Genomic DNA, 57,094 nt, shown 5'->3' with positions numbered 1-57,094 from the left:
CGGCGCCACGGGCCGGCGACTACCTGCTGGACGAACTCGCCGACCCGCACGAGGGGTTCGCCACCGGCAGCGCCGCGCGCACCCTCCTGGACGGCTTCCGCCACACCGCCGCCGCCCCTCTCCTCACCGCGGACCTGGCCGCGCTCGGCACCGACCTGCCGGCCCGGCACCAACTCGCCGCCGCCTGGCTGGGCTCGTACGTCTCCATGCATGCGGACGGCGCCGACGGCGAGGGCGTGCCGGAGGCAGCCGCGCACCTGTGCGCACCGGACCTGCCGCGCTACGAGATCTCCGCGCCCGTCGCCGAGACGGTCGACGGCCTCCTCGGCACCCACCCCCGCGTCCACGAGGGCCGACTGACCGTACGCATCGACGAACTCCCCTACCGGGCAAGGGTGTTCAGGGAAGAGCGAGTACCGGCCTTCCGGGCCTTCCAACGACGGCGCGCGGACGTCCTGACCGCCGAGCGGGCCCGGCTGCGCCTGGACGACCACCGCCCCCGCCCGCTCGCCGGCTTCGTCCGCAACCAGCTCATCGACCAGGTCTATCTGCCGCTGGTCGGCGACAACCTGGCCAAGCAACTCGGCACGCTCGACACCACCGGCCCTGCCGACCGCAGCGGCCTGCTGCTGCTCCTCTCCCCGCCCGGCTACGGCAAGACCACCCTCCTGGAATACGTCGCCGACCGCCTCGGCCTGCTCATGGTCCGCGTCGACGGCCCCGCGCTCGGTACCGGCACCACCTCGCTGGACCCCGACCGCGCCCCCGACGCGGCCGCCCGCCGCGAGGTCGAGAAGATCGTTTTCGCGTTGGAGGCGGCCAGCAACGTCCTTCTGCACGTGGACGACATCCAGCACGTCTCGGCCGAACTGCTCCAGAAGTTCATCCCGCTGTGCGACGCGCAGCGCCGTGTCGAGGCCGTCAGCGACGGCGTGGCCCGCAGCTTCGACCTGCGCGGACGCCGTTTCGCTGTCTGCCTCGCGGGAAACCCCCACACCGCGAACGGGCAGCGCTTCCAGATCCCCGACATGCTCGCCAACCGCGCCGATGTCTGGAACCTCGGCGAGGTGCTCACCGGCCACCAGGACCTGTTCGCCCTCTCCTTCCTGGAGAACGCTCTCGCCGCCAACCCGGTACTGGCCCCCCTCGCCGGAACCGACCCGGCCGACCTCGCCCTGCTGGCCGCCCTCGCCGACGGCGACCCGGGCGCACAGGCCGACCAGCTCACCCACCCCGTACTGGACCTGGACCGGGTGCTGGCCACGCTCACCCGGCTGCGCCGCGTCCAGCGGACCGTGCTGGCCGTCAACAGCGCCTACATCGCCTCCGCCGCCCAGGAGGACACCACCCGCCTCGAACCGCCGTTCCTGCTCCAGGGCTCCTACCGCACCATGGTCCAGCTCGCCGCCCGGATCGACCCCGTCCAGAGCGACACCGAGGTGGAGGCCCTGCTCGACGACCACTACCTCGCCGAGGCCCGCACCCTGGGCAGCGCCGCCGAGGCCAACCTCCTCAAACTCGCCCGGCTCCGCGGCCGTTCCACCCCCGAACAGACAACCCGCTGGCACGAACTGTGCGCCGCCTACCCCTCCGCTTCCTACCCCTCCGCTTCCTACCCCTCCGCTTCCTACCCGTCCGCAGACTGATCCGGCCACCCCAGCAGCCGCGCACCGAACACCGCCGTCTCCAGGGTGTAGCGCTGCAGCGCGTCGTCCGGATCCAGTCCCGTGAGCCGGACGATGTGCGCGATGCGGTACGCCAAGGCACGCACACTCACCCCGAGCCGCCGCGCCGCCTCCGCCGCGACATAGCGCGACTCCGCGTAGGCGGTCAGGGTCTCCAGCAGCAGCCGCGCCCCGCCGCGCGCCTTCCGCAACGGGCCCAGCACCCCCCGCACCAGCTCCTCCAGGGCCTCCCGGTCCCGCAGCAGCACCGGCAGGACCAGCAGGTCGGCCGCGTTCAGCAACTGCCCGTCCAGCCCCAGCTGGGCCGCCTGCTCCAACGCGTTCCGCGCCTCCTCGTAGGAGTGCACGACACCGCCGGGCCCGCTGTGCGGCCGGCCCACGACGACCCGCCGTCCCTGCGTCAGCTCCGCGAACGCCTTGACCGCCGCGGCCTGGCCGGGGCCGGCGGGCACGATGCACACCAGCCGCCCGTGCTTGACCGCCAGCAGCACCTCCTCCTCACCGAAGCGGCCGAGCAACTGCCGCTCCAGCGCCCGCACCTGGGGATCCTCCAGGTCGTATCCGTCGCCCTCGGCGACCGCGACCACATGCGCACACGCCAGATTGAGCCCGAACCGCTCGGCATGCTCGGCCAGCCGCCCCAGATCACTGCGGCTGCTCAGCAGATCCGCCACGAACTCCCGCCGCCCGGCCTCCTCCCGGCGCAGCCGCTCCCGGTAGGCCCGCCCGTGCCCAGCGGCGAGCGCGGCCATCGCGGCCCGCAGCGCGGCCATCGAAGCGGCGTCCACCGGCTGCCCCTCCCAGACCCTGCCGGTAGCGGCCAGCCGCTCGTCCACCAGCTCGGCAAGCCCCCGCCCCTCCTCGGCAGCCCGGTCGCCGTACTCGCGCAGCGCCTCCAACTCCGCACGCCGCAACCGCCGCCCGCTCCTGGCCACATCCTCCAGCAATAGCCCCCACGAACCGTCCCCGGCCGCAGCGGACACCCCCGAAGCCGCTCTGCCCGTAGCCAACTCCCTCGTCCTCCCCCGCACACCACGACAGCGACCTGCCAGCGTACGCCGCACCGCTGACACACAACACCTGAGGTGGCCTTTCCACTTGCGGCAACACCCACCCACCGACCCCCCCGCCCCCCGAGCGTCAGCCTGCGCGAACGGTGACCTACGACGAGCTCACACCACCGGAACGCGGGGCACCCGTGGGAAACCCCCACGGGTACCCCGGTCGACTCCACTGCTACTTCGACTCCGAGCCCGACCGCCTTGCACTGGGGTGCGGTGGTCTGGGGGGTACGCCCCCGGATGCCCAGGACGGGCGGGAGAGAAGATGCGACGCTGGAGTGAGGGACCGAGCGTCGCCAAGCGGCCTTACCGCGTGGATCCGATCCGGTCTGCCGGGACCAGGACCGCGCGGCCAACCCGGAAGGCAGGTGCGTCCCATGCGCACGTCGACCCGTATCGCCGGTGTTCTCACCGGCCTGACCCTCACCCTCGGTGGTGCGGTACTCGCCGCTCCCGCGGTCCGGGCGGACATCCCCGCCTGCACAAAGATGGCCGAACTGGCCGGTGCCACGGCTTCCGACTCCGTCACAGCGGCCTGCGGCCGTGGCGTGGTCGGAGACCTGCAGAGTTGTGTGACCGGACTGACCGGGGCCGGAGTGGCGGGCGGCGCCGCGACCGGTGCCTGCCGGGCGGCGGCCCACGAACCGCGTTAGAGCACCGCGTGCGGCAGCAGCCGACGCGGCCCCGGTGGGCAGTCTCGACGCCGATGCGACCGGTCGAGGTCGGTCCTCGCCTCGCGGGCCTCACGCGAAGCGCCCATGCTGAGTAAGAGGGCGCCGTCGTCCTGAGACTTGTCCTTCCCGAAGGCCGAACGAAGGCGCCTGAGAGGAGGAGGAAGTCATGCGCATGCGAAGAATCCTGGGCCTCGCCCTGGCCGCGGCGACCCTTGCCGGCGCGAGCGCCGCCGGCGCTGTCAGCGCCGGGGCCGCCTCGTCTCCGAACATCTCCAGAGACGACTGCACGGCCGCCGGCGGACAGATCGTTTCACGCCCCTACGCCGGCGAGACCTGTGAGCTGCCTGACGGGACCAGGCAGGCGATCACCTGACCGGCCGGCGCACGGCTGGACAACCAGTCGGTCCGCGCCGTCCTGAAATCGTTCGCGTTTCCAGCTGTACTGATCCGGATTTCCCAGCTGCATTGACCACGGGCGTTGTTGACACTCGGCAGGTCCTGAACGGGCGCAGAAGAACGAGCAGTCCCGCCGCGACCAAGGAGCCGACCGGCACGGTGCACCCGCCGGTCGGCTCCGCCGTGCTCCTCGACGACCCCGGGGACGACTCCGTCGTTCGGCCCATCAAGGGCACCGGCCGCAACGCCGAAAAGGACCAGGCGGAGTCGCCCCACCCTCGCGTTCCGGTACGCCTCCGCTGCCCAGGCCGCCCTGATGCCCGGCCGACAGGCCCGGAGGAAATCCCGCATGCGCGTCTTCCTGCCCCTGACCGCCGTCACCACCGCCGCGCTCCTGCTCGTCACGGCCACCGGCGCGACTCCCGCCGCAGCAGACCGGAACCCCGACGGCACACGCTTGGTCAATGTGTCCCACGGCGACCCGTACGCGAAGTGCACCGTCGGCGCGAGGTCCCCCGACAGCATCGTCTACCCGGCCACCGAGGTCGAGCCGTACCTGTCCGTCGATCCGCGCGACCCCCAGCGCGTGGTCACCGTGTTCCAGCAGGACCGCTGGAACGACGGCGGCGCCCGTGGCCTGGCGGCCGGCTGGACCACGGACGGCCGCACCTTCCACCAGAGCACGCTGCCGTTCAGCCTGTGCGCCCCCGGCGGCGCGGACTACGAACGGGCCACCGACCCCTGGGTGAGCACCGGACCGGACGGCACCGTCTACGCGAGCGGGGAGGGCGTCGACTTCACGAAGAGCACGCGCACCGCCCTCCTGGCAGTCACCTCCCGCGACGGCGGCCGCACTTGGCGGAACCTCACCACCACGCACGTGGACGAGCAGCCGTTCTTCAACGACAAGCCCTCACTCACCGCCGACCCGGTCCGCAAGGGCACCGCCTACCAGGTCTGGAACCGCCTCGACAACGACCCATCCGGCCCCAGCTCCCTCGACGGTCCCGGCTACATCTCCCTCACCCGCGACGGCGGCCGCACCTGGAGCAGGGCCCGGCCGTTCGTCGACACCAGCAGCGTGCCCGACACCCAGACCATCGGCCATCTGATCGTCGTCGACCGGCGCACCGGCACCCTGTACGACTTCTTCGACCGGATCACCTACTCCGACGACCTGAGCACCGTCGTCGAAGCCCGCTACGAGGTGGTCACCTCGACCGACGCCGGAGAGACCTGGAGCGCCCCGGTCATCGTGGCCCGGGACACGTCCGTACCGGAGGTCGACCCGAACGACCCCACCAAACTGCTGCGCGACGGGACCACTCTGCCGAGCCCGGCCGTCGACCCCGAGACAGGCACGCTGTACATGGCCTACGAGGGCTCGGACTTCTCCGGTGGAAAGTTCGACTCCGTCCAGCTTGTGCGGTCCACCGACGGCGGACGCACCTGGGGGACCCCGGAGCTGATCAGCCCCAAGGGCGTTCCGGCCTTCTCACCGTCGATCGCGGTCGCCGAGCGGGGCACGGTCGCGCTCACCTACTACGACCTGCGCTTCCTCAGGCCCGGCAACACCACCACCCTGCCCACCGCCTACCAACTGGCCACGCTGCAGCACGGAAACCCGAAGCTCCGGACCGAACGACGGATCTCGCGGGTCTTCGACTGGCTGCAGGCGCCGTTCTCCGGGGGCTACTTCCTCGGCGACTACCAAGGCCTGGCGGCGGACGGCAAGGAAGTACGGGCGGTACTCACCGAGACGCACTCCGGCACACCACAGAACCGTACGGACGTGTACACCAGCAGTCTCCGCATCCCCTGACCGACACGAACGCCGTCGTACGGCACTGGCCTGCCGTCCGCCGGGAACTCGTACATCGTCCGGACCCACAGCTCGCGCGGGAGCGCCCCGCGGCGCGTGGCTGCGGGGCGCCTTGTGGGGTTCAGTCGACCGTCTCCCCGTCGTGCGTACCGCCCTTGCAGAGGTTGCCCGGCTCATTGATCGCGGGAATTCCGCCGCCCTGCCTGCACTGAGAAGGGGTGACGGAGGATGGGGCACCCTGTGCGGTGGCGGCGCCTGTGAGGCCGAGTCCGGCGAGGGCTGCCGTGGCGATGACGGCCGCGAGGATTCGTCGAATGCGCATGTGGTTCGCCTTTCACGGATTGCCTCGGTTGGGGCACTAGCCAGCTTGATCTTCACCCATGTGGGTGGCACGTCATATTGGGCCATTCGGGTGACAGTGCTGTTGGTGCGCATCGCACTCCTGGTCGGCCACAGCAGCCAGGCCACCACAGAAGCGGTCTACCGGAAGCAGCTCCGGCCCGTGATCACTGAGGGGGCCGAAGCCATGGACGACGACATCTTCGCCGAAGATCAGGAAGGGGAGCAGGCGGCCGCCTCGGAAGAGAGCAGCGCGGGAGCCTGATCCAATTCGTCTGGCCCCCTGTTTGGCTCCCCGGGCACGACAGAGGCCAGGGAGCAAATTTACTCCCTGGCCTCTGACCAGCGTCGGGGTGGCGGGATTTGAACCCACGACCTCTTCGTCCCGAATGAGGTTCGGGTGCTGATCTTGCCAGCGCGGTTGGTGTTTTACCTGATCAGGGCGTTGGGCTGTCGCGGTCTCGGGCGGTCTTGAAGGGGCTCGGGGAGCGGGTCGGCTCCCAGATGGCTCCCGAGGAGCCACTCGTCCGGACCCTGCCACTGACGTTCTCTATGTACTCGGCGAGGCGCTCGGGGATCATGTCCACGAGACTGAGACTGACCGGCATGGCTGCTGTCATCGTCCCGGCGGAGGCGTCGGCCACGCGGTCCCCTTGACTGCCGCGTCGAGGAGGTCGCCGAGCCGATGCCAGGCGCCCGGGCCGGCGTGCGACATGGGACTCGCCGCGAACCGCTCCCACGCCGCGTCACGGTCTCCGAGCGCCTCGGTGACGTAGGCGGCGACTGCGGGATGAGTGGTGTTGTAGTGCGGGCCGCGGGCCTTCAGCGCTGACCAGGCAGGCAGCAGTCGGAGCAACTCCGCAGGGCACTCGGGCCGGACCAGCAGGATCTCGGCCCAGCTTCCACGTAGGTCGGGTCCGCCGCCCAGGCGCCTGCGTAGGTGCAGAGTCAGGTCAAGCAGTGCCTGCTGCGGGGCGGAGTGGCGGGCCAGCACGTCGTCGAAGGTGAGGGACTTCCGGTAGGAGCGGGCGGCAAAGGAGAGCAGGGCCTCCTCGACGAGCGTGTCGTTGCCCCTGTGCCGGTCCAGGTAGGCGACAAGAACGTCCTCGTCGGCGTCGGCCAGCTTCTTGAAACCGATGCCCTGCGGGTCGCCGAGGGAGGCCGTGCGCCGGCCCGGCAAGGCGGGGACGGGATCGGTGACGAGCGGGATGATGGTGGCGATCAGTTCCTTGGCCCGTCGGTTCTCCTCCCACGCGGAATGGCCGGAGGAAGAGTAGCCGTGCGCATCGGACCGGGCGGACAGGGCCCGGCGGGTGTCCCGCACCACGAGACGTGCTTTCTGCCGCGCCTCGTCCGGGACTTCGGGGAGATGTACGAGGAGTGCGTGCAACCAGCCGAGATCACGCACGGCCGGATAGCGAGAATCGGGGTCAGGCTCCCAGAGGCTCAAGGCGGTAAGGGAGATGGTCGCGAACCGGGTGCCGAGGGCGGCGACGAGTTCTTCGGACGCCAGCCATTCCCGGGGCCGTCCGAGACGCCGGGCCTCGCCGGGATTGAGGAGGAACCGCCAGGTTTGCCTGCCTGCACGTTCCACCCAGGCTACAGCGGAGCGGCAGGCCATGGTCTGGAGGTACCCGGACTGCATCTCCCCGTCGAGGAATCGCTCCACGTAGTCCCGCTCTTCCTGGGACGCAGCCGCCAGCTCCTCGGCGTAGCGCTCCCGTGCCTGCGCGGGCGTCAGACCGTCCCGGCAGGACCGGGAGATCCGGGTGAGGAGGACCGCTCGACCGAAGTACTCCAGGTCGTGTGCGGCGACTTCCTCCAACAAGGCCGGTTCGACGTGCCACGGCAAGGAGCCCAGCAGATGCTCGCGCACCACGCGATCGGCGGCGGGGTGGTGCGCGGACCAGGCCAGTAGGCGGCGGTGATGCCCGGTCTGCGTCCGGAGGACGCCGGACCACATGCTGTCCCATGCGTCGGATGCGGCACGGTGGCGCTCCATCCACGCCTCGACGTCCTCTTCGCCGTCATGCTTGTCCGGTCTGGACGGGAGGCAGTCGAGGGCTGCGACGAACACGTCCTCGTGCAGGCCGTGTTCACCGAGTACGAGCTGGGCGGGCGTCGGAGCCGTCAGCAGCTCGGGGGTGATGGACAGGCCAGTTGCCGAGCGGCGGTGGAGCTCAGCAACGACGGCGCGGATGAGCGCTGCCCCACCCTCTCTCCGGCCAAGCACACCGAGTCGCGCGTCAGTGCACTCCCGCAGATACCGCACCCTGTATGCGTCCGGGCAGGCGGGGTGCGACAGGGCGACGCGGGTCAACTCCATGCGGTCGGTCGTCATGTACGGCTGCGGTTCGCGATTCGGATCGCTCTCCATGGCCGTGGTCAACAGCCACTCGGGCGCCGACTGCGCGAGCGGTCCAGTGAGCAGGGCCATGATCAGGCCATCCCGGTCCGTGCCCTGGGGTGCCGTGCGTATCGCCTCGACAGCCATGCGCGTAGGCGGGGAGTCGTCGGATGCCTGTGCGATGACCGTACGCAGGAAATCGAAAGGGAGAGACGTACGTGATTCCGCCGCGGTCATCGGACTCCAATCTCCAACACCGCGCCTCTGGCCTCTGATCGGACCCACCCGGGCACGGTGGTATAGCAGGTGTGGGCGTCAATCATGCCGAAAGGGACTGACAACGCAGTCGGTTGCGGACATACGAGTCTGGAGGGGGCTCGCGGAGCAGGTTGGCTCCCGGAGTTCGGCACGGCATCGACGTCTCTACGCCTGGTGTGACAGGTCGGCCACCAAGAGGTCGAGGGTCGCCTCCTCATGGAGCGCGACGCCGAGGGCGGTCATGGCAGGAGCGAGATCCGGGTCCCAGTCGGCGTTGACCGGCTCGCCGTCAAGCGCCAGTTGAGGGATGCCCTCGGCCTGACTGCGAGCGGCCAGGTGCTCGTAGTCCGCGGTGGCCATGCGCCACGGCAAGGCTTCGTAGCGGCGGATGACCCGGTTGGCCAGAGCGATCCCGGGCCAGTCGAAGTCGCCGTGGTAGGCGAAGCGGCAGCCCGTGGCGGCGAGGGCGTCGAGAAGTGTGAAGACCACCGTGGCGGCGCTCCCGGACGTGCACACGAGGGGCTGGACGCAGGCCGCGTCCGCCGCGGCTTCCACCACGCGCGGATTCTCGCAGATGTGGATGAACGTTCCGGCGAGGAGTCGCAGCCGCAGGGAGTGCAGGTCGCGCGGTGTGAGGTGGGCTTCGGCGTGATGCTCGGCCCGCTCCCGTAGAGCACGCTCCCGCCAGCCCTCGCCGGCGGGTCGCAGCCCGTAGGTCAGCACCGTGCTGGAGACCTCGTCCGGTGTGACGGACACCAGCCGCCACAGAGCGCGTCGACCGGCCGCGTCGTCGGGGAACTCGGCGCCATGGGCGAGGGCGACACCGCGTTGGACGAGGCGTGCGAGCCAGGTGCCGTCGTCCAGGCCGTGCGCGGAGCCGGTCGCCATGGCGGCGAGTTCTCCTCGGCCGAGTGCGCCGCCCCGCTCGGGTCCGAGGAGGGTGGTGAGGACTTGGACCGCCTGCTGGAGTGTCCATATCGCCGCTTCGGGCGTCACTCCTCTCGGAACGCCGGCACGGCGCAACAGGTCGTACCACTGCCGGGGCCATTCCTGGTCGGCGAGCGGGGAGGCGTCCAGTGACGAAGTGAGGGACGACCACACCTCCTCCCGCCGTGCCGTCGCATCCGCGCGGGCGGCACGGCGGTCGGTGAGGGGCGGGCCGAGTTCCTCCAGGGTCTGCCTGAGCCCGAGTCCTGCCGCCGAGGCGCGTAGCCGTGCGTCGAGCATGTCGAGCCGTACGGTCGCGGAGGTGCCTGTGAGGGGTTTGCCCATCAGGAGAGACAGGTCGTTGCGTTCCTGGGCATTCATCGCAGTCAGCCGGAGCGAACCCGTGGCCTGTACGCCGTTGCTCTCCAGGCGTTTGCGGACCCCCTCCCAGAGCCGGGTGAGGCCAGGTCCCGTCAGCCAGTCGCGCGTTGCGGAGGGCAGCCTGCTCATACGGACACCAGACGCCGGTGCCGACCGTTCCAGGTGTAGTGCAGGGTGGCCACCCCGCGCACATGGGGATCACGGAGGCACTCGTAGATGTGCAGGGACGGAACCTCGGGCCAGTTGCCCATGAGCCGCTCGCTGGTGAGGACGAAGTCGAGATCGAGGTCGACGAGAATACGGCCCAGCCGCCCATGGGTGGGTTCGTCGACCTTCGCGAAGGCGTCGTCCAGGAGGATCAGCCGCGGCGCGTGCGGCGCCGACTCGGCGAGGCTGGTGAAGTGGGCGGCAGCCGCGGCAAAGAGCACGAGGTAGGAGAGCACCCGCTGCTCGCCCTGGCTGAGCCCGGTCCGGCCGGTCAGTCTCCGACGGCGGTTCGGAGCCGCGTCCTCGACCACGAAGGTGTGGAAACGGAACCAGTCGCGGTAGTCCAGCGCGGTCCGCAGATGGGCGGCGTAACCGGCAGACGGGTCGGCGCGCCTGGCGTCCTCGATCCGGCGTTGCAGCACCTCGCGCAGCTGCTCGGTCTGCTCGCGCGTCCTGAGACTCGACGGGCTGCGCAGCAGCTCGACGGCCGCGCGCACGTCCGCGTCCACGTCCTCGTCCAGCTTCCACAGCAGCTCGACGCCGAGACCGTGGGATGTGCGTACGGTCCGCAGAGTGTCGTTGAGAGCCGCGACCAGGTTCGCTGCGGTAATGACCTGTGCCGAGAGGTGGTCGCCGAGTTCACCGGTCAGGAACCGCTGGAACACCTCACGCTCGCGCTCGGTGAGCCGGCCCCGGGCCTCCGCGGCCTGGACCGCGATCCGCTCGCCCACGGCCGCGACGTCATGGGACCCGTGGTCGTCGACCAGGCGGCACACCTTGATCCCGTCGCGTTCCTCCAGCTGCGCGTCGAACCCGCCGGCCAGTTGGTCGCGCAGCTCGGTGTGCCGGTTGAGCAGGGTGCTGTCCGACACTTCGCCCTTCGGGCGGCCGAGAGCCTGTTCCACGGCGTCGGCGAGTGCCCGCAGTGCTCGCAGACGGCTGCGGACGTCCGTGCCGGGATCGTCCGACACGTACTCGGGCAGCGCGGACCGGTCAAGGCCGGCGCCAAGCACCACCTCGGGCCGGCCGAGAGCACCGCGAAGAGCGCTGCCGGTGTCGATGACCGCCGTCTCCTGGTCCGCCAGGTTCCCGCGCAGGCGCTTCTCGTCTTCTTCCGCGCGCACGCGCAGGTCGTGCAGTTCGTCGCGGGCTCGCCCAGCCGCGGGGAGGGCCTGGACGGCGTTCGCGATGCGCTGCTTGGCCTCCTGCTCGCGGGTGAGGATCTCCTCCTCGGACGACCCGATGGCCTCCTCGCGGGTGCGCAGGTCCTGCTCAGCGGTGCGCAGTGCGGCCAGGTGGAGCCGGTAAGCCTCGTCCGCGGCCAGGCGATCCTCTCGGGCGCGTCCGTATCGTTCGGCATCGGCCTGGTTCGCGCCGAGCCGCTCGCCCGTGCCGCCGACGGCCCTGCGTAGATGCCCGACACCGCTGAGCAAGGCGGCCAGTGCGGTGCGTGCGCGGTCGAGGGCGGCGGGGTCGCCGGGCAGATCGTGGGCGGTTGCCATGGCATCCGCCTCGGCACGCGCCGATACCGCGAGAGCGCGGGCTTCCTCGGCCATTCGTGCCGCGCGGGTCGCCTTGGCGGTCAGGTCACGCAGTGCCCTCTCCGCTGATTCGGTCCTGCTCCATGCATCCGCGAGACTCCGTGCCCTGGGGAAGTCCCGTTCCGCGAGCGTGAGAGCCCGACGCATGGCATCGGCTACGGCGAGCTCCTCGCGGACGCCGGCCAGCCGCTCTTCCGTCTGCGTGATCCGCTCCTCCAGCTCGGCGAGGATCCGCCGCCGGGTCTCGGCGCGTACAGCAGCCCCCACGTACTCGGTGTCGCCCTTGTCATGACGGCCGCTGAGCACGCCCAGACGCCAACTGCCGTCGTAGAAAACTGCGTTGTGAGCGGAGGTCTCCTGTGCCGGTGCGAGTGCGATGGCGGCCAGTAGACGCCGCACCTGCTCGGACGTGACGCCGCAACCCGGTTCAGGGGCCGGGCGCAGGGCCGTGGCAAGAGCCGGTCCGTCCGACTGTACGGGAGCGGGCCGGAGCAGAGTGTCCCGGGTGCGAGGATCGAGAAGGACGTCGTCCGCGCCCACCCACGCGTCCAGGATCCCACTGGCCTCCAGGGCTCCTTCCAGACCGGCTCGGTCGGCCGGAGCGAGATCGTCCGCGAAGTCCACGAGCCGGTAGAAAGGTGCTCCACTGCCCGGCGTCCTCGCGGCGACGCGATGGTGCGGGGCCGCTGGCTCAGGATCGGCACGTTGCTCCCAGTCCCGCTTCTTCTCCGCCAGGCGGTCGAGTTCCTCGCCGAGCCGGCTGACGTCGAGCGCCAGGGCGTCCCGGCGCCCGGTGAGTTCCTCGCCGTACGGCTCCAATGCGGCCTGAGCGGTCTGCCGCGCCTGGCTGTCGATGTCGGGTGGCAGCGTGCGGTCCGCGAACGGCGCGTCGGCGGAGGTCTCACAGCCGACGGAGGCACGGACGGCGTCCAGAGGCGGGCAGTCGGGACCCAGCGCAGTCCGCGCGTGCGCCACCCACTCGGCGACACGGTCCGCATAGGCGCGGCTCTCCTCGACGACCTTCTGGCGGCTGACGTCGAGACGGCCGGCGGCCTCTTCCGTCTCGCCCTCCAGCCGTTCCCGCTCGGCATCGGCCTGAGCCGCCCCCACCCGGGTCTCGTCCGCCCGCGAGATGAGACGGGTCACCTCCTGAACCATCCTGGCCCGGTTTCTCACGACCGCCTCGGCGTCCTCCAGCTGGCTCTGCCAGGACCGTAGCCCTTCCTGCGCCGTGGCCGTGTCCACGCGGGCCACCGACTGATGACGTACGGTGCGCGTCTCCCCGTCCGGAGTCGTCAGCTCTGTCTCGGTGGCCTGGGCAAGAACCGTGCGCGGCAGCGCCACCGCCTCGCCGAGATGGCCAGTAGGAAGCCCGGCCTTCTCCGCCAGCGTCAGCAGTTCCCGGTGCTCGGTCCCCAGCTCAGCCAGGCGGCTTCCGAGGTGTTCGACACCATCGGCCAGCCGCTCAGCCGTGCTCTCCTCCGCGTCGTGTGCGTTGTGCAGGGTGGTGAAAGCGGCCACGGCGGCGGTGTGCAGCGCCTCCACCGTGCTGCGGCGTTCCGACAGTTCGCGCAGGCTGCGGTAGGCGTGACTGGCGTGCAGGGCGGCCAGGTCGGTCCGGGCGGCCTGTTCCTCCTCGCGGAGGGTCTCCAGCCGGCCCTCCGTCTCCTCCTCCTGCGTCCTCAGGTCACTCGTCCGCTGCGCGGCGTCTCCGGCCGCCCGGCGTCGCTGTGCGAGGACGCCCAGCTCATGGCTCACTCTCTGCGCCGAGGTGCGCAGGACTCCGGCCAGGTAGCCGCGGTAACTGGTGAGGAACGTGCGCAAGGCAGCGTCGGTGCGTTCCAGGCGGCCCAGCTCGTCCCGTACGGCGTCGAGGTCGTGGAGATTGCGTGCCACCTTCTCGACCACGTCCTCGTCGAGCCCCGGCAGGGTCTCGCTGAGCAGGGAGGCCAGACCCCCGTGTTCGATGCGGTCCCCGACCGTCGGACGCCGCAGCCGGTGGAGGAGCTGGGTGAGGTTGCGGTAGCGCGTCGCGTCGGTGATGCCGAACAGTTCCCGGGCCACATGGGAGCGGTGCAGGACCGCACGGTCGGTCGCGTTGTCGGAGCCGACGATCTCCTTGAGCCGATCGACCGGCAGCGGCTTGCCCGCCTCGACAAGGTGCAGGTCCTCACCGATCCGCAGCGGGGTGACGAAGAACGTCGGCAGCGCCCTCTGCGTCGACTTCGAGGCACGGATTGCGGCACCGAGCGTCAGGTGGCGGTGACCGCCGTCGTCGGCCGTGCCCCGGAACTCCACCCACAGATACCCGAGACGGTTGGTCTGCTCGAAGCCGTCCAGCATCAGCCAGGCGAGCGTGGTGCGGCCGGTACCTGTCGCGTCCAGTGCCCGGGAGTCACCGTCCAGAAGATACGGGAGCAGCATCTCCAGGGCCTTGGACTTGCCCGCGCCGTTCTTGCCGCGCAGCAGCAGCCGTCCGTCGCCGAAGGAGAACTCCTGCTCGTCGTACTGCCAGACGTTCTGGATGCCCGCCCGGTGCAGCCGGAAGCGGGCGCCGGTGCTCGTCGCGGGGCCGGAACGCGGCAGCGGAACAAGGCCACGCGCGTCGGTGGTCATAGCGGCAACTCCTCTTGAACGTCGGTGCCTCTGCCGGCCGCACCGGGCGGGCGCACGGTGACGTGGGTGGCGTAACGGGCCGCTGCGGCCAGCAGCACCCAGCCGTCGCCGCCGGGCCGTGCGCCATGGACATCGGTCACCGTGCGTCCTTCCGGCGCCTCTTCGACGTATCCCTCCGGCAGTCCTTCTCCCTCGGCGCGCAGCCGCCCGGCGCGGACCATCAGCCGCATGCGGACCAGCAGGTCCAGTACGGCCTCTCGCAGGGAGGGAAGGTCCTCCAGATAGCCGCGTTGCCAGTTGCTGCGCTGCCCGTAATCGGCGATCAGCCCGGCCAGCACCTCATCCACCAAGCCGTCCGGGACAGCCACCCCGATGACGAGCGTCCCGCCGGTCGCCGGATGCCCCGGCGCCTGCGGCCGAAGCCGTTCCACGAGCCGTTCCGCCAGCAGCAGCGCGGCCTGTGCGACGGTCCCGGTGCCCGGCAGGTGCAGATCAGTCAGCTCCTCCTCGGGGTCCACAAGCGCGACCCCCTCGGCACGGATCTCCATCTCCAGACCCAGAAGTTCGGAGAAAGCCTGGGCTTCCCGGCGCTGGCGGGTGCGCAGCCAGTCGCGCTCTGCGTCGGTCAGCTCGTCGAGGTGGACGACGGGTGTCTCGACCAGCATCCGACGCACATAGGTGCGAGGTCCGCCGAACCCCGGGTCCGCTGCCCGCCGGACCAGGTCGGCGCCGTCCCGGGCCTGCGCGAGGGGGCCGGCGACGGCCACGCGGGCCAGCTCCCGATCCACCGTGATCAGGGCTTCTCCCCCCGCCTCCTGCGCAATCACGGCCACATGGCCCTCGGTCTCGATGAGCACGCCCCAGTCGACCAACTGGCGCAGAGCCGCGACCAGGGTCCGCTTCCCGGCCACCCGGCCCGTCTCCTCCAGCTCGATCCCCGCGTCGGCCGCGGCGGCCCTGATGTCGGCGACCAGGTGCGACAGCAGCATCTGCTCGGGCGCGGTCACCAGCACGGACAGGGCCAGCGCGAGGCAGGCGTACGTGTGTGGGGTGAAGGGGGTGCCGGTGGAGCGTTCCAGCCGGTGTCCCGTGCCCGCCCCCAGCCCTGCCTTGAACAGCCGGGCGTAGGAGCTGTCGACCAGCAGGCGGTAGCCGAGCACCTGCTGGAACCGTTTGCCCAGCCAGTCGGCGTGCCTTCGGATCAGCGGGAAGAGGTCGGCATGGGGACCGTCCGACGCGATCAGGGGGTGGGCGAGCAGAAGCCGGGCGGCGGTGCGGCGCTCGGCGGCCAAGGCCACGTCGTGAGTCGAGGGAAGGGTCATGACACACTCGCCTCCGCTTCGCCGTCTGCCGCGGCGGAGATGCGACCGATGTCCAGCTCCAGGTCGTCCAGCAGCAGGTCGCCGTCGGCCGAGTACAGCACCGTCCGCGTGCCCGCCGTCCGGCGCACGGTGAGCCGGATACGCAATTCGGCGTCTTCACTGCTCGCCGAGTCGAGGTCGAACCCTGCCGTCCTCTCCCCGCCTGTGCTGACATGCCTGCTGAGCTGAGCGTTTCCGAGTGCCGTGGCCAGCAACTCCAGAAGCAGCCCGAGCGCCGCCGACGTGAGGCGTACCTCGGCGAAACGGCCGGACGCGCTACGCAGTTCGTCCGCGGCCGCTGTCCTGGCCGCTGCCCGCTGACGGGCGGCCTCACGCAGCAGCTGCTTCTGCGCGGAGTGGTCCTCCACCGCGGAGGCCCGGCCCCGCTGGGCGCGGCTGCCCCTCTCACGCAGGGCCACCGGCACTTCGACCACCGGACCGGTCCACCAGCTCGTGTAGGCGGGCACCACCTCGTCGGTGGCCGGAGGTATGCCCAGATGGCGGGCGCCGTACAGTCCGAAGGCGGCGACGGCGATGTCGTGTGCGTCCTGCGGCGCCGCTTCGTCGAACCAGCGGGCCAGTCGCAGCAGATCCTTGCGCCGGGACATCTCCCCGGTGGCCGACCGCAGCATCCGCTTGGCGTTGGCGAGCAGCGACTGCAACGCGCGCAGGGTGGCGTCCCGCAGCTGGTCGACCTGGCTGCCCTGGCCGTCGGTGTTGCTGAACCAGCCGCGCAGGCCCTCCCAGTCCGCGAGCTCGCGGCCCCGGCTGCGCTGGACCCGGACTTCCAGGCGGCTTTCGCCCTGCGCCGAGAGCCCGGCGAGCCCTTGGGTGTGGGCGTCCAGCCGGTCCAGCAGAGCTGGGATGTGTGGCCCCAGGGTGTCCAGCGCCGCCGAGATCCGGGGCGCACGGAACGCCACGTCCTCCGTGATCGCCTCGACGTAGTCCAGGAGCAGTTCCTTGAAGCCCTGATATTCGGCGCTGTCCAGGTCGTAGCGAGACAGCACCTGGCCGAGGTAGGCGTAGAAGTCGCGTATGGAGTCCGCGAACTCGCTGAACTGCACGAACAGCGTGCTGATCCGCTCCAGTCCCTCCTGCGGCTCGATGCCGCCCGGCGCCGTCACGAGGTCGGCCAGCTCCCGCAGCCCGCGTTCGACCAGTGCCAGAAGTTCGTTGCTCACCTCGCGGGCGGCGTCGGCCTCGGCCAGGACCCCGTCGGCGTCCCGCTGGATGCGTTCACCCAGTTTCGACAGCTGGTAGCGCGAGCGGGAACGCTGGTACTCGCTGATGCTGGACGCGTTCACCGCGTGGCTGCTGCGCAGCAGGTTTCCCCACTGCACCAGCTGTTCCAGCCGGACCGTGAGAGTGTCGGCGTCGAGTCCTGCGGCGGAAGCACCAGCCTGGCGCAGTTTCGCCATGATGTCCGGGACGGCAAGATCCGCCAGCAGCGTTCCGCAGAAGACCCGCATGATCGCGACGTGCTCCAGACGCTCGGGCGCGCTGAGATACGTGTACGCGTTCAGTCGCCGACGCGCCTCCTCGTCGGCGTCCTGACCTGCACCGGATGCTGATGCCCCCATGCCCGTGAGGTTACGCGGCGCATACGAGCGCCGCCGGTGGGTGGCCGAAAATGCCACGGACGTGTGCCGGCCTGTGGCGATTCCCGTGGCAGCGGCCTGTGCGGCATGCGGGCGATCGGCGTCCCCGGCTCACCCTGAATGGGCCCTTCGGTTTCTGTGCTGGGTGGCCTCCAGGAGAATGGGGTACGTTCAGGCCGATATCGATGGGGGCGGAAGACGGAAGGAGGCACGCGGTGTCGTACGAACCCAAACTCGCCGCGGCTCTTTCCGGCGCGACTCTGCGCCAGCTGTCCCACTGGCGCCGGGCCTCCGGGCCCAAGGGCGCCGTGCTCGTGCCCGAGATCTCCAGCGAGAGGCCGATCCTCTACTCGTTCCGCGACGTTGTCGCACTCCGCATCTGTGTGCAGCTGCGCGAAGAGGCTTCGTTGCAGAAGATCCGCCGTGCGCTGAACACGCTTCGAGAAGACCTCGGCGAGTGGGAGCACCTCTCCTCGTACAAACTCGTCGCGGGACCGGACACCATCTATCTGGCTGAACCCGACCACGCCGTAGACCTGATCAAGGGGGGCAACGTGGTCATCCACCAGATGGTGGATGTTCTCGCGCCCTTCTATAAGGACGGCCGTAGCATTCCCGCTCTGCTCACCCCCCGTGAGCACGTCGCGGTCGACGAATCGGTCCGTGGCGGAGAACCGGTCATCCAAGGCACCAGGATCCCGGCGTCAGATGTCGCCGCCCTCGTAAGAGACGGCATCCCACCGGACCAGATCGGTGAGTTCTACCCAGGCGTGACGGCTGAGGCCGCTCGGGACGCCGCCGACTTCAGCGAGTACGTCGACAGCTATGGCAGCAGCGAGCCCCGGCAGGTCGTCGCTTGAAACTGCTGCTCGACGAGAACGTGCCCCGCCCCATGGCCGAGATCGTGCGCATCCTGCTGAAGGCACATGAAGTCGTCCACGTCCACGAGCTCAAGGGCTGGACGGGCACGAAGGACATCGAGCTGTACGCCAAGGCCAAGGCCGACGGCTTCGAGGTCGTCATCACCAACGACACCAAGCAGCTCAGCCGGCCACTCGAAGTGGCGGCCATCGCGCAGTCGGGCCTGCATCGCATCGAGTACCGTCAGAACAACAAGCATGGTGGCCTGGTGGGCCTGGGCACGGCGATCGCCACTGTCTGCGCGGCCCTTCCTCACGCCCTGTCCGAACTCGAAGCAGCTGACGGCCAGCGTCTCGTCTCTCTGACGTCGATCGACCCGACCCGGCAGAAGCGCCTCCAGACCACGGACCCGGCCGTCGCCCCGCCGAAGCACTGGCCGGGGCGTGATGCGGCCTCTGAGTCCTGACGCCTCGATACACGAGGGTTCCCGGCCGGTACCCCATGGGAAGCGATGCCGGGAAAGGATCTGGCATCGCCGCCTGCGCTTCGTCTCATCAAGACTCACTGCCGAGCTCTTCCTGGAGTTCGGCGATGCGGCGTTGGGTTGCCGCCGCGTTCTTCTGCTGACGGGTCAGTTTCGCCTCGGCCGCTGCCAGTTCCCGAGCGAGCCGCGCTCGATCAGCTGCCACCCGCTCACGGATGGTCCCGTCGTCGCGGTACGCCGGCCCTACCCGCTCACTGCTCACTACGCCGCGACGCTCTCCGCACTCTGGGCAGTCGACGACGCAGGCGGAGATGCGGGTGTTCTCGCGATGCTGAATGTAAGGCACCACATGGTCGCAACGGAGAGCGAGGTCCCAAGTATCGAGATCCTTCTTGCGTTCCTCCCGCGAGGGCCAGGAAGCGAACAGCCTGGCGAGCTTCTCCATCTGCTTCGGCCCCATCGGCGGTGGCGGGCAACAGAAACAGCAGTGTGTTACCCGAGAACCGCTGACGGTCCACCGGGCGTCCCGGCAGTCGGCGTGCCGCTCGCGGAACTTCTGATCGGCTTCCTCGTATTCGCGCTTCTCCGCCTCGGACAACTTCATGAGGGGTGGCCAGCTCCCCAGCTCATCAGTCATGGGCAGTCCGCAACCGCGGCAGGGCTCACCAGCCACGTACTCCGCCCAGCTGAGGCGTGTATCTTCTCGCTCCCACTGCTCATCCCGCTCGCGGCGCCGCCGGTCATCCGCTTCGGCTTCGAGGGCCGAGCGCAGAGCACGCTTGGCGGCTCGTTGCCGCTTCTGCTCCTCCGTGAGCTTGGCCATGGGCTTCACCCTTCGCTCGCCGGGTTCCTGTGCACGACCGCGGAATCCATGCTGGCGTGGCCGCCCCGTATGCCGACTGCCCATGTGCCGGATGACAACTTGTGACCGGACTCGGATGGCAAGTGACCTTCAGGCGACTGATGTCGTCTGGTGCGGGCAGTCGGAGGTTGCTGATTTGATACGCCGTCGGCGAGCCGTCTGCAGAGGGCATGAACAACAGGGCATATGAGGCAAGGGCCAATCTCGCCAGCCCGTCACCTGCCCTGAACGGGTACTTGCGCGATACCCGTAACTCAGCGCTACGACTGGTCACGCTTCTAGGTGTAGGTGTCACGGGAAGTGATACCCCTGGCTGTTTCGGCACCTGCCTGGTCCGCGGGGGCCTGGCCGAGTCCCGCCCTACCTGGGGATCGTCCTGTCTGATGCCATGGACGAAGTGCAGGTTGGAGCACCATCGTTGGGGGCGATGTGGGGACATCCACGCGATGGAAGGGGCCGAACGGCGATCCGTGGAGCTCCGCTGGGAGGCGGCTGGCGCGCTGGCGGGATGACTCGCGCAACGCGGATCAGCGGCTGGAGGAGATTGCGGCGGACCACCTTAGCGCCCTGCACGAGACGCTCCGTGCCGATCGATCGGCCTTCGGGTTGTACGACACGGCCTGTGCGGCCGGTGAACGGCTCGCCGGGGCTCTGGGATCGCTGGCCATAGAGGGCGCAGAGTCGGAGGACGCGCTCGTCGCGCGTCTCGTCTCGGAGGTCGGCGGAGACGGCGGCACACTCGCCGACGCCGCGGTGCGCAGAGGTGTGGCCGCGGCAGTGCGGGATGTCCGGGACAGGCATCCCGAGTTGGACGAGGTCATAGGCGGAGGTGCTGCGGGCGGCGGCTTCGCATGGGACATCCTGTGCGACCTTTACCAGGTGTTCTTCGCCGACATGGTGGGGGAGTTCCTCCAGTCCGTTGTCGCTGAGCACATCAAGCTGGCCGTGCCGGTGCTCATCGCGACGGATCCGGAAGGCAGGATCGCCGACTGGGTCGCGGAGAAGGTGGTGGACCTGGTGCCGAATCCCTGTGAAGAGTCAGCCGAAGCGATGGATCTCGCAGAGGCCGTGGATACCGCACAGTCTGTGGTGGGCGCCGTGCAGGATCCGTTGTCTGCACTGCCCAAGATCGCCGAGTCGCTGGTACCACGGGCGGTCGGAAAGGTACTGGGCCTCATCACTGAGGAGATCACTGGAGAAGAGGGAGCTGCGGCGTGACCGGTTCCGACCATTTCCTGTGGTGGCGCGGCTCCCGAAGGGACCGGCCTCGTGATGACCGCTGGATGGAGATCGGAGAGGGAGCCTTCCAGGAAACGGAGCGCCGTATCACCGGTCGGCACCATCTGCCCGGCCCAGTCCCCGACTGGGCTGAGGACCTGTTCCGCGTCGCCCGGGCCGCGTTCATCGCCGACAAATACGTCCGCCGGACCGGCGCACAGGACCGATGGACCCGCCGGATCAGCCTCGCCGTGCCCGTCACAGAACACGAGCGATGGCAGAGCGCAGCAGTCCGTACCCACATCACCGCACTCCTCCAGATCCTCACCGGGGACCTCTGGGATGTGGACTTCCGGCCTCTTACCGGTCATCACGTCGAGGAGGCGATGGTCTCCGCTGACGACCCGCGTGCCTCGGAAGTCGCGCTGTTCTCCGGCGGACTTGATTCCCTCAGCTGGGCGGCCACTCGCTCTCGCGCCGACGACTCCCGACCGCTGCTGCTCGTAATGTTCCGCGAGATCGGCCTGCTGCGTCTCCAGCAGCGGGTGTACAAGGCCGTCGAGCGACTGGACGGGCCCCGGCCGGTGATGCTGCTGCCGATGAGCCAGACTCCGGCGGGTGACGGCTCCGGGCTGCGGCTGGAGACCTCTTCCCGCACCCGCGGTCTGCTGTACGCGGCGGGCGCGATTCGCGCTGCTACCGCGCACGGAGTGGGCACTGTCCACATCCCCGAGAACGGCCAGCTCGCCCTCAATCCGCCTCTGACGCCGGCGCGTTCGGCCGCCTGCTCCACCCGTTCCGTGCACCCGTGGACGCTGCGCAGTCTGAACGCCCTGGTCGCCGCCGTGGCTGACGCCGGGAGCGTGCTGCGGGTGGTCAACCCCTTGGCATGGTTGACGAAAGGCGAAGTGTGCAGGGCCGCACGCGATGCGGGCCTTACCTCGTCCGACCTGGAATACACCCTGAGCTGCGGTAAGCCGCCCGCACGCCGCAGCGGCGGCCCTCCCATCGCCAACTGCGGTGTCTGCTTCCCATGTCTGGTGCGTCGCTCCGGGCTACTCCACGCAAACGGCACCGACGGCACCCCGTACGAGGCGCTGCCATGGGCGGAAGACCTTCCCCTCGACCGGGGCACCGACTGGCGCGCACTGCAGCGGTGGCTGCTCGGCAGGTACGCCCTTACGGATGTCCTCACCGATACCCCGCTGCCGCCGGACACGGAGCCGACGATGGCGTTCGACTTGATCAGGCGCGGGCGGGAGGAGCTGGCCCGGCTGCTTCAGATCGCCGATGCGGCTGAGGCCGCTGACGCGGCGTAGGCGGCGCAGGGGAGATCAGCTCCTACCAGGACGCCTTGGCGGTCATGCAGGGCAAAACCGCACCCGTGCCGTGCGGTCGGTGCACCTGCTCGGCAAGGTGACTCCACCAGACCTGGGGCACATCAACGCCTTCATCAAACCCGGAGTGGCTCAAGTTAGGCGACGGGGCGTGGGGAACCTCGGAAGACTTGGCTGGTGTGCCAGGAGCGGTGGGCCGCTGCGACGGGGCGAATGCCGGGTTGAGGGCCGATGAGCGGGCGGCCGGCGAGTGCTGTGACGTGGTCGCGGGCGGCGGGGCTGCGGCCGACGAAGCTCTGCGAGACCAGGATGCGGTGGCCGTCGCCTATGCCGAGCACGCCCTTGTCGAACAGCTTGTGGTGCAGCGAGCACAGGCACAGCCCGTTGCCGACGTCGTCCGGACCGTCGAACGCCCACCAGCGCACGTGCGCGGCCTCCAGGCCGACGGGTGCCGCGCCGATCATGCCGTCGTAGCCGCAGAAGGCGCACTGGTACTCATAGGCGGTCAGCACCATTTCCCGCATCCGCCGGTCGCGCTGCCGCCTCTCGGGTGCTGCCAGCGCGGCTGTCTCCGCCAACTCCAGTTCCAGGCCGACCGTTTCGCACAGATCCTGGTGCAGCGACGGCGGGAAGTGCAGGTCCAGCAGCACCCTTGCCATACGGCCCAGCAGCGACGGTTCCCGCCGCAGCGCCAGCCGCAGGTCCGGGGTCAGCCGCCCCGTGGCCCCGCTGGCCCGCAGCTCCCGTACGCCCGTGCCGGGGCTGCCGGCGCCGCGATCGGTCCGTACCTCCCACACCTCGTCGCTGACCAGATGGTGGAAGGGATAGGCGGGCGTGGTCCCACGCGCCGGGCCGTACTCCGCCAGCAGTTGCTTCAGATCGGCCTCCACCGCGGTGTATCGCAGCTCGTCCTCGGCATCGGCCTGAAATCGGCCCAGCGCGTACAGCAGCAGCAACGGTTTGTGCGGCGCCCGTACACCGTCCCGAGTCCACTGCCTCAGCTTCGCCGCGCGCTCCAGCCAATCCATGACCGTGATCGTAGTGACGCCTCGCTGTACTGAACCGCCCTGGGACGGTCCGGAGGCTCCATCGGACCCGGAGCGGTTCGCTGTCTGTACGGGAATTCGCGTGGTCGGTCTCCGGGGAGCATTTCGCACTGCCCGAACAGTCGGGCAGATCATGAAGCCCAACCGTGGCGCAGGGGGAGCCGGCCGGTCTGGAGCGCGTCGCGCTGCTCGGTGATCCACTGTTGGACCTGGTCCACGGATTCCGTTACCGGTCGGTACGTGGTGTCGAGCAGCTGGGTGTGCCATCTGAGATCACCGGCATTCCACCCGGTCCAGCGGCGCCAGGCCATCTCGGGCCAGCTGTCGTCGATGATGACGTCGGGCCGATGAGACGGGTCAAGGGCGTGCTTGCGGTGCCATTCGGCCCAGCCGAGGAAGGCGTCAACCGTGGGGGAGTCACACCGTCCAGGGTCACGCTCGGCGAGGCGAGTGCGCCGGACCGGATCAGCGACATCGACCAGGCACACGGCGATGCCATCCAGTAGCGGGGCGGAGGGGGCGGCCAGTACCTCTCCCAAGGGGGACTGCCCGGAGAGCAGAAGATCAATGCCGCGCTCTTGGTACTCCAGCGCGCGTCGTATCCACATCTCGGTCATCCGGTGGCGCCAGTGCCGGTCGACGCCCTTCGGTACACCGATCTCGTCGAAGTCGTGCACGGCGATCTTCCTGATCCGGGCAGCCGCCGCGTACGCCAGGGTCGTCTTGCCCGAGCAGCTGGACCCGGTGAGCTTCAACAGCATCGCGTCAGGATGCCGACAGCACGGCACCTCCCACGACCTATTTCTTCGAGCCACGCATCAGGGCGACCTCGCCGGCGCTTGGAGCGGCCCGGGGACTTGCGGTTTCGTCGGGGCGGAGAGGGTAGGCTGGGAACCGGTCGCACGGGAGCGTTCTTGGTCACACTTGGATTCCTCCGTGCGGCCACTTCTCTGTCCTGACCATGGCACGGCGTGCGCGCAATAGTCAGGCGAGGCGAGGAGTGCCGCGGCCCTAGAATGGCCGTCGTGACCGACAACACTCAGCGCCCCGACAGCGGGCCGAACAGCGCCCCCGAACTGCCGACCCAGTACGCGCCGGCCGAGGTAGAGGGGACGCTGTACGAGCGCTGGGTAGAGCGCGGTTACTTCGAGGCTGACGCGAAGAGCGACAAGCCTGCCTACACCATCGTCATTCCGCCGCCGAACGTCACTGGTTCCCTCCACCTGGGCCATGCCTTCGAGCACACGCTGATCGATGCCCTCACTCGCCGCAAGCGCATGCAGGGCTACGAGACGCTGTGGCAGCCCGGTATGGACCACGCGGGTATCGCGACGCAGAACGTCGTCGAGCGGGAGCTAGCCAAGGAGGGCAAGTCTCGCCACGACCTGGGCCGCGAGGCGTTCGTCGAGCGGGTCTGGCAGTGGAAGGCCGAGTCCGGCGGTCAGATCGCCGGCCAGATGCGGCGGCTGGGCAACGGTGTCGCGTGGAGCCGCGACCGCTTCACCATGGACGAGGGCCTGTCCCGTGCCGTCCAGACCGTCTTCAAGAAGATGTTCGACGACGGCCTGATCTACCGCGCCGAGCGCATCATCAACTGGTGTCCGCGCTGTCTGACGGCGATCTCGGACATCGAGGTCGACTACCAGGACGACGACGGTGAGCTCGTCTCCATCAAGTACGGCGAGGGGGACGACACGGTCGTCGTCGCCACCACGCGTGCGGAGACCATGCTCGGTGACACGGCCGTCGCCGTTCACCCGGACGACGAGCGCTACAAGCACCTCGTCGGTCGGCGCATCAAGCTGCCGCTGACGGGCCGCATGATTCCCGTCGTCGCCGACACACACGTCGACCCGGAGTTCGGCACCGGTGCCGTCAAGGTCACGCCCGCCCATGACCCCAACGACTTCGCCATCGGCCAGCGGCACGGCCTGGAGTCGCTGACCGTCATGGACGAGCGCGGCGTCATCACCGTCCACGGGCCTTTCCAGGGGCTTGACCGCTTCGAGGCGCGTTCCGCGATCGTCGCCGCGCTGCGCGCCGAGGGCCGGATCGTCGCGGAGAAGCGGCCGTACGTCCACTCGGTGGGCCACTGCTCGCGCTGCAAGACGACCCTTGAGCCGCGACTGTCCCTGCAGTGGTGGGTGAAGGTCGAGACTCTCGCCAAGGCTGCGGGTGACGCGGTCCGCGACGGCCGGGTGGACATCCACCCCGCCGACCTGTCGCAGCGGTACTTCGACTGGGTCGACAACCTCAACGACTGGTGCATCTCACGGCAGCTGTGGTGGGGCCACCGCATCCCCGTCTGGCACGGCCCGAACGGCGAGACCGTGTGCGTCGGGCCCGACGAGCAGCCGCCGACCGGCGAGGGCTGGGAGCAGGACACCGACGTCCTCGACACCTGGTTCTCCTCCGGCCTGTGGCCTTTCTCCACGCTGGGCTGGCCCGAGAAGACTGCGGATCTGGCCAAGTTCTATCCGAACTCGGCCATGGTCACCGGGTACGACCTGATGTTCTTCTGGGTCGCCCGGATGATGATGTTCGGCCTGTACGCGATGGACGGTGAGATTCCCTTCCACACCATCGCGTTCCACGGCATGGTCCGTGACGAGCACGGCAAGAAGATGTCGAAGTCGTTCGGCAACACGGTCAATCCGCTGGACTGGATGGACAAGTACGGCTCCGACGCCCTGCGGTTCACGCTCGCGCGGGGTGCCAACCCCGGTACCGATGTGCCGATCGGCGAGGACTGGGTCCAGGCGTCCCGGAACTTCGCCAACAAGATCTGGAACGCGACGCGGTTCGCGCTGATGAACGGCGCCACGGTCGAGGGCGAGCTGCCCTCGGCCGAGCAGCTCTCGGCCGCGGACCGTTGGATCCTGTCCCGGCTGAACACCGTCGTGGCCGAGGCGGACACGTACTACGACGACTATCAGTTCGCGAAGCTCGCCGACGCCCTGTACCACTTCGCGTGGGACGAGGTCTTCGACTGGTACGTCGAGCTGTCCAAGACGACGTTCATGGCCGGCGGCGAAGCTGCCAAGGTCTCGGCCCGCGTTCTGGGCGAGGTCCTGGACGTGACGCTGCGCCTCCTGCATCCCATCGTTCCGTTCGTGACGGAAACGCTGTGGACCACGCTCACCGGCCGCGAGTCCGTCGTGATCGCCGACTGGGCGGCGGACAGTGGGTTCCGCGATGCCGCGGCCGAGGCTGAGATCGAGAGTCTCCAGCAGGTGATCACCGAGGTTCGCCGCTTCCGCTCGGACCAGGGCCTGCAGCCCGGCCAGAAGGTCCCGGCGCGCCTGGACCTGTCGGGTACGCAGCTCGCCGCCCATGAGGCCGCCATCCGTCAGCTGCTCCGGCTCCAGCCGGAGGGTGACGGCTTCAGTGCCACGGCGACCCTCCCAGTTGCCGGTGCCACGGTCGCGCTCGACCTGTCCGGCACGATCGACGTCGAGGCCGAGCGCAAGCGGCTGGCCAAGGACCTCGCCGCGGCGGAGAAGGAGAAGGCCCAGGCGGAGGCCAAGCTCGGCAACGAGGCGTTCCTGGCGAAGGCACCGGACAACGTGGTCGAGAAGATTCGTACCCGTCTCACGAAGGCCGAAGGGGACATCGTCCGGCTGCAGAACCAGATCAACAATCTGCCGCCTGCCTGATAGCCAGACCAGCGAGGAAGCCCCGGACGCATCGTCCGGGGCTTCCTCCATAGAGAGGGCACCGCTACGGAATGCCCAATCCTTCGAAGGGGCTCGACAGGGAGAACTGCCGCTGGAAGGCGACCGTCAGGGCCTGTTCGAGGTCGAACTCGGCCATCCGGATCAGGTCGACGAGCCGGGACGGCTTCGAGGCGAGGACGAGGCGCGCGAGGTCCTCGGCCGCGCTATCGCGGTTGAAGTGATGCCGGAACAGGTCGAGGTTCTTCTCCACGACCAGCATGGTCATGTCGAACTCGGAGATCTCGGCGTTGGAGACCCGTCGTGTGCGCGAGTGGACCCGGTATTCGTGCAGCGGGCCGGCGAGGCACACGATGTGGTTGGCCTCGCCTCTGCGGAATCGCCCGGCGAGGAGGTTCACGGCGAACGCCCAGTCCCCCCACTTCCGTACGTCCGGGTCGTAGAGACCGCCGTGGATAGCGTCGTCTCGGCGGTAGACGATCGAGGTGGGCACGTGGTGCTTGCGCAGGATCAGTTCCTCGCGGCACGGGTAGGAGGAGATGGTGAGCCCGTCGAAGTCGCCGATCATCCGCGACATGGTGTGGACGAAGGCCACGTGCTGGTGCGTCTTGAGGAGCTTGACGGCTCGGTCCGGGTAGCTGCCGGCCTTCAGCAGCTCAGGGGCGGTGGCGAGCCGGTCGTCGGCGTCGAGCTGCATCACGTACTCGAAGGACGCAGCGTTGATGCCGGCGTTCCTGGCGGCGTGGTGTCCGCTGTGCTCCTGGCGGACGACGCGGACCTCGGCGTACTCGGCGCACAGCGCGACGGCGCGAAGCGTGGGCTGGTCGTCGGAGCCGTCATCCACGATCACGACTTCGTACGGGAACGTGTGGGGCTGCTGGATCAGGGACTCCACGGCTTCCACGAGGTAGCCCCCCGAGTTGAAGCAGGGGATGACGAAGCTGATCCCCTCGGGCGTGCTCGACTTCACGGCATTCTCCCTGTCTCTGATCAGGCTGCCCGGTTGACGGCGATGACGGTGGCCCGGGTCGCCTCGAAGCAGTTGCGCCCGGTGCGGCTGTCCTGTTCCGCGTGCTCGGACCAGAGCAACGTGAGGTCCCAGCCGTCGTAGATCCGCTCGATGACGCGCCGGAAGGAGTCCGGGGAGTAGCCGGCCTCCCCCTCGATCCGCAGCGGTCGGCCGTCCGCGGACTTGCGGGTGATCCCCGTGAACACTTCGAGATAGTGGTAGTTCGCCCCACACGCGTGAGTGACCGCGCTCGTGAGGAGGGACTCGACGTCGCCCCTTGCGAGGTAATGCAGGACGTCCTTGGCGACGATGACTCCGAAATCCTCATCGATGGCGAAATTCTCGGCGAGGCATTCCCGTGTTTCGATCCGGTGGACCCAATCACTTGCGCCGCCGATGCGCTGAAGAAGCGATTCGCTGGGGATCTGATCGACGGCTACGACACGGAATCCTGCGCGCGCTAAGGCGATGGTGTAGGTCCCGGCCCCATACCCCAGATCCAGTGCGGTACGCGGGGTCCCGTCTCCGACGGATTCCAAGAGGGTGTTGAACCGCTCCGAGGTGGCGGCCTGGAGATTCTCGGCGGTGTTCAGACCGCCGCGGATCGCCTCCGCGTAGAAGGCGTGCACGGACGCCTTCGAAACCGGCTGATTCATGAATGACTCCTGTATGCCTGGAGGTTTGGAGTGGCCAGCCACTAGAAAGGCACCGTGAACAGGCGTCCAGGGGTGAGCACCGACGAGGCGAGGGCCTCGGTGACCTCCATGGGCCGCAGATGGCTCGCAAGGGAGCTGCGCTGCTCGGAGCCGCGCAGCCAGTGCTCCATGAGCTGGCGGTTGCTGTCACTGTGGAACAGCCCGTCGAACGACTCCTCCGACACGTACTGCTCGTCGGGCAGCAGCGCGGCGTTGGCACGTGTGGTCACGCGGGCGAACGCGTCGATCCCGTCCGCGCTGACACCGCGCGGGATGTCGTAGCAGTGAACGTGGGTGGAGAACAGCGTCGACAGCTGGGCCTCCAGGTCGACGCTCGACGTGCGGCCGTTGACGTTGTAGAGGCCGTCCGGGAGTTCGGCCCAGTCGCGGATGGAGGGGGTGGTCTGCTCGAAGGACAAGGTCCCGAGCGAGACGGTCCTCCCCGTTGAGGCGTCCACGAGGCGGAACGCAGAGGTCACGTCGGTCTCGCCGAAACGGAATCCGGCATCCGAGTCTGCCGGCCACCGTGCGTCGCCGTCCTGGAACCTGCGGGCGATCGGCTGGGAGAGGCGCTGGTGCTGGTCGATGGGGAAGGCGCCGAAGGCGCTGACCTCCAGCCTGAGCTGGCGCTCGGGGAAGAGCTCCGCGTTGAGCGACAGGATCTGGGTCGCGAGATCCACGTAGTGGTACGCGCCGTGCATCATCATCCCGTAGCCGTACTTGTACGGGTGATCGTCGCGACTGTCGAACTCGCGCTGGAGGTTCCACACACCGCCGGCGGCCCGGAGATGGAACGAGGTCAGGGGCGCTTCCCACCTCTCCATCCGGTCCCTCAGCGAGGCAACGACCTTCTGGTTGTAGATCTGGTGGTACCGGCTCAGCGTCATCACTGAATGCTCCGCGGGGGAGTCGGCAGCAACACCGATGAGTTCCTCCATGGTCTTCGTGATGTACGAGGGCTTGAACCGCCTGTCCACGATGGGAGCCAGTACGGGCTTCTCGACCAGCGAGTCGATGTGGTTCTCCACGCAGAACCGCAGGTATGCCTCGTGCGCCCGCACCTCCGTGGCGATGTACACCTTCGTCGGTACGCCCGGTACTCGCAGGCGCTGGACGGCGGCCGCGATGACTTCCTGCGGCGTCTCCCGCGCTCGGTCGCCGGAATCCGGCAGGTATACGACTCCTCGCGGCTTCAGGCTCGCAGCCTGTATGCGTCGGTCGATTTCCGTCCGCTGCGACTCCAGGTCGATGATGGAATAGGAGTCGATGTAGCCGGACGTGATGGCATCGCGAATGCACGGGAGGTACTTGTTGGCGACGATCTCATCGAAACCGATCACGATGAGGTGGTGAGCTGATATCACGGGACCACCTTTCCAAGGAGCCCAGAAGGCAAGACTGTTTGGCTGATTTTGGGCGCACGCCGCCAAAGGCCCGTATGGCAGTGGAGGCTGTGCGTGAGTAACTCGAAAGGCGACGGTCTCCCGAACCGAAGGAGTCTCCCTTTCTATTCAGGAGTACCTGGAATGGGGCGAAGTAGCGGAACGCCGCCGCCGGGAATGGCAGTGGTGATGCAACCCCTGTCGCGCCAACCGCGACGCGTCATGCGAAGTGCTGGAACCATCTGCCCGCTGTTCGGGCCCTGGACCGAACGCGTAGCAAGGCGGCGGGCTACTCGCTCAACTCGTTGAGCGGCGGGAACGAACGCGTCCTGCAGCATCGGTCATGGCCCTTCGGCGTGGGGAGTGCAGAACTCCACTCAACCGAGCCAACTCCTGTGCTCCCAGAGCAGAATTGACGCACTGGTGATGCATCCGTGTGGCACCGGCGGGCATGACCTCGGTGTCCTTCGTACGAGACGGCCAGGAAGATGGGGGTCCGAGTCATGGCACGCAGGCGGCAGCGCCTCGCGGAGCGACGCCAAGCCGTGGGCCTGACCCAGGAGGTACTCGCTGAGAGGCTGGGCGTGGACCGTTCCACGATCGTGCGCTGGGAGGCAGGCACGGCATCGCCACAGCCGTGGATGCGCCCACGTCTGGCGAATGGACTCCATGTGACGGTGGACGAACTGGACGATCTGCTCACGCAGGAATCAGAGCCGGGAGGCCCGGCAGCGGAAACCCGGCAGCGGGCTCTCGACCCCGCACAGACGGATCTGGCCACAGTGGCTGAGCTGCGGAGTGAATTCGAGGAGCTCGCAGCACGGTACGACCGCACACCGTCGGCCAGCCTCCTTGCCAAGGGCGGAGAACAGCTCAGCCTGATCACCTTCATGGCGCGGAGGGCTCCTCGCGGACGAACAGAACGCGAGTTGCTTTCCCTCCAAGGCGATGCCTTCACGCTCATGGGGCAGCTCGTCTGGGACGCCTCACAGAGACGCGACCACGCCACCGCACGCAGCTACTACGACCAGGGCGTTACAGTCGCCCGACGCCTGCGTGATCACGCTCTCGAAGGCCATGCTCTTCTGCGGACCTGCTACGTCGCGCTCTACGGAGCTCAAGACCCACGGACGGGACTGGACCTCGCACTCCAGGCGGCGGCCACGGCCCGCTCGATCAGCCCAGCCCTGACCGGCATGGCTCTCCTCCACGCTGGCGAAGCTCACGCCATGCTCGGAGAAGCAAAGGACTGCGAACGAGCACTCAACGCAGCCCAACGACATCTGGAAAGGTCCGACGGCTTGGATGCCGCAGCCGATCTCGTCTCCCCCGGCCAATTCGGCCGCCTCGCCGGATCGTGCTACCTCTCCCTGGGACAGCACCGACGCGCCCAGCAATTCCTGGAGACCACGGCCGCGGAACTGCAAGATCGGCGAAAGTCTCGCGCGATCGTGCTGGGCAACCTTACGCTCGCCTATATTCGCCAACGCGAGGTAGACGCCGCGGTGATCACGCTCGCCGAGGCCATCACGGAACTGGAGGAGACCCGGGGCGGGGGAGGATTGAACGTGGTCTTCAGCGCCGCCAAAGAGCTGCGGCCCTGGCGGCAGGACCCGGTCGTCGCCGACATCCATGACCGGCTGTTCGCGCTCATGGCAACGATGTAAGCGTAAGGAGAACCTGTTGTGTCCGCGACACACGATGACGCCAAGAAGCTCGTACGGACGCAGGTCTGGGATGCCCTCGACGCGGCTGGCGCGGTGCACGACGACACGGCCCATGGCCGCATACCCCACTTCAAAGGCTCCGAAGAAGCCGCTGCACGGCTCGCTGGGCTTGAGGCGTGGAAGAACGCCACGGTCATCAAGGCAGTGCCGGACAAGGCCCAACTCCCTGTGCGAGCTCGCGCTTTGGAGGACGGCAAACTCCTCTACATGGCCGTTCCGAAGCTGGCTACACCCAATCCCTTTTACCTCCTCGACCCGGCCGTCCTGGAGGTGCCGCCGCATGAAGCCGCGAGCAGCCGCGTCGCGGCAACCATCGCACCGACGGTCGAAGTCGATGCCCTGCGTCCCATCAGCGTGGTGGTCCTCGGCAGTGTGGCGGTCAACCGCTCCGGCGTTCGGATCGGCAAAGGAGCCGGGTACTCCGACCTGGAGTTTGCGTTGCTCACCGAGGCTGGACTCGTCGGGCCGGAGACGCTCGTCGTCACCACCGTGCACCCCCTCCAGGTGATCGAAACCCCCATTCCATCCACGGAGCATGACGTGAACGTCGACGTGATCGTCACGCCCGAAGAAGTCATCACTTGCAGCACGCCGCACCGGCCGCCAGGCATCCTTTGGGACCACCTTGAGGCGTCCAAGATCGCTGCGATTCCAGCCTTGCAATCGAGGGTCCAGGCGGCACGTCGCCTCGGAGTTGATCGTTGAGTGGACACGACAGAACGAGCGGAGCACCTCTGAACGGGGATGTTGCTGGCTGTTGGCAGAAATGCGTGACGGGCCCGACCGGGAGAACCGGTCGGGCCCGTTACGCATCGCGCAATCGGTGGCATCTGTGACGCGGTCGGCTAGGGACCGGCGCAAGGATCAGCGGCGCGGTGCGTGTGATGCAGAAGGTGTGGCGAGGCGCGGTGCCATGGCCTGGCGGTCTGTGAGGCGGCTGGCTCGGGTGGGTTCCGGAGCTGGGGCGTAGGCGGGAAGGTCGGCCATTCGGCGCAGGCGCCAGACCAGGACGTCGCTGATGGAATCGGCGGTGCCCAGTTCCCTGCGAGCGGCAGCCTCGGCGAGGAGAACCTGCGGGTTGTGGCCTGCCTGTGTGGCGTCGGCGAGGGTGGCGGCCAAGGCGTCCCAGCCTGGTTCGGCCAGGACAGTATCGGCGAGGTCGGGTAGCGCGGCGCGCACGGTGGTGGCGTGGTGGTGGCGCAGGGACGGGGCGATACGGTGGCCACGTTCGCGCAGCGCCGTGAGGGGTTCGGCGGCTGCCTGCTCGTAGGCAGCCCGCAGGTGTGCTGCGGCTCGGCGGGCGGCCTCGGCCTGCTGGGCGTGCTGTCGCTGGGCGTGCCAGTGGGCGGCGGCGATGGCGAGGAAGACCAGTGTGTCCAGGACCAGCGCGGTGCCGGCCCCGTCCTCGCCCCGTCCGAACGCGGGCCCGCTGTTGACCAGGTCGCGGGCTGCCCGGCGCAGGTGCTGCGCGTGGCGGAACTCGGCGCGGGTATGGGAGCGGGAGGCCCGCTCGAACTCCCTGGCCGCCTGCCGCAGTTCGTTGCGGGTGTGGAGGGCCGAGGTCTTGGTGAGGGCATCGAGGACCTCGCCGGTGGCGGCGATCTGGGCGGCAGAAGCACCGTCGTCGCTGTTGTGGTCGAGGGCGAGTAGGGCTGCCCAGGCCGCGTGGGCGGTGGTGCGCCGGGCCGCGGCGGGTGCCGAGGACGAGCTACGGCGTTCCGGCCGCTCGCTGCTGGTGGTATCCGAGGCGGCGGAGTCGGTGGTGAAGCGTGCCTGGATGCGGGGCAGGGACAGGTCGGGGGCGAGGGTGGAGCCGGCGTAGTAGATCGGCTCCTTGTCCCCGTTGCGATCACCGGGCAAGGCGACCTTGTAGCCCTGCACGTCGCCGGAGGGCAGGACCCTGGTGCGTACGAGAAGCCCGGCGTCCTGGAGTCGTCCGAGGAACTCGTCCGTGGAGGCGGCACCGGCCACCGCGCGACGCACGGTCTCGCGCAGTTCCTCGCGCGCGGCGCGGTCCCAGCCCAGGCGATCCGCCTTGTGCCGCTCGGCGCTGGAGGTGCGCTTCGCCGCAGTGCCGTCGCCGGGGGCAACGCGGTGGAGATCGTAGTCGGCTTCGATGACGCGGGCTTCGGCCTGGGCGCGTTTGCCGGAGCGGTGGTGGTCGGGGCGGCGGCCGTCTTCGCGGACGAGGGTGGCGATGATGTGGATGTGGTCGTCGGCGTGGCGGACGGCGGCCCAGCGGCAGCCCGCGCCATCGCCGGGATCGATGCCGGTGGCCGCTACGATGCGGCGGGCGATGTCGGCCCACTGGTTGTCGGTCAGGATCGGGTCGCCGGGGGCGGCGCGCACCGAGCAGTGCCACACGTGCTTTTCGGGTCGCTGGTCTGCGTCGACCAGATGGAGGGGCTGGTCGAGGAGGTGAGCGAGGTCCTTCTTCGTGGCCGAGGGGTCGCGGCCCGGGTCGGGGGCCATGTGGTCGAAGGAGGCGACCAGGTGGGGGTCGACGTGCTCCTCGTGCGTGCCCTTGCCGTAGAGGTAGTGGAGCAGGCCGAGGGTGCTGCTGCCCTGCCGGTGGATGCTGGGGATCAAGCCGCCTCCCCCTCCTGGCGGTTGGCCGTCCGGTCGACGGCCTTCTGCGCCGCGTGGGCCGCGCGGTGGATGTCGGCGAGCACTTCCTTGAGGTAGGGCACATCGCCGCCGGAGTTGAGCGCCTTGGCCACCTGGTTGAGGTTGCTGCCGGCCCAGCCGAGCTGACGGCGCATGGCGAACAGCTCGGTGAGCACATCGCGTTCGGTGGCGATGGCGGCGGCGGTGCGGGACTGATCGCGGGCGGCGGCAAGAGCGGAGTGGGCGAGGAAGCCGGCCACACTCATGCCGACGGCACCGGCGCCGCCCTGGATGATGGCGTGCTCGTGATCGCTGAGGCGGACGCTCTGAGCGGGACGCTGCTTCTTCGCGCGCGGACGCGCCTTCCCCTTGATCGTGGTCCGGCGCGCGCGGCCGACGTCTCCTGGCTGCGATCCGCCCTCGGTCGCAGCCCTCCCGTTCGGCGCCCCCTGGCGCCGGACGGACCCCGCCACCCCCGGGGCGGGGTCGGGTTCGGGCGCTTCCCCTGCGGGGGAGTGTCCGAACCTCCAACTTGCTGTGCTGACTGGAGCTGAGGTGGTGGGAATTGCCTGCTGGGCAGCGGGCGGTTCGTGGTGCTGGTAGTGCATGGAGCGTGTCTCCAGGAGGTGTGCGGGATGTGGTGGTGCGTGTGGTCGTGGAGCCGGGTAGGAGGCTCAGCTCATCGCTTGGGCGGAGGGGCGTGAGAGAGCGCCATGTCGTAGTTGGCTGAGCTGTTGGCGCAGTCGAGTTGAAGAGCCGCCGAGCGGTGTGAGCGGAGGTGGCGGAGATCGACTGACAGTGCACGGCGGTGGCGGGATGTTTTCCGCCAACGCCGGGTCTTCCGCCATGGCGGTCATGCGGCGGCGGCGCTGCTGTTGGCGGAGGAGGAGAGTTCCGCCGTGACGGCGGCGGCGACCTCCTTGGCGCGGTCCTTCTGGATCGTGTAGCCCTGTGCCCTGATCGCGCTTTCCAAGGTGGTGCGGGGCACTGCGCCGTGCTCGGTGCCGATGGTGCGGGCCGTTGACCACAACACCTGTTCGGGAGCAGTGGTCTTGCGCCCGCCTTGCTTCCGATCTGCCTTGGCCGGTGGCGGCTTGGCGACGGTGGTGTCCGCCACGGGCTCGGGTGCGGCGGCCTTGGCGGAAGGTGCAGCGTTGCCGCCACCGGGCGGTTCCTGGCGGATCTGGTGGCTTGGCTTTGGCGGCGCCGGGCGGGCGTCTGGTGTGGCGGATGGCGTTTCCTCTGCCGAGCTGTCGGCACCGAGGTGGCGGTTGATGACGAGGTAGAGGTGCACCGCCCCGGCGAGGGCGAGCGGGGCGATGGCGGACAGGGCGCCGGCGGTGGCGTTGTTGAGGCGGAGGCGGGTGCCCTCGTTGAGGCCGACGGCGTGGACGACGTTGGCGCCGATGCTGGTGCCGGTGGCCACGCCGACGAGCGTCCACACGTACAGGCGGGAGCGCACCGGGGCGGTGCGCAGGATCAGCAGGGCGACGATGCCGATGGCGATGAAGCCGTCGATCACGAGCGGGAACAGGTAGGTGAGCAGCCCGCGTACGTGGCCGGCCACGGCCATCTGGCGCAGGGCGTCGTACGAGAGGGCGAAGGCGACGGCGGCGAGCAGGACGATGCCGACGCGGATGCTGCGGCTGCCGTGCGTAGCAGCCGGGGCTATTGGGGCGGGGGAGGGCAAGACAGGCACTCCAGGGTGGTGCGGCGGGGCTTGTGGTGAGGGAGCGAGAGGCGTTCACGGAGGGGGCGTTCACGCGGGCCCCCTTCTAAAGGGGGGCCCGCGCGTGATCGCTAGGGCGCGTGTACGGCGTGGACGCTTCCGTGATCGCTTGACCTGGGGTTTTGCGGTGAGCGTGTGCGCTGTGAGCGGTTCACGGCGGTGTCATGGCACGCGGGCCGCGTGTACGGTCGCGTGATCGCTTCGCGCGGGGTACCGGCGAGGGCTTAGCCGACGGCGGTGAGGTGGCGTGCGGAGGCGTAGTAGCGGGTCTGCTGCCCGCCTCCGGCTCCACCGGCGATGCCGTCGGCCTTGGTGGCCAGGCCGCTGTCGACGAGGCGGGCGAGGTGGCGGCGTGCCTTCTCGACGTCGGCGCGTTCGGGGTCGCCGCCGCCGGTCAGGATGGCTGCCAGGTCGCGGGCGGTGAGGCCGCCTGGGGTGTTGCGGAGCAGGACGGCGGGGTCCTTGCTGGGGTCGACCGTGGTGGTGCCGCGCACGTGGTCGTGGGTGACGTCGAGCGGGCCGATCTCCCCGGTGGGGGTCTTGAGGTGGTGCAGGGTGACGGCGGGGTCGCCTGCCCGGCCGGTGACGAACAGGACGCTGCCCGCGCCGGCGGTGATCCAGGTGGAGCCGTAGACCTGGTCCAGGCTGGGGCGTTGGCCGCGCGGGGCGTCGGCGGTGGCCTTGCGCTGGTGGTGCAGTTCCAGGATCTCCACGCCGCCTCGCAGGGCGCGCATGCGGGCGTTGTGGAAGGCGACCGCGAGGCTGTCGTCGACCATCGTGCTGACGGCGTCCTTGAGGCTGTCGATCACGATGGTGTCGGCCCGGTGGGCGGCGGCGAGGTCGGCGAGGAGGTCGGGCTCCTTGTCGAGGGTGGCGGGCAGCGGGCCCTCCCAGACGACGAGTCCCTCGCGCAGGATCTTCTCGTCGCTGGGGAAGACGCGGCGGTCCATGGCCCGGGCGATCTGCCTCGGCCGGTCCATGGCCAGGTAGAGAATCCGCCTGCTCGGCGCGACCGGCATCTCCAGGACCGTCTCCTGCAGGCCGAGGCGGGCGAAGACCACCTGGTGGGCCAGGGTGGTCTTGCCGACCCCGGGTGCGCCGACGATCATCAGGCTCTCGCCCGGCGCCCAGACGGTCTTCTCACGGGTGCCCCACAAAGGCTCGGCGTCCGCGCCGGTCTCTTTGACGAAGGACCATCCGTCGGTGGCGAAGCGGTTCAGACGCCCCTGGTCGGAAGCGAGGGCGCGCTCGCGCTCGGCCCGCATCTCCGCTTCGACCTCGCTGCGTATCGCCTCGGGGTCGGCGCCGGGCTCCTGGGCGCGCTGGACGGTGCGGATCGCCGAGGCGAGCAGGCGGCGGAGGTTGGCCTTTTCGCGAATGATCTCCGCATGGTGCTCCGCGCTGCCGCTGCCGTAGTGCACGTCGGCGAGCTGGTGCAGATAGACGGCGCCGCCGACACGCTGCAGGTCCCCTTGCTGCTGGAGCAGCTCGGTCAGGACGATCGGGTCGGTCGGCTTGTCCTCGCGGCGCTGGGCGAGCAGCGCGCGCCAGATCGTCTCGTGCGCGGGCCGGTAGAAGGCGTCCTCGCCCAGGATGGGCCGTACGACGTCGATGACGCCGCTGTCGTGCATGCAGGCGCCGAGTACCGCGCACTCGGCCTCCAGGTTGAAGGGAGCCTGCCCAGGATCGTCCGGAGACAGCGAGTGGCCGTATCCGGAGTGGGATGGCGTATTCGGTTGGGCGTCGGTCATACTGGGCATCAGCTCCTCTGCTCGCGGGCCATACGGGACGGCAATCCCGGCCTCGCGGGTCGATCGCTAGGGATGGCGGTTGAGAGGTTTGCGCTTGGCCCCCGGTGACAGCCGGGGGCTTTTTGCTTGTGGTGCTACGTCGGGTGGGTCGCGGACTCCTCGGGGTGATGGAGGTGGGGCTACCACTATGCCACACGAATTGCCGATCGCAGAAGTGTTCTGCATCTCGCAGAATGCATGCTACTGTTTAGGGGTCACTGCATATGGCAGTGAATTGCTACGAACGGAAGTAGGTGGGCCGTGACTGACGAAGAGGCCCCGCAGGGCGTGCTGCTCAGCGGCGAGACGAACGTCGCGGTACGCATCAAGCTTGAGCGTGAGGCGCGTGGCTGGAGTACCAACGCCCTGTCCGACCGCCTGAACGAGGCCGGCTTCGAGATGAACCCCTCCGCGGTCTGGCGCATCGAGAACGGCAAGCGCCGCATCAACCTCGACGAGGCCATCGGTTTCGCCGAGGTCTTTGGCATCGACCTGCGCAACCTCGTCGGCCCTCCACAGCTCGCCGCCCAGGCCCGCGCCATGGAGCTCATTGACGTCGTCGTGGACGCGTTCCGCGGGACTCAGCGGGCCAACGCCGCCTTCACCCAAGCGCGTGACGCCCTGGACGCCTACCTCGCCGAGCACCCCGACATCCGCGAGGAAGCGGACGTGATGGTCTCCAACGCCATGGCCGAGGCGTCCGCCAAGCATCTGCTGGAGGCGTACGGACCGCCCTCCGCCGAGCGCCAGGATGAGGCCGACATCTCCGACGAGGCGTAGCCTCCACCATCCATCCACTCCCGTCCTGGGCCCGCAAACCCCCAGCACGGGCACCTCACCCCATCCCCAGTGATCGACCGGCGAGCCAGTGTTGCCGCACCCATGGCCGCCAGAAGAGGACCCACCCCTTGCGCCAACCCGCAATACCCCCTGCCTCCGTACCCGCGCCGCACGCCGACTCCGCCCTCCCGCGCCTTTACGTCCCAGAGGAGGTCGCGGCCGTACTCGGCTGCTCCGCCTGGTGGGTAAAGGACCGCGCCCGCCGACGGCTCATCCCCTACACGCGCGTCGGCCGCGCCTACCGCTTCACTGGCGAACACCTCGCGGAGATCATCCGGATGCACGAGGCCCGGCCTGCCTCTCCCCACCAGCACCCGGCGGCAGCTCGCGCTCCCAAGCCCACAACTGCCCAACCGCCGCTGCGGACTGCCGCGTCGACAGCTCGACTGCGTGCACGGACTCCACGCCGCGCACGCGAGAGCCAGTTCGGGACCGCCGCTTAGGACGACGACGGGGAAGGGGAAGTACACGTGGGTTTCGCGGAGAAGCGCGGAAACTACTGGCGCGGCCGGTACAAGACCGCGCCTGGCAAGCACCTCACGGTGGTCGACGACAATGGCAAGGCGATCCGGTTCGCCACCAAGGGCGAGGCCCAGCGCGCCGCAAGCGAGGCCGAGAACAAGTACCGCCGCGGCGACTGGCGCGACCCGGCGCTCGGTCAGGAGACGTTCGGCGAGTACGCGAACCGCTGGTACGCCGCCCAGGACCTGGCTGCCTCGACGATGCAGAACTACAAGCGCCACATCGAGGAGCACCTGCTCCCCGACTTCGAGGACAAGGCACTCGCCGGCATCCTGCGCACGGACGTCGACCTGTGGGAGAAGAAGGAGAAGGCCGTCTACGCGGCCTCCAGCGTCAAGACCTGGCGCTCAACGCTCCACCTGATCTTCGAGGACGCGATCGACGAGGGGCTGATCACGTCCAACCCAGCCACCCGACGGCGCGGACGCGGCAAACGCGCCGGCCGCTCTCGTGACCGCGGCCCGGAGAAGGTCGTCACCGACCCACTCGGTATCCTGCTGACCGCCGAACGGTCAGCCCTGCTCTCAGGCCGCGACGACGAGTTCGTCGCCGTCGTCCTCAAGGGGTACACCGGCATGCGCTGGGGCGAAATCGTCGGCCTGGAAACCGAGTTCGCCCGCCCAGGTGCCGTCCGTGTCGAATGGCAGCTGTACGAACTCGACACCGGCGAACTGGTGCGCTGTCCGCCCAAGGACGACAGCTACCGCACCATCGACGCGATGGACTGGCTGTCGGCCCTGGTCGCCAATCACGTCGCCCGCACGAAGCCGACACCCTGCCCGTGCCACGGCAAGACCTACGTCTTCCGGGGGCAGGGCGCGGCTCGCACGGGCGGCCACCAAGGCGCGAAGCTCCTCGACGTCGCGCGCCGTGCCGAAGTCTCCACGGGCACGGTGTCGAACGTCCTCAACCACCCCGACCGAGTCGCCGAAGCCAAGCGGGTGAGGGTTGAGCAGGCCATCGCGGACCTGGGCTTCGTGCGCGGCGGCCCGGTGTCGCAGCATGCCGCCCACTGGCGCCGCAACGGTTTCGCGACGTGGCTGTTCACCCCGGCGGTCTCCGGCTCGTACCCGAAGAAGGCACCGCAGGAGGCCCGCCCCGTACCGCTGCTCAGCGAGCCGTGGCCCGGCGTCCCAGCCCGAGGACGCGGCGCCAGCGACCGGGCCGACGCCTGCTGGCTCCCGATCGCCAAGGGCCTCACACCCCACGGCCTTCGCCACACCCACCGGACCGTGATGGAGGACCTCGGCACAGAGAAGGTCCTTATGGACGAGCGCATGGGCCACATCGACGGCTCGGTCTCGGCACGCTACGCCCATGTCACCCCTGGCATGCGTAAGCGCCTCAAGCTCGGGCTGACCGAGCAGTGGGAGGCAGCGCTCGATGCCCGCTTGGCAATGAGCCCTCGCTCGCCGGTGAGTGTCCTCGACGCGCTATTGCGAGTGCGCCGTGAAGCGATGAAATAGCGGAGTGTTGCCCGAGGCGACGGAGCGGGGGACACATGCGAGCGCTGACCGTGATCGTAGTGATGCTTCGCCGCACATCACGCTGTCCGGGTGGCAACTCCTCCTGCCCCTGCGGCAGGCGCACCGGCTTCGCCGCCCGTGCGCCTGCCGGCCCGCCATTCCAGCGCCTGGGGTTCCTCGGTGAACTCGATCAGGTGCTGTCCGGCGAACCGTTGCAGTGCGTCGCGTACCTCCGCCGGGGTGGCGTAGAAGAACTCCTTGCGACTGTTGACCTGGTTGACCCGCTTCGAGGCGAACTGCCGGTGGAGTTCCGTCTCCAGGCCGACCGCGTCCTTGCTGAAGATCAGCGCGTGCACGTCGAAGCGGAAGGGCACGGCCGCGCCGCTCAACTCGTATACGCGCTCCAGAGGTTCGAGTCGACGCGTCATGCCGATCTTCACCATGCGATCGCCGAAGGCGCCGATGTTCGAGATGACGTACACGTAGCCAGCGCGGATGTTCGCCGCGCGGGACTCGACGTCCTGCAGAGCGTTCTCGATCTCGGCCAGTTTGGCCTCCATCTCCACCACGCCCGCCTCGTCACCGCGCTCGCGCAGGCGGTCAAGTGCTGACTGGTAGTGACCGAGTTCCTTGTTCAGCTTCTCGCGCTGCCGGTCGAGCTCCCGCTGGACCGCGGCCTCCTCGCGCTCGCGGGCGCGTACTTCGCGCTGGGCTTCCTTCTCCTCGTCCTTCTTCTGCAGGAAGTCGGCGGTGAGTTCCAACTCCCGTACGCGCGCGTTGTGGTACTCGTCGGTGATTCGGATGTGCATGGTGGCCCCGAGCCGGGCGATCGTCTCGCGGCTCTTGTAGAGACGGTCGACGAGGGAGCTCAGCCGGTGAGGCCGCATGGACCGCACGGCGTAGTCGGCTTCGGCGTTGTAGGCGCGCAGCATGAGCTTGGAGAAGTCGCGGACCATCTTCTGGCCCTCGCGCTTGGAACCGTTGACCGTCCAGTCCGTGGCCGCCTGCACGGCGCGGCCCGCACGGGCGAGCGCCTTGATCTCGTTCTGCAGGGTGTCGAGCCGGCTGCGGTAGGCGATCGCGTCGTGCAGCGCATGCCGGTAGGCATAGATCCCGGCCTCCTGCAGCATGGCGGTCTCGTCGGCGTTGACGATCTGGGCCTGCAGCTCGGCAAGCCGTCGCTCGGCGTCGAAGACGTCCTTGCGCTGCCGGTCGGCCTCCTTGCGGACCCGTTCGGTCTCCTTTGCCGTCCGGCGCGCGTCGGCGAGGATCTCCTTCGCCGTCTCGCGCGCGTCTTTGAGGATCTCCTCGGCCTCCTCGGCGGCTTCGGCGGATGTTCGCTCACGCAGCGCTGCGGCCTCCGTCTCGACCTGCCGCACAAGACCGGCGACCTGCGTGGCATCCAGCCCCTGTGTCTGCGCGATCCACGCCCGCAGCTCCTCGGCCTCGGACACCGCATCCGAACGCCGGCGCTCGAACAGCCCTCCCTTCCGAGGAGCCGGCACCGCGGTCGTGCTCCCGGGGGCGGCCGTGGCCGGCACCGCATAGGCTCCCGTGGCAGGGCCGAAAGCGAGGGCGTCGGTGGTGGAGTCGGACTCAGGAACCCACAGCTGCCATCCTGCTGGCATCGGGGGCCATGTGGGGTCGGGCCGCCAGTCCGGCGGCGGCATCCATCCCGCGGGTGGCACAGGCCAACCCGGCGGCGGATTGAAACGGTAAGTAGTCATTCCCCACCCCTCGCCCCTGAGGCTCCCCAGCACACAGGGTGCCGGATATTCCCGGCAAACGTAGAGTGACATTTTCCGGGTGATCGGCCCCTTGATCACCCGCATATTCCACCTCGTGACCATCCTGTGACTATGCGTGAGGATCTTTCCGGGGGAGGGACACGACTTCCAGGTGGCACGTGACGAAGTCCCCGCCCGGGCGAACCGGCCGACGAGCCAGGAGGGAGCGTCGTCCGGTGAGAAACGCTACGAGGGACAGCGCGGATGGCCGGACGTGCTGCTGTGTCTCCTTGCAGTTGCTGCCGGGGCGAAGACATCTCGCGCGATGCATTGCAGGGTGGCGTCAACCTGGTGATGAGGAGCCGGCGCCGGTAGTTATGGCAAACGCCCAGTGACGGGCCCAACAGTCCTGGCTCAATAGATACATGGAGATTGGCGAGCACTGGGCCTACCGCGCGAGGCCGAAGGAGCTGGGCGGTGCGGTTCGTCAGGTGGAGGTCGTTCGCGTGGGCGGCCCCGGCCGGTCTGGCTCGGTCCACGTGCGGTTTCTCGAAGGCGATGCCGCCGGCCTGCAGGAGTGGGTCAGTTCCGGCTCTCTCGTATCACCGTGGGCGGATGTCGATACGTTCCGCGCAGACGATGCGGCGGAGTTGGCACTGGTGGAGTCCTCGCGCCACGTCCGGGGCAGCACGGAATTCGAGGCCGCCCGCATGATCCTCGGATTCGTTCGCCCGAAGAACAGGTTGCGACTGCGCCGAACGGTGGCGGACGCAGGCGTTCTGGAGCTGAGCCGCCTCGACGAGACCGCACCGCTCATCGGTATGGACGCCGCCGAACTACGCGGCGACACCATGGTGTTCGAGAACCACCATGGAATGTGCCTGGCAGGGTGGCCAGTCACCGAGCGCGTCGCCCGCCACGTGGCCGGACGCCTCGCCGACGAGATCCTTCCGGAGGTGGACCGCAAACAACAGGACATCGAGCAGGAGCGTGCCCAGCCCTCCTGGTACTCCTACAGTCGGCGGGACGACCGCAAGTTGGACGCGGAGGCAGCAGTCCTTCGCACCGTCCGGGCGTGGTGCGGCCAGGACAAAGCTGACCGCTACGACGAGTTGGTTGCGCTGCGCTCCGAGGTCATCCGACTCGGAGAACTGGTGGAGAAGGCGGTCAAGGCCCTACGCGACCGCGGCCACGGCGTCATCGCCTCCACCATTGAGCGCGACCTGGGCGTCCATATCTCCAACCTTGATCCTGACGTGCGTCGATGAGACCGCGCCACGGATCTGGCTCCGTCTTTCGCGGCGCTGGTTGAGTAGCGGGCTTCGTCTCCTTCTCCGGCCGGTGTGGGTGCCAGCCGTCGAGGAACGGCCGCAGTTGATCTCCCGTCGGCTCCGCATGGAAGTTGAGAGAAGCCAAGCCGTTGCCGCTGAGGGTGGGGTCGAGCCGGTCGGCCTCCGCCTTCCCCCAAGCCGACCACTCTCGCAGCCTCTCGGCTTCGAGGGCGTCTTCCGATGCCGCGGCGGCTTCATCCAGAGCGGCGCAGAACATCCGGATCTCCCCTGCGGCCTGCCACTGCTCAAGGGCCGTGCCGAAGCGCTCGGCCCGCACCGCGTGAACCGCCTTGATCGAAGCCACGCTGACGGCGGCTTCCCACTCCCGCCGCTCGCGCTCCTCTCGCTCCGCTTCCAGGCGCCGGCGCTCGGCCTCCTGCCGCTCCTGCTCCTCCCGCAGGCGCTGCTGCTCCGCCTCACGTTCCAGTCGAGCCCGCTCCTGTTCCTCCGCGCGCGCCTTCAACGCCCGGAAGACTGAACCGACCTGCTCCTCCAACGGCTTCTTGGCCGTGTCGGCCCATTCCTTCTTCCAGCCGTAGCTGTAGCCCGACTGTTGGCTGACCAGCAGCTCCAGTTCGCCGGACGGCTCGAACTTCTGGGCCGGGGTGACACGCTGCCAGTCGTACGTACGGCGGCCCGGCTGCTTGGGGACGTACCGGACCGGCTTCTGCCGTTCGCGGAAGCTGACCTCGTACGTCCTGCCGTGGACGGTGAGCAGCGGCCTCGGCTGCCTGCGCTTCTTCGACACCGCGATCTCGCCGTGGCGTGCGAGGGCTTCCTCGGCGAGGAGCCGGAGCAGCGAGAGCATCCGGGGGAGGACCGCCTCCGAGATCTCGAAGGCGCTGTGATCCGCGGTGACTGCGGCGATCACGTCCTCGACATCGGTGATCACACGACTGCGCGCCAGCCGGATCCGGTTCCACTCGGTCTCGTCCTCGCCGGTCACCCGGAGCAGGCCGAGGAAGAAGTCCCCCTTCGCCCGCCCGCTGTACTTCAGGCTGTATCCCTCGAGGGCACACTGCCGGGCCGCGTCGAACGCCCTGCGGTAGCGGGCTCGCTCCTCGTCGTTGGGGTTAGGGATCCGGAGGAACCGTCCAGCCTGCTGTACCTCCGCGATCAAGGCGGCCCCGACTTCCGCCGGCGACGGCTGTGGGGGCTTGGCGGCGCGCTGCGGCGCTGGCTTCGTCGTGGACGGGGCTGTGGCTTGCCTCTGCGGTGAAGGGGCCGGTTGTGTCCGTTTGCCGGAGTCCGTTGCCCGCTGCCTGCGCTGAGCTGGTTCCGGCCGGTCCGGGTGATGGCCGTGTTCGAGGTAGAAGCGCCCCGCGTCAGTGATCTCCGCCTGCCACTTCCCATCCTGCTTCGGCATGGTGATCAGGCGCCGCTCCTTGAGCGCGCGGGCGGTGAGAGCGAACTCGGGGCTGTCAGACGTGACGGGGGCGGCTCCGTCCCCGATGCGGGTGAGGAGTGCGAGCTGCCGGTCATTTAACGGAGACCACCGGTGCATGTCGATCGTCGTACCGTTTGGTGTCTCCTTGGCACAAGCCGTGGGGGTGACTCATCCGGAGCGCACGGCGCACTCGGAGGCGGAACACCTCTCGTTGGGAGCCGCCGGGGAGCCGCTCCCCGAAGTCGGCTCCCAAATGGCTCCCAAAATGGGCCCGCAAAGCAAATCAGGCCCGGTACTGATCTCTCAGTACCGGGCCTGACCTGGTGTTTCGGCTGTCGGGGTGGCGGGATTTGAACCCACGACCTCTTCGTCCCGAACGAAGCGCGCTGCCAAGCTGCGCTACACCCCGGTGTCGCTGCTGTGGTGCTTGTCGCGGCGACGTCGTTTACTTTAGCCCACTGGTGGCCGGAGACGAAATCCGGTTTAGGGGCGGCGTCCGACCGGGTTCGGGCGGGTGTGGTCCAGGGCTACCAGGAGGATCGCCAGGGCGTAGAAGGCGAGGCCCAGGAGGAGGGCGTTGGCGAGGGTGGCGCGGTAGCTGTGCTGCTCGGCGTCCAGGAAGGGATAGAGGTAGCGGCCCGGCGTGCCGGGGAGGACCAGTTCCGCCCGGACGAGGGTGAAGGTCAGGTAGGCCAGGGGATACAGCATCCACGCCGCCGCCTGGCGGAGGTGGAGGCGGGCCGGGGGCGTGAGGACCAGCCAGTCCAGGAGTGCTGCCGCGGGGACCGCCGTGTAGAGGAGCTGCAGGGCCAGCCACTGTCCGTGCCAGGCCACCGGCAGGTGCGTCGAGCCCGTCATCGAGAACGGGGGTGTCGTGTGGCCCAGGAGCAGGTGGTAGACCAGGGCCGAGATCACCGCGTAGAGGAGCGCCGCGCCGGTCAGGGCCGAGGGCAGGGGGCGGGCCGCCTGCCAGGCCCGGCGGGCTGAGGCGAGGCTGACCAGGGCCAGGAGCACCGCCGCCTGGACTCCGAAGTAGCTCATGATCCGGTCCGGGCTGCCCAGCAGCAGCTCCAGCCCCACGCCCGCCGCTGCCAGTGCGGCCGTCGCGAGGCGGAACACCGCGGTCACGGGGCGGCGGACCGGGGCGACCACCGCCGTCGCCGGAACGTATCCGGGCAGCAGTACGGGCGTGCCCGGAACCGCGGGAAGGTCGGGTATGTCCCTGGGTATCGGAGGAGTCGTCATGCCCTCAAAGTAGGGAGAAAGGGGCATGTCCGGCTTGTTGGTCTACGCCGGGTGGGTTATCCCGTCGTTCCCGTCATCCGCCGACTCCGTTTTCGGTGATCCCTCGGGGTGGCCTCCCGGTCTACTCGCGCCCCACCAGCGTCAGCAGCGTCGCCTCCGGTGGGCAGGCGAAGCGGACCGGGGTGTAGCGGTTCGTGCCGCAGCCCGCCGAGACGTGGAGGTAGGACGTACGGCCCTCCGCCGTGTGCCGTGACAGGCCCTTCACCCGGTCCGCGTCCAGGTCGCAGTTGGTGACCAGGGCGCCGTAGAAGGGGACGCAGAGCTGGCCCCCGTGGGTGTGACCGGCCAGGACCAGGGGGTAGCCGTCGGCCGTGAAGGAGTCCAGCACGCGCAGGTACGGAGCGTGTACGACGCCCATCGAGAAGTCCGCCGTACCGGACGGGCCGCCCGCCACCTGCGGATAGCGGTCGCGCTTGATGTGCGGGTCGTCCAGGCCCGTCAGCTCCACCGAGGCGCCTTCGATCTTCAGGGTGCCCCTCGTGTTCGTGAGGTTCAGCCAGCCCGCCCCGTCGAAGCCGTCCCGCAGGTCCTTCCAGGGGTTGTGGATCGCGCCGACCACCGGCGGGTTGCCGTTCAGGCCGTGCTTGCCGTTCACCTTCTCCAGCAAGTAGCGGGCGGGGTTGCGGGGCTTGGGGCCGTAGTAGTCGTTGGAGCCGAACACGTACGCGCCCGGGAACTCCATCAGCGGACCCAGCGCGTCCAGCACCTCCGGGACGCCCTCCGGGTCGGACAGGTTGTCGCCCGTGTTGATCACGAAGTCCGGGCGCAGGCCCGCCAGCGACTGGAGCCACCGCTGCTTCTTGCGCTGACCGCAGACCATGTGGATGTCGGAGACCTGGAGCACCCGCAGCGGGCGCATCCCCGGCGGGAGGACCGGGACCGTCACCCGGCGCAGGCGGAACGAACGGACCTCGATGCCGGCCGCGTACAACACACCGGCGGCGCCGAACGCCGCGATTCCCAGGGGTACTCCGTATCGAGCGCGCATATGGCCATCGTGTCAGACGCGGGGAGGGGGAAGGACCCAGGGACCGGTCGCGCGGTGGTGGGGGGCGGGTGGAGGGGGCGGGCGAGGCGGGCGGGTAAAACTGTGGGCGGTTCCGTTGTGGCACCTGCGACAATCGGTCCATGACCACCACGCTCAAGTCGAAGCTGAAGGACGACCTCAACGTTGCGATCAAGGCGCGCGACGAGCTCCGCTCGGCCACGCTCCGTATGACGCTCGCCGCGATCACCAACGAGGAGGTCGCCGGCAAGCAGAAGCGCGAGCTCTCCGACGACGAGGTGCTCAAGGTGATCGCCAAGGAGGCGAAGAAGCGCCGGGAGGCGGCCGATGCCTTCACCCAGGGCGGTCGTACCGAGAGCGCCGAGCGGGAGAAGGCGGAGGGCGAGGTCCTCGCCGGCTACCTGCCGAAGCAGCTCGGCGACGAGGAGCTGGAGGGCATCGTCGCCGCGGCCGTCGAGGAGGCGAAGGCGGCGGGCGCCGAGGGGCCGCGGGCCATGGGCGCCGTGATGAAGATCGTGAACCCGAAGGTGGCCGGTCTGGCCGAGGGCGGCCGCGTCGCCGCCGCGGTGAAGAAGCGGCTCCAGGGCTGAGAGAGCTGAGCAAGTAGTACGACGCGGTGTGGGGCCGCACCTCTGGAGAAGAGGTGCGGCCCCACTGTCGTAACCGAAGGCCGTCGTAACCGAAGGCCCGCGTGCCGGAAGGCCGACGTGCCGGAAGGTCAGCCCCGGTTCCCGCCGTTCCCGTTGCGGCCGCCGTTGCCGGTTCCCTGGATGAAGCCGTCGGGGAGGGAGAAGGTCGGGGTCGGGGTGGTGCCGCCGTCCGTCGTACCGCCGTCGTTCGTGCCGCCGATGAGGCCACCGATCAGGCCGCCGGTGTCGTCGCCCCCGTTGCTGTTTCCGTTCCCGTTCCCGTTGCCCTTGTTGTGGTCGTTCTCGTCCGGGATGTCCACGAGGTTGAAGGACTCGTCCGGCTTGCCCTCCAGGGCGCCGGTCATGGCGTCCTTCCAGATCGGGCCCGGGGTGTCGGCGCCGAACACCTCGGAGTGGTAGACGCCGCCGATGGTGATGTTGGTCATCTCGACGTTCTGCTTGGCGCTGCCGACCCAGACCGCGCCCGCGAGGTTGGGCGTGTAGCCGACGAACCAGGCGTTCTTGCGGGAGTCCGTCGTACCCGTCTTGCCCGCGCTCTCCCGGTCGTCCAGGCCGGCCTGCTGACCGGTACCGGAGTCGATCACACCGCGCAGCAGGGTGTTGATCGTGTCGGCGGTCTTCTCGCTCATCGCACGCGAGCAGGTCGACTTCGGGACCGGGATCGACTTCTGCTCGTTGCCGACCTTCTGGGTGATCGACTCGATGGCGACCGGCGTGCAGTACATGCCGCGGTCGGCGAAGGTGGCGTACGCGCTCGCCATGGTCAGCGGCGAGAGGCCGATCGCGCCGAGGGCGATGGACGGGGTCTCGGGGAGCTTCGAGCCGTCGCCCTGGTGGACGTGGAGCGCGTCGGTCATCTTGACCACCGGGCACAGGCCGATGTCGGAGATCAGCTGGACGAAGTAGGTGTTGATGGACTTCGCCATCGCCTTCTTCATCTGGTACGGCCCGACCTCGGACTCGTTCTCGTTCTGGACCTGCTCGCCGTCCGTGTTGACCCACTGCTTGCCGTTGCACTGCTGGACGGGGCTCGGGTAGTTCATCTTGTACGGCGACGAGTACTCCTGCGTCGCCGACTTGCCGCCCTCGATGGCGGCCGCGGCCACGAACGGCTTGAACGTCGAACCCGTCGGGAAGCCGTAGTTGGAGCCGCCGTAGTCCTTGTCGACCGAGAAGTTGTACTCGGTCTCGTTCTTGTTGTAGCCGTACGGCTTGGACTGGCCCATCCCGAGGATCTTGCCCGTGCCGGGCTCGACCAGGGTGGCGGCGGCCGCGACCGAGTCGGACTTGTAGACGTGGTCCTTGATCGAGCTCTGCACCGACTCCTGGGCCTGCGGGTCCAGCGTCGTACGGATGGTCAGGCCGCCCTGGTTCCAGAGCTTGGCGCGCTCCGCGGAGGTCTTGCCGAAGGTCGGGTCGGTCAGGAAGACGTTCTCGACGTACTTGCAGAAGAACCCGGCGCCCTTGACCGCGGTGATGCAGCCGTTCTTCGGCTGGGTGACGTGCAGGCCGAGCGGGGCCTCCTTGGCCTTGTCGGCCTCCGCCTGGGAGATGTCGCCCAGTTGGGCCATGCGCTCCAGCACGGTGTTGCGCCGCTTGGTGGCCTCGGCCTCGTCGTTGACCGGGTCGTAGCGGCTCGGCGACTGCACGATGCCGGCCAGAAGGGCCGACTGCTGGAGGTTCAGGTCCTTGGCGTGCTTGGAGAAGTAGCGCTGGGAGGCGGCCTCGACGCCGTAGGCCTGCTCGCCGAAGAAGGTGATGTTCAGGTAGTTCTCGAGGATCTTCTTCTTGCCGAGCTTCTCCTCCAGCTGGATCGCGTACTTCAGCTCCTTGACCTTGCGGCCGAGGGTCTGCTGGGTGGCCTCGGCGACCTTCGTCGGGTCGTCGCCGGCCTCCTCGATGAAGTAGTTCTTCACCAGCTGCTGGGTGAGCGTGGACGCGCCCTGGGCGACCCCGCCGCTCTGCGCGTTCTTGTTCAGCGCGCGCAGCACGCCCTTCAGGTCGATGGCGCCGTGCTGGTAGTAGCGCGAGTCCTCGATCGCGACGATCGCCTTCTGCATGTAGGGCGAGATGTCCTTGAGGTCCACCACCGTGCGGTCACGGGAGTAGACCTGGGCGATCTGGTTGCCCTTGCTGTCGAGGATCGTGGTGCGCTGGCTCAGCTGCGGGCTCTTCAGGTTGGCCGGGATCTCGTCGAAGCCCTGGACCGAACCCTTGGCCGCGAGGCCCAGGGCCCCGGCCGCGGGCAGCGCGATGCCTGCCATCACGGCCCCCGCGAGCACACTGACACCGAGGAACTTGGCGGCCTGCTGCGTGGTCGACAGACCACCGCCCGAGCGCTTCTTTGGCATGGGGGCAGCCTAATCCGTAGTGCCGGCCGTTCCGGGTGAGCGGGTGGCTCTCGGGATGTTCGAGTGCCGGATCGTGACATAGAGGGCGACCCGGCCGTGCGCGGAGGGCGACACCGGCGACCGCGTCTGACGGCACGACGAGGCGGCACGACGAGACGGCGCGACGACATGAACGGTCTACCTTGCCATTCGCCGGACACACGTACAGGCCTTGGCCTAAGCTGCTCTCAACTGTCACAGCAGTGCGGCCACGTATCAATACGTCCGGCGACCCCGAATCGTTCCGGAACCCGCCCACTTTTTTTCGGGTGATGTGTTGATGGTGTGTCCGAATCCGCCTCGTGTGTCACTCGGCGTCCGTTGTGGCGCACCGTAGCTGTCCCGGTTTGCCGTGAACATCACGCATGTCGTCAGCTCACTCCCGCGGGTGATCTGCCGCTTACCCATAGTCCGTTCGGGCCATTCAAGATTGGGCCCGAAGGGGGTGTTGCGCTGTGCCCACCTTCCGTAACGTCCTCAACTGGCGGCGGTGAATATGCCGCTGCCGCCGTGGGGGAGCCTCGATTCGGGAGAGGACGGCGCCGGTATGGGCTGGGTAACCGACTGGAGTGCGCAGGCTGCCTGCCGCACTACCGATCCGGATGAACTGTTCGTTCAAGGAGCAGCGCAGAACAGGGCCAAGGCGGTGTGCACCGGATGCCCGGTACGCACGGAATGCCTGGCCGATGCGCTGGACAATCGCGTCGAGTTCGGCGTGTGGGGAGGCATGACGGAGCGGGAGCGCCGCGCACTGCTGCGCAGGCGGCCCACCGTGACCTCCTGGCGCAGGCTCCTGGAGACAGCTCGCTCGGAGTACGAGCGGGGGACCGGGATCGTCCCCCTCGACAGCGACGAGGTGTACGAGAACTACGCAGCGGTGAGCTGAACCGCACGACTCGGCTACGGCCGACTCGGCTACGGCAGCTCCGGTCGACCGGCCGCGAGCCGATCGCCGATGTCCCGCAGCCCCGTGAGGTCGTGCACATCGCCGGGCAACGCGGCTACTTCCACCACGGCCACCTCGGGGTGGCGCGCGGTGAAGCGGTCACGTGTGCGCTGCTCGCGGGAGAGCAGCTGCATGCGCTCGGCGTGCAGCCTCAACAGGCCTGCGGTGAGCTGGTCGACGGTGCGGTCCGGGCTCTCTGACGAGGGGGATTCGTCAGTCATGTTCGCCATGTCCTCGGGCCCTGACGAGGGGGATTCGTCGGGCCGGGACTCGGACGGCACGGGCGCGGGTGATTCAGAACTGCCGTACGTGTCGGGAGAGTTACGAAGTCCAGCTTTCCCGCCACCCTGATCGACAATGCGGGGCTCTTCAAGATTTTCCACGGCCTCGAGACTTTCCGCGGTCGCAGGGTTTTCCACCGCCTGGAGACCTTCCGCGGTCTCAAGATTTTCCGTGGCCTCAAGGTTTTCCGCGGCGGCGAGCGCACGCTCGGCCGACAGCCGGGCGGCGCCGCTGCCGTGGACCCGGTTGAGGACCAGACCGACCAGCGGCATGTCCTCCGCGGCCAGCCGCTCCACAAAGTACGCGGCCTCCCGCAGCGCGTCCCGCTCCGGAGCCGCCACCACCAGGAACGCCGTACCGGGCGCCTGAAGCAGCTTGTACGTCGCGTCCGCGCGCGTGCGGAACCCGCCGAAGGTCGTGTCCATCGCGGCCACGAACGTCTGTACGTCCTTCAGCAGCTGCCCGCCGAGCAGCTTGCCGAGGGTGCCGGTCATCATCGACATGCCGACGTTCAGGAAGGCCATGCCCGCGCGGCCGCCGAGCTTGGCGGGGGCGGTGAGAAGACGGATCAGCCGGCCGTCCAGGAAGGAGCCGAGGCGCTTCGGCGCATCGAGAAAGTCCAGGGCGGAGCGGGAGGGCGGAGTGTCGACCACGATCAGGTCCCACTCGTCCCGGGCCCGCAACTGGCCCAGCTTCTCCATCGCCATGTACTCCTGCGTGCCCGCGAAGCCCGCCGAGAGCGACTGGTAGAAGGGGTTGGCGAGGATGGCCGCCGCCCGCTCCGCGTCCGCGTGCGCCTCGACCACCTCGTCGAAGGTGCGCTTCATGTCGAGCATCATGGCGTGCAGTTCGCCGGGACCCTCGGTGCCCTTCACCTTCCGCGGCACGTTGTCCAGCGAGTCGATGCCCATGGACTGCGCCAGCCGCCTGGCCGGGTCGATGGTCAGCACCACCACCTTCCGGCCGCGTTCGGCCGCCCGCAGGCCCAGGGCCGCCGCGGTGGTGGTCTTCCCGACGCCGCCGGAGCCGCAGCACACCACGATCCGGGTGTTCGGGTCGTCGAGCAGCGGGTCGACGTCGAGCGCGGGCGCGGGCGACAGCCGACGGGCGTCGTCCTGTGCCTCGACCGGGTCCGGAGTCATGACATCCCCTGTTTCCGCAGTTCGCGGGCGAGTTCGTACAGGCCCGCCAGGTCCATCCCCTCGGCGAGCAGCGGCAGTTCGTGCCGCTCCAGGTCCAGCTCGGCGAGGACCGCGCGCTGCTCGTGCTCCAGCGCGTACCGCTCGGCGTACTCGGCGGCCTGCGCGAGCAGCGGGTCCACCAGCTGCTCGGCCTTCCCGCCACGCCGCGCCCCGCCGAGCCCGGCCGCCGACAGCGCCTGCGCCACGGCGGTGCGCGGCACGCTCCGTACGAGTTCCAGGTCGGCCGCGTCCAACACCTCCGGCCGGACCATGTTCACGATGACCCGGCCCACCGGCAGCCGAGCGGCCCGCAGTTCCGCGATGCCGTCGGCGGTCTCCTGGACCGGCATCTCCTCCAGGAGTGTGACCAGGTGCACGGCCGTCTCCTTGGACTTCAGCACCCGCATCACGGCCTGTGCCTGGTTGTGTATCGGGCCGATCTTTGCGAGCCCGGCCACCTCGTCGTTCACGTTGAGGAAGCGGGTGATGCGGCCCGTCGGCGGGGCGTCCATGACGACGTAGTCGTAGATGAACCGCCCGGCCTTGTCCTTCCTGCGCACCGCCTCGCACGCCTTGCCGGTCAGGAGCACGTCCCTGAGGCCCGGCGCGACGGTGGTGGCGAAGTCGATCGCGCCGAGCTTCTTCAGGGCCCGGCCCGCCCCGCCGAGCTTGTAGAACATCTGGAGGTAGTCCAGAAGGGCCAGTTCGGGATCGATGGCGAGGGCATAGACCTCACCACCACCCGGCGCGACCGCGATTTTCCGCTCTTCGTAGGGCAACGCCTCCGTCTCGAAGAGCTGGGCGATGCCCTGCCGGCCCTCGACCTCCACGAGAAGCGTCCGCTTCCCCTCGGTCGCGAGGGCCAGCGCGAGTGCGGCGGCGACCGTCGTCTTTCCGGTCCCGCCCTTGCCGCTGACGACCTGGAGCCTGCTCACGCCTTCGAGACTAACCAGTCGGCCGGACACTCACGCGGGAGGCTGTGGATAACCGTGCGTGCGGTGGCCCACGTGTCCCGTCCGTCACAGCGGATAAAGTCGGCCGCATGACCAAGTGGGAATACGCAACCGTGCCGCTGCTCGTCCATGCCACGAAGCAGATTCTGGACACCTGGGGCGAGGACGGCTGGGAGCTCGTCCAGGTCGTCCCCGGACCCAACAACCCCGAGCAGCTCGTGGCCTACCTGAAGCGGGAGAAGCCGTAATGAGCGCAGTCGAGGCCAAACTGGCCGAACTCGGTCTCGCGCTGCCGGCGGTCGTCCCGCCGCTCGCCGCCTACCAGCCTGCCGTGCAGACCGGCATGTACGTCTACACCTCCGGCCAGCTGCCGATGGTGGACGGCAAGCTTCCGGTCACCGGCAAGGTCGGCGCCGAGGTCACCGCGGAGGAGGCCAAGGAGCTGGCCCGCACCTGCGCGCTGAACGCCCTGGCCGCCGTGAAGTCCGTCGCCGGTGACCTGGACCGCGTCGCGCGCGTGGTGAAGGTCGTCGGCTTCGTCGCCTCCGCGGCCGACTTCACCGGCCAGCCGGGTGTGATCAACGGTGCCAGCGAGCTGCTCGGCGCGGTCCTCGGCGACAAGGGCGTGCACGCGCGCAGCGCGGTGGGCGTGGCCGTGCTGCCGCTGGACGCACCGGTCGAGGTCGAGGTCCAGGTCGAGCTGGAGCCGTAGCCCACCGGAGCCGTAGCCCACCGGAGCCGGAGCCCACCGGAGCCGGAGGGAGCCGGAACCGGAGGGAGCCGGAGCCGGAGGGAGCCGGAGGGAGCCGGAGCCGGACAAGGCCCCTCTCGAACATTCGCTCCCTACGGGATAGCCTCCGGTAATGGCCGATGGACAGTGGTATCCCCCCGAGTGGCCGGACCGCATCCGCGCACACGCGGAGGGCACCCTCGTGCCGGTGGCCCCGAAGCGCGCGGCCACCGTGCTGCTCCTGAAGGACACCCCGGACGGCCCCGCCGTCCACATGCTGCGCAGACGCGCCTCCATGGCCTTCGCCGGAGGCGCGTACGCGTATCCCGGTGGCGGTGTCGACCCGCGCGACGACGACCAGCAGGTCCGCTGGGCGGGCCCCACGCGCGCGTGGTGGGCCGACCGGCTCGGCGTCGACGAGGCGGGCGCCCAGGCGATCGTCTGTGCGGCCGTGCGGGAGACGTACGAGGAAGCCGGTGTGCTGCTCGCCGGTCCGGCCGCGGACGCGGTGGTCGGCGACACCACCGGGGACGACTGGGAGGCCGACCGCGCGGCCCTGGTCGCCCGTGACCTGTCCTTCGCCCAGTTCCTGGAGCGGCGGGGCCTGGTCCTGCGCTCGGACCTGCTGGGCGCCTGGACGCGCTGGATCACCCCGGAGTTCGAGACCCGCCGCTACGACACCTGGTTCTTCGTCGCCGCCCTGCCGGCGGGCCAGCGCACCCGCAACGCCTCCACGGAGGCCGACCGCACCGTGTGGATCCGCCCGGCGGAGGCCGCCGCCGGCTACGACAAGGGCGAGCTGCTGATGATGCCGCCCACCATCGCGACCCTGCGCCAGCTCACGCCGTACGCCACGGCCGCCGGGGCGCTCGCGGCGGCGCCCGCGCGGGACATGACCCCGGTGCTGGCCCGCGCCCGCCTGGCGGACGGCGAGATCGTCCTGACCTGGCCGGGCCACGACGAGTTCACCAAGCACATCGAGTCCACCCAGCACATACCGACCGACCTGACGACCGGTGGAGCCTGACCATGACGGACGCAGCAGCCCTGCCCGGCCAGCCGCGCGGCGGAGTCCTCCCGGGGCCCGCCACCGCGCGGGCCGTCAACGTGCTGGCGCCCAACGCCTCCGTGATGACCCTGGACGGCACCAACACCTGGATCGTCGCCGAGCCCGACTCCGACCTGGCCGTGGTGATCGACCCGGGTCCGCTGGACGACGGCCACCTCAAGAACGTCGTCGACACGGCCGAGAAGGCCGGCAAGCGCGTCGCGCTCACCCTCCTGACCCACGGCCACCCGGACCACGCCGAGGGCGCCGTACGGTTCGCGGAACTGACCGGCACGCGCGTGCGTGCCCTCGATCCCGCGCTGCGGCTCGGCGACGAGGGTCTGGCCGCCGGTGACGTGATCACGACCGGCGGACTGGAGCTGCGGGTCGTACCGACCCCGGGCCACACCGCCGACTCCCTGTGCTTCCACCTCCCGGCCGACCGCGCGGTCCTGACCGGCGACACCATCCTGGGGCGCGGTACGACGGTCGTGGCGCACCCGGACGGCAGGCTGGGCGACTACCTGGACTCGCTGCGCAGGCTGCGCTCGCTGACGGTCGACGACGGCGTCCACACCGTCCTGCCGGGCCACGGACCGGTCCTGGAGGATGCCCAGGGCGCCGTCGAGTTCTATCTGGCCCACCGCGCCCACCGGCTGGCCCAGGTCGAGACGGCCGTCGAGAACGGCCACCGCAGCCCCACCGAGGTCGTCGCCCACGTGTACGCCGACGTGGACCGCTCCCTGTGGCCGGCCGCGGAACTGTCCGTCCGGGCCCAACTGGACTACCTGACCGAGCACGGGCTGATCTAGTCCCAGCCCTCCGGCCGGGGCGTCCTCACGCCGTGCACGCGCGTGTACTCGTCGGCGAGCCATGGCCCGAGGTCGTCCACGTACGACCGCAGTACGGCGCGGTCACCGACCGGCTCGTAGCCGTGTCCGGCCGCTCGGCGCAGTTGCTCGGCCCGCTCCGGGTAGTAGCCGGCGAACGCCTCGGCCATCTCCCGCAGATCGCTGGTCCAGCCGTTCCAGCGGGGCATGACGAGGGTGAAGCCGGTGCGGACGAGAGTCCGTGACATGAAGCGCACCAGGGGCCGCAGGGCCTCCTCGGTGTCGTCCGCGGCCGCGATCCGCTCCCGCCAGCGCGGCAGGTACCGGGCCAGGTCGCCGTTGGTCTCGCGGGCCAGCTGCGAGTCGGGGCGGTAGCGGGGCAGGAACTCGCCGAGGTCCTCCCCCAGCAGCGGGGTGCACAGGCAGGCCACGAACCAGCCGAGGTCGTACCGCTCCAGCTCGCTGAGCACCCGCGCGCGGGAGTAGAGCAGGGTCCCGACCCCGTCGATCTCCGGGAACTCCTTGTCGACTGCCGCGCCGAGGGCACGGGCCGCGTCCCGGTCGGCGCCGGTCGGCTCCTCGCGCAGCACGGCCACCAGATCCAGGTCGCTGCGCCCCACGCGTGCGGTGCCGCGCGGAATCGACCCGTAGAGGTAGGCGCTGTCCAGCCGCGCCCCGAAGACGTCCAGGAGCCGGTCGCGGGCGGCGGCGACCACAGGGCGGAAGACGTGCGGCACGCGCGCGTGCGAGCCCTCGCGCTCGATGAAGCCCAGGGGGTCGAGGCCTCTGGACGGGACCGTTTCAGGCACGGAGCAACCAACTCTGAGTCTGTCCGGCGATTGAGGACGAGGCCCGAGGCCGATGAT

At 69.2% G+C, this 57,094-nt stretch carries 46 protein-coding genes, 1 tRNA gene and 1 pseudogene (1 of these 48 cut by a window edge); 22 read left to right on the top strand and 26 right to left on the bottom strand.

Going from position 1 to position 57,094, the window contains the following annotated elements:
* On the top strand, positions 1–1,646 hold part of the coding region annotated (locus ACWGKQ_RS00240; RefSeq protein ID WP_453289587.1) for a DUF7902 domain-containing protein (this coding region is incomplete at its 5' end). 1,383 nt of the annotated region lie to the left of the window's left edge; 1,646 of 3,029 annotated nt are visible.
* Here the strand turns inward: ACWGKQ_RS00240 and ACWGKQ_RS00235 are convergent.
* On the bottom strand, positions 1,628–2,599 hold the full coding sequence (locus tag ACWGKQ_RS00235) for a PucR family transcriptional regulator (RefSeq protein WP_453289586.1): 972 nt from the start codon (positions 2,597–2,599) through the stop codon (positions 1,628–1,630). The genes ACWGKQ_RS00240 and ACWGKQ_RS00235 overlap by 19 nt on opposite strands.
* Positions 2,600–3,123: 524 nt before the next feature.
* Between ACWGKQ_RS00235 and ACWGKQ_RS00230 the strand changes: the two genes are divergently transcribed.
* The 3 genes from ACWGKQ_RS00230 to ACWGKQ_RS00220 all read left to right on the top strand — a co-directional run bounded on the left by ACWGKQ_RS00230 (position 3,124) and on the right by ACWGKQ_RS00220 (position 5,638).
* On the top strand, positions 3,124–3,399 hold the full coding sequence (locus tag ACWGKQ_RS00230; RefSeq protein ID WP_453289585.1) for a hypothetical protein: 276 nt from the start codon (positions 3,124–3,126) through the stop codon (positions 3,397–3,399).
* A gap of 187 nt (positions 3,400–3,586) precedes the next feature.
* The gene (locus ACWGKQ_RS00225; protein WP_453289584.1) at positions 3,587–3,793 is read left to right on the top strand and encodes a hypothetical protein; all 207 of its coding nucleotides are present in this window, start codon (positions 3,587–3,589) and stop codon (positions 3,791–3,793) included.
* Positions 3,794–4,165: 372 nt separating this feature from the next.
* Complete coding sequence (locus tag ACWGKQ_RS00220) at positions 4,166–5,638, top strand: sialidase family protein (RefSeq protein ID WP_453289583.1); 1,473 nt, start codon at positions 4,166–4,168, stop codon at positions 5,636–5,638.
* Between the two features lie 121 nt (positions 5,639–5,759).
* Here the strand turns inward: ACWGKQ_RS00220 and ACWGKQ_RS00215 are convergent, their stop codons facing one another.
* Entirely contained in the window at positions 5,760–5,960 is a 201-nt protein-coding gene (locus ACWGKQ_RS00215; RefSeq protein WP_453289582.1) for a hypothetical protein, read from the bottom strand.
* A gap of 102 nt (positions 5,961–6,062) precedes the next feature.
* Between ACWGKQ_RS00215 and ACWGKQ_RS00210 the strand changes: the two are divergent.
* Positions 6,063–6,242 (top strand): annotated as a pseudogene (locus ACWGKQ_RS00210) (site-specific integrase); the annotation flags it as partial.
* A 351-nt stretch (positions 6,243–6,593) separates the two neighbouring features.
* On the opposite strand, the gene ACWGKQ_RS00205 reads toward ACWGKQ_RS00210, so the two are convergent.
* The 5 genes from ACWGKQ_RS00205 to ACWGKQ_RS00185 all read right to left on the bottom strand — a co-directional run bounded on the left by ACWGKQ_RS00205 (position 6,594) and on the right by ACWGKQ_RS00185 (position 17,195).
* Positions 6,594–8,471 (bottom strand): hypothetical protein, encoded by a 1,878-nt coding sequence (locus ACWGKQ_RS00205; RefSeq protein WP_453289581.1) that lies wholly within the window; start codon positions 8,469–8,471, stop codon positions 6,594–6,596.
* A gap of 276 nt (positions 8,472–8,747) precedes the next feature.
* Positions 8,748–10,019 (bottom strand): TIGR02679 family protein, encoded by a 1,272-nt coding sequence (locus ACWGKQ_RS00200; RefSeq protein ID WP_453289580.1) that lies wholly within the window; start codon positions 10,017–10,019, stop codon positions 8,748–8,750.
* A complete protein-coding gene (locus ACWGKQ_RS00195) occupies positions 10,016–14,254 on the bottom strand; it encodes a TIGR02680 family protein (protein ID WP_453289579.1) in 4,239 nt (1,412 codons plus the stop codon). The genes ACWGKQ_RS00200 and ACWGKQ_RS00195 overlap by 4 nt, the downstream gene beginning before the upstream one ends.
* Positions 14,251–15,576 (bottom strand): TIGR02678 family protein, encoded by a 1,326-nt coding sequence (locus ACWGKQ_RS00190; RefSeq protein WP_453289578.1) that lies wholly within the window; start codon positions 15,574–15,576, stop codon positions 14,251–14,253. The genes ACWGKQ_RS00195 and ACWGKQ_RS00190 overlap by 4 nt, the downstream gene beginning before the upstream one ends.
* Positions 15,573–17,195, bottom strand: a complete 1,623-nt coding sequence (locus ACWGKQ_RS00185; protein ID WP_453289577.1) for a TIGR02677 family protein — start codon at positions 17,193–17,195, stop codon at positions 15,573–15,575. The genes ACWGKQ_RS00190 and ACWGKQ_RS00185 overlap by 4 nt, the downstream gene beginning before the upstream one ends.
* A 233-nt stretch (positions 17,196–17,428) precedes the next feature.
* Between ACWGKQ_RS00185 and ACWGKQ_RS00180 the strand changes: the two genes are divergently transcribed.
* Complete coding sequence (locus ACWGKQ_RS00180; protein ID WP_097251353.1) at positions 17,429–18,073, top strand: DUF433 domain-containing protein; 645 nt, start codon at positions 17,429–17,431, stop codon at positions 18,071–18,073.
* The gene (locus tag ACWGKQ_RS00175; RefSeq protein ID WP_453289576.1) at positions 18,070–18,540 is read left to right on the top strand and encodes a DUF5615 family PIN-like protein; all 471 of its coding nucleotides are present in this window, start codon (positions 18,070–18,072) and stop codon (positions 18,538–18,540) included. The genes ACWGKQ_RS00180 and ACWGKQ_RS00175 overlap by 4 nt, the downstream gene beginning before the upstream one ends.
* Before the next feature lie 88 nt (positions 18,541–18,628).
* Here the strand turns inward: ACWGKQ_RS00175 and ACWGKQ_RS00170 are convergent, their stop codons facing one another.
* Complete coding sequence (locus ACWGKQ_RS00170; RefSeq protein ID WP_453289575.1) at positions 18,629–19,381, bottom strand: hypothetical protein; 753 nt, start codon at positions 19,379–19,381, stop codon at positions 18,629–18,631.
* A gap of 468 nt (positions 19,382–19,849) precedes the next feature.
* On the opposite strand from ACWGKQ_RS00170, the gene ACWGKQ_RS00165 reads away from it, so the two are divergent.
* Together ACWGKQ_RS00165 and ACWGKQ_RS00160 are read left to right on the top strand one after the other, a co-directional pair.
* A complete protein-coding gene (locus tag ACWGKQ_RS00165) occupies positions 19,850–20,638 on the top strand; it encodes a hypothetical protein (RefSeq protein ID WP_453289574.1) in 789 nt (262 codons plus the stop codon).
* Positions 20,635–21,957: a 7-cyano-7-deazaguanine synthase gene (locus ACWGKQ_RS00160; protein ID WP_453289573.1), complete on the top strand. Its 1,323-nt coding sequence runs from the start codon at positions 20,635–20,637 to the stop codon at positions 21,955–21,957. Before ACWGKQ_RS00165 ends, ACWGKQ_RS00160 begins: the two co-directional genes overlap by 4 nt.
* A gap of 155 nt (positions 21,958–22,112) precedes the next feature.
* Here ACWGKQ_RS00160 and ACWGKQ_RS00155 read toward each other — a convergent pair whose 3' ends face one another.
* Positions 22,113–23,003: a phosphorothioated DNA-binding restriction endonuclease gene (locus ACWGKQ_RS00155; RefSeq protein WP_453289572.1), complete on the bottom strand. Its 891-nt coding sequence runs from the start codon at positions 23,001–23,003 to the stop codon at positions 22,113–22,115.
* 149 nt (positions 23,004–23,152) lie between these two features.
* Positions 23,153–23,782 (bottom strand): hypothetical protein, encoded by a 630-nt coding sequence (locus tag ACWGKQ_RS00150; protein ID WP_453289571.1) that lies wholly within the window; start codon positions 23,780–23,782, stop codon positions 23,153–23,155.
* A gap of 264 nt (positions 23,783–24,046) precedes the next feature.
* Here ACWGKQ_RS00150 and ACWGKQ_RS00145 point away from each other — a divergent pair, with 264 nt between their 5' ends.
* Positions 24,047–26,677 (top strand): valine--tRNA ligase, encoded by a 2,631-nt coding sequence (locus ACWGKQ_RS00145; RefSeq protein WP_453289570.1) that lies wholly within the window; start codon positions 24,047–24,049, stop codon positions 26,675–26,677.
* 64 nt (positions 26,678–26,741) lie between these two features.
* Here ACWGKQ_RS00145 and ACWGKQ_RS00140 read toward each other — a convergent pair whose 3' ends face one another.
* From ACWGKQ_RS00140 to ACWGKQ_RS00130, 3 genes are read right to left on the bottom strand one after another with little or no spacing between them, the layout of a single operon-like run.
* Positions 26,742–27,665, bottom strand: coding sequence for a glycosyltransferase family 2 protein (locus tag ACWGKQ_RS00140; RefSeq protein ID WP_453289569.1), 924 nt, complete (start codon positions 27,663–27,665; stop codon positions 26,742–26,744).
* Positions 27,666–27,685: 20 nt separating this feature from the next.
* Complete coding sequence (locus ACWGKQ_RS00135) at positions 27,686–28,360, bottom strand: class I SAM-dependent methyltransferase (RefSeq protein ID WP_453289568.1); 675 nt, start codon at positions 28,358–28,360, stop codon at positions 27,686–27,688.
* 41 nt (positions 28,361–28,401) lie between these two features.
* Positions 28,402–29,763 (bottom strand): hypothetical protein, encoded by a 1,362-nt coding sequence (locus ACWGKQ_RS00130; RefSeq protein WP_453289567.1) that lies wholly within the window; start codon positions 29,761–29,763, stop codon positions 28,402–28,404.
* A gap of 506 nt (positions 29,764–30,269) precedes the next feature.
* On the opposite strand from ACWGKQ_RS00130, the gene ACWGKQ_RS00125 reads away from it, so the two are divergent.
* Both ACWGKQ_RS00125 and ACWGKQ_RS00120 read left to right on the top strand, forming a co-directional pair.
* Positions 30,270–31,448, top strand: coding sequence for a helix-turn-helix transcriptional regulator (locus ACWGKQ_RS00125; protein WP_453289566.1), 1,179 nt, complete (start codon positions 30,270–30,272; stop codon positions 31,446–31,448).
* 18 nt (positions 31,449–31,466) lie between these two features.
* Entirely contained in the window at positions 31,467–32,213 is a 747-nt protein-coding gene (locus tag ACWGKQ_RS00120; RefSeq protein ID WP_453289565.1) for a 5-formyltetrahydrofolate cyclo-ligase, read from the top strand.
* 159 nt (positions 32,214–32,372) lie between these two features.
* Here the strand turns inward: ACWGKQ_RS00120 and ACWGKQ_RS00115 are convergent, their stop codons facing one another.
* The 4 genes from ACWGKQ_RS00115 to ACWGKQ_RS00100 all read right to left on the bottom strand — a co-directional run bounded on the left by ACWGKQ_RS00115 (position 32,373) and on the right by ACWGKQ_RS00100 (position 37,604).
* Positions 32,373–34,097, bottom strand: a complete 1,725-nt coding sequence (locus ACWGKQ_RS00115; protein WP_453289564.1) for a mobilization protein — start codon at positions 34,095–34,097, stop codon at positions 32,373–32,375.
* Entirely contained in the window at positions 34,094–34,723 is a 630-nt protein-coding gene (locus ACWGKQ_RS00110) for a plasmid mobilization protein (RefSeq protein ID WP_453289563.1), read from the bottom strand. The genes ACWGKQ_RS00115 and ACWGKQ_RS00110 overlap by 4 nt, the downstream gene beginning before the upstream one ends.
* A gap of 245 nt (positions 34,724–34,968) precedes the next feature.
* Complete coding sequence (locus ACWGKQ_RS00105) at positions 34,969–35,814, bottom strand: DUF2637 domain-containing protein (RefSeq protein ID WP_453289562.1); 846 nt, start codon at positions 35,812–35,814, stop codon at positions 34,969–34,971.
* Between the two features lie 254 nt (positions 35,815–36,068).
* A complete protein-coding gene (locus ACWGKQ_RS00100; protein WP_453289561.1) occupies positions 36,069–37,604 on the bottom strand; it encodes a DnaB-like helicase N-terminal domain-containing protein in 1,536 nt (511 codons plus the stop codon).
* Between the two features lie 291 nt (positions 37,605–37,895).
* Here ACWGKQ_RS00100 and ACWGKQ_RS00095 point away from each other — a divergent pair, with 291 nt between their 5' ends.
* From ACWGKQ_RS00095 to ACWGKQ_RS00085, 3 genes are all read left to right on the top strand, one after another.
* On the top strand, positions 37,896–38,414 hold the full coding sequence (locus ACWGKQ_RS00095) for a helix-turn-helix domain-containing protein (RefSeq protein ID WP_351491711.1): 519 nt from the start codon (positions 37,896–37,898) through the stop codon (positions 38,412–38,414).
* 128 nt (positions 38,415–38,542) lie between these two features.
* Complete coding sequence (locus ACWGKQ_RS00090; RefSeq protein ID WP_453289560.1) at positions 38,543–38,917, top strand: helix-turn-helix domain-containing protein; 375 nt, start codon at positions 38,543–38,545, stop codon at positions 38,915–38,917.
* A gap of 27 nt (positions 38,918–38,944) precedes the next feature.
* On the top strand, positions 38,945–40,462 hold the full coding sequence (locus ACWGKQ_RS00085) for a LacI family DNA-binding transcriptional regulator (RefSeq protein WP_453289559.1): 1,518 nt from the start codon (positions 38,945–38,947) through the stop codon (positions 40,460–40,462).
* A 77-nt stretch (positions 40,463–40,539) separates the two neighbouring features.
* Here the strand turns inward: ACWGKQ_RS00085 and ACWGKQ_RS00080 are convergent, their stop codons facing one another.
* Positions 40,540–41,916 (bottom strand): DUF4041 domain-containing protein, encoded by a 1,377-nt coding sequence (locus tag ACWGKQ_RS00080; protein WP_453289558.1) that lies wholly within the window; start codon positions 41,914–41,916, stop codon positions 40,540–40,542.
* A 698-nt stretch (positions 41,917–42,614) separates the two neighbouring features.
* Here ACWGKQ_RS00080 and ACWGKQ_RS00075 point away from each other — a divergent pair.
* On the top strand, positions 42,615–43,457 hold the full coding sequence (locus ACWGKQ_RS00075) for a PE-PGRS family protein (RefSeq protein ID WP_453289557.1): 843 nt from the start codon (positions 42,615–42,617) through the stop codon (positions 43,455–43,457).
* Here the strand turns inward: ACWGKQ_RS00075 and ACWGKQ_RS00070 are convergent.
* The 4 genes from ACWGKQ_RS00070 to ACWGKQ_RS00055 all read right to left on the bottom strand — a co-directional run bounded on the left by ACWGKQ_RS00070 (position 43,387) and on the right by ACWGKQ_RS00055 (position 47,200).
* On the bottom strand, positions 43,387–45,024 hold the full coding sequence (locus ACWGKQ_RS00070; RefSeq protein WP_453289556.1) for a PE-PGRS family protein: 1,638 nt from the start codon (positions 45,022–45,024) through the stop codon (positions 43,387–43,389). The two genes, ACWGKQ_RS00075 and ACWGKQ_RS00070, sit on opposite strands and share 71 nt — an antisense overlap.
* Positions 45,025–45,242: 218 nt before the next feature.
* Positions 45,243–45,316, bottom strand: a tRNA-Pro gene (locus ACWGKQ_RS00065).
* A 74-nt stretch (positions 45,317–45,390) separates the two neighbouring features.
* A complete protein-coding gene (locus tag ACWGKQ_RS00060; RefSeq protein ID WP_453289555.1) occupies positions 45,391–46,152 on the bottom strand; it encodes a Pr6Pr family membrane protein in 762 nt (253 codons plus the stop codon).
* A 121-nt stretch (positions 46,153–46,273) separates the two neighbouring features.
* Positions 46,274–47,200, bottom strand: coding sequence for a metallophosphoesterase (locus ACWGKQ_RS00055; RefSeq protein ID WP_453289554.1), 927 nt, complete (start codon positions 47,198–47,200; stop codon positions 46,274–46,276).
* A 140-nt stretch (positions 47,201–47,340) separates the two neighbouring features.
* Between ACWGKQ_RS00055 and ACWGKQ_RS00050 the strand changes: the two genes are divergently transcribed.
* Positions 47,341–47,808 (top strand): GatB/YqeY domain-containing protein, encoded by a 468-nt coding sequence (locus ACWGKQ_RS00050; RefSeq protein WP_453289553.1) that lies wholly within the window; start codon positions 47,341–47,343, stop codon positions 47,806–47,808.
* Positions 47,809–47,936: 128 nt separating this feature from the next.
* Here the strand turns inward: ACWGKQ_RS00050 and ACWGKQ_RS00045 are convergent, their stop codons facing one another.
* Positions 47,937–50,219: a transglycosylase domain-containing protein gene (locus ACWGKQ_RS00045; RefSeq protein WP_453289552.1), complete on the bottom strand. Its 2,283-nt coding sequence runs from the start codon at positions 50,217–50,219 to the stop codon at positions 47,937–47,939.
* 586 nt (positions 50,220–50,805) lie between these two features.
* Between ACWGKQ_RS00045 and wblA the strand changes: the two genes are divergently transcribed.
* Entirely contained in the window at positions 50,806–51,144 is a 339-nt protein-coding gene (gene wblA, locus ACWGKQ_RS00040; RefSeq protein WP_132856581.1) for a transcriptional regulator WblA, read from the top strand.
* Between the two features lie 29 nt (positions 51,145–51,173).
* Here the strand turns inward: wblA and ACWGKQ_RS00035 are convergent, their stop codons facing one another.
* Together ACWGKQ_RS00035 and ACWGKQ_RS00030 are read right to left on the bottom strand one after the other, a co-directional pair.
* Positions 51,174–52,628, bottom strand: coding sequence for an ArsA family ATPase (locus ACWGKQ_RS00035; protein WP_453289551.1), 1,455 nt, complete (start codon positions 52,626–52,628; stop codon positions 51,174–51,176).
* A complete protein-coding gene (locus tag ACWGKQ_RS00030) occupies positions 52,625–53,602 on the bottom strand; it encodes an ArsA family ATPase (protein WP_453289550.1) in 978 nt (325 codons plus the stop codon). Before ACWGKQ_RS00030 ends, ACWGKQ_RS00035 begins: the two co-directional genes overlap by 4 nt.
* A gap of 107 nt (positions 53,603–53,709) precedes the next feature.
* On the opposite strand from ACWGKQ_RS00030, the gene ACWGKQ_RS00025 reads away from it, so the two are divergent.
* The 4 genes from ACWGKQ_RS00025 to ACWGKQ_RS00010 all read left to right on the top strand — a co-directional run bounded on the left by ACWGKQ_RS00025 (position 53,710) and on the right by ACWGKQ_RS00010 (position 56,210).
* On the top strand, positions 53,710–53,868 hold the full coding sequence (locus ACWGKQ_RS00025; protein ID WP_019992579.1) for a DUF4177 domain-containing protein: 159 nt from the start codon (positions 53,710–53,712) through the stop codon (positions 53,866–53,868).
* Positions 53,868–54,332 (top strand): RidA family protein, encoded by a 465-nt coding sequence (locus ACWGKQ_RS00020; protein ID WP_453289549.1) that lies wholly within the window; start codon positions 53,868–53,870, stop codon positions 54,330–54,332. Before ACWGKQ_RS00025 ends, ACWGKQ_RS00020 begins: the two co-directional genes overlap by 1 nt.
* Positions 54,333–54,483: 151 nt before the next feature.
* Entirely contained in the window at positions 54,484–55,377 is an 894-nt protein-coding gene (locus tag ACWGKQ_RS00015; protein ID WP_453289548.1) for an NUDIX hydrolase, read from the top strand.
* A gap of 2 nt (positions 55,378–55,379) precedes the next feature.
* A complete protein-coding gene (locus tag ACWGKQ_RS00010; RefSeq protein WP_453289547.1) occupies positions 55,380–56,210 on the top strand; it encodes an MBL fold metallo-hydrolase in 831 nt (276 codons plus the stop codon).
* Here the strand turns inward: ACWGKQ_RS00010 and ACWGKQ_RS00005 are convergent.
* Positions 56,207–57,037, bottom strand: coding sequence for a nucleotidyltransferase (locus ACWGKQ_RS00005; RefSeq protein ID WP_453289546.1), 831 nt, complete (start codon positions 57,035–57,037; stop codon positions 56,207–56,209). The two genes, ACWGKQ_RS00010 and ACWGKQ_RS00005, sit on opposite strands and share 4 nt — an antisense overlap.
* Positions 57,038–57,094 lie beyond the last annotated feature (57 nt).

Source organism: Streptomyces sp. NPDC054770 (assembly GCF_053611985.1).
Note: the sequence above shows the minus strand (reverse complement) of the source record. Positions and strands in the feature narration are given on the sequence as shown.

Coding starts and splice junctions, on each gene's coding strand:
- ACWGKQ_RS00015 (WP_453289548.1), top strand. CDS start 54,484: ATGGCCGATGGACAGTGGTATCCCCCCGAGTGGCCGGACCGCATCCGC.
- ACWGKQ_RS00220 (WP_453289583.1), top strand. CDS start 4,166: ATGCGCGTCTTCCTGCCCCTGACCGCCGTCACCACCGCCGCGCTCCTG.
- ACWGKQ_RS00125 (WP_453289566.1), top strand. CDS start 30,270: ATGGGGGTCCGAGTCATGGCACGCAGGCGGCAGCGCCTCGCGGAGCGA.
- ACWGKQ_RS00205 (WP_453289581.1), bottom strand. CDS start 8,471: ATGGCTGTCGAGGCGATACGCACGGCACCCCAGGGCACGGACCGGGAT.
- ACWGKQ_RS00025 (WP_019992579.1), top strand. CDS start 53,710: ATGACCAAGTGGGAATACGCAACCGTGCCGCTGCTCGTCCATGCCACG.
- ACWGKQ_RS00045 (WP_453289552.1), bottom strand. CDS start 50,219: ATGCCAAAGAAGCGCTCGGGCGGTGGTCTGTCGACCACGCAGCAGGCC.
- ACWGKQ_RS00070 (WP_453289556.1), bottom strand. CDS start 45,024: ATGCACCGGTGGTCTCCGTTAAATGACCGGCAGCTCGCACTCCTCACC.
- ACWGKQ_RS00060 (WP_453289555.1), bottom strand. CDS start 46,152: ATGACGACTCCTCCGATACCCAGGGACATACCCGACCTTCCCGCGGTT.
- ACWGKQ_RS00230 (WP_453289585.1), top strand. CDS start 3,124: ATGCGCACGTCGACCCGTATCGCCGGTGTTCTCACCGGCCTGACCCTC.
- ACWGKQ_RS00100 (WP_453289561.1), bottom strand. CDS start 37,604: ATGCCCAGTATGACCGACGCCCAACCGAATACGCCATCCCACTCCGGA.
- wblA (WP_132856581.1), top strand. CDS start 50,806: ATGGGCTGGGTAACCGACTGGAGTGCGCAGGCTGCCTGCCGCACTACC.
- ACWGKQ_RS00050 (WP_453289553.1), top strand. CDS start 47,341: ATGACCACCACGCTCAAGTCGAAGCTGAAGGACGACCTCAACGTTGCG.
- ACWGKQ_RS00135 (WP_453289568.1), bottom strand. CDS start 28,360: ATGAATCAGCCGGTTTCGAAGGCGTCCGTGCACGCCTTCTACGCGGAG.
- ACWGKQ_RS00215 (WP_453289582.1), bottom strand. CDS start 5,960: ATGCGCATTCGACGAATCCTCGCGGCCGTCATCGCCACGGCAGCCCTC.
- ACWGKQ_RS00185 (WP_453289577.1), bottom strand. CDS start 17,195: ATGGGGGCATCAGCATCCGGTGCAGGTCAGGACGCCGACGAGGAGGCG.
- ACWGKQ_RS00225 (WP_453289584.1), top strand. CDS start 3,587: ATGCGCATGCGAAGAATCCTGGGCCTCGCCCTGGCCGCGGCGACCCTT.
- ACWGKQ_RS00200 (WP_453289580.1), bottom strand. CDS start 10,019: ATGAGCAGGCTGCCCTCCGCAACGCGCGACTGGCTGACGGGACCTGGC.
- ACWGKQ_RS00020 (WP_453289549.1), top strand. CDS start 53,868: ATGAGCGCAGTCGAGGCCAAACTGGCCGAACTCGGTCTCGCGCTGCCG.
- ACWGKQ_RS00055 (WP_453289554.1), bottom strand. CDS start 47,200: ATGCGCGCTCGATACGGAGTACCCCTGGGAATCGCGGCGTTCGGCGCC.
- ACWGKQ_RS00170 (WP_453289575.1), bottom strand. CDS start 19,381: ATGGCCAAGCTCACGGAGGAGCAGAAGCGGCAACGAGCCGCCAAGCGT.
- ACWGKQ_RS00010 (WP_453289547.1), top strand. CDS start 55,380: ATGACGGACGCAGCAGCCCTGCCCGGCCAGCCGCGCGGCGGAGTCCTC.
- ACWGKQ_RS00155 (WP_453289572.1), bottom strand. CDS start 23,003: ATGGATTGGCTGGAGCGCGCGGCGAAGCTGAGGCAGTGGACTCGGGAC.
- ACWGKQ_RS00075 (WP_453289557.1), top strand. CDS start 42,615: ATGGAGATTGGCGAGCACTGGGCCTACCGCGCGAGGCCGAAGGAGCTG.
- ACWGKQ_RS00190 (WP_453289578.1), bottom strand. CDS start 15,576: ATGACCCTTCCCTCGACTCACGACGTGGCCTTGGCCGCCGAGCGCCGC.
- ACWGKQ_RS00150 (WP_453289571.1), bottom strand. CDS start 23,782: ATGCTGTTGAAGCTCACCGGGTCCAGCTGCTCGGGCAAGACGACCCTG.
- ACWGKQ_RS00110 (WP_453289563.1), bottom strand. CDS start 34,723: ATGCACTACCAGCACCACGAACCGCCCGCTGCCCAGCAGGCAATTCCC.
- ACWGKQ_RS00195 (WP_453289579.1), bottom strand. CDS start 14,254: ATGACCACCGACGCGCGTGGCCTTGTTCCGCTGCCGCGTTCCGGCCCC.
- ACWGKQ_RS00035 (WP_453289551.1), bottom strand. CDS start 52,628: ATGACTCCGGACCCGGTCGAGGCACAGGACGACGCCCGTCGGCTGTCG.